This window comes from Nocardioides humilatus, assembly GCF_008373755.1.
In the GTDB taxonomy this organism is placed as follows: domain Bacteria; phylum Actinomycetota; class Actinomycetes; order Propionibacteriales; family Nocardioidaceae; genus Nocardioides; species Nocardioides humilatus.
Genome location: NZ_VUJV01000003.1, coordinates 1,198,080 through 1,253,253, shown reverse-complemented (window position 1 = coordinate 1,253,253; position 55,174 = coordinate 1,198,080). Strand labels below are relative to the sequence as shown.

Genomic DNA, 55,174 nt, shown 5'->3' with positions numbered 1-55,174 from the left:
AGCGGATCGAGCAGCGCAACTTCGCGGCCTGGGAGCGGCTCGGCACCACTGCTGGCGAGGAGAGCCCGGCGGCGCTCTACTCCCGCGTGCGGCAGGAGATGATCGACGCCGAGCGGGGCCGGGTCCTGGAGATCCGGTCGACCGGCGCCGTGGCGTCGGAGGTCGTGAGCGACGTGCTCGCGATGCTCGACATCGAGGAGTCGATGCTGGATGCAGCCGAGGAAGAACGTGCGGACGTGGAGGCGGTGCGGGTGAGTCGACCCAGCGGAGCGGCGTGCGACCACCTGCTCAGCGCCCCGCTCTTCGAGCCCGAGGCGCTCAACGGATGCCCGGAGTGCATCAAGATCGGCAGTCGCTGGGTGTCGCTCCGCATGTGCCTGACCTGCGGCACCGTCGGGTGCTGCGACTCCTCACCCCACCGCCACGCCACCGCTCACTTCCACGAGACCGCGCACCCGGTGATGCGGTCGGTGGAGCCCGGCGAGGACTGGCGCTGGTGCTACGTGCACCACCTCACCGCCTGACGACCGCAGCTAACGTGAGCGGCATGCGTCTGACGAAGCTCGGTCACTCCTGCATCCGCATCGAGCACGACGGCGCCGTGATCGTGCTCGACCCCGGTGTCTTCACCGCGCCGGGCGCGACCGACGGTGCCGATGCGGTGCTCATCACCCACGAGCACCCCGACCACTACGACGCCGCCCACCTGCGCGCGACGGACGCGCCGATCTTCACGATCGCCGCGGTGGCCGCCCAGATCCGCGAGGGCGCCCCCGACCTCGCCGAGCGGGTGACGATCGTCGGACCGGGGGAGGCCTTCGCGCCCGCCGGCATCCCCGTGACGGCGGTCGGTGAGCTGCACGCGGTGATCCACCCGGAGATGCAGCGCTTCGACAACAGCGGCTACCTGCTCACCCTCGGCGACACCACCGTCTTCCACCCGGGCGATGCGCTGACGGGGCCCGACCGGCCGGTCGACGTGCTCCTGGCGCCGGTGTGTGCCCCGTGGATGAAGGTCGCCGAGGGCATCGACTTCGCCCGCTCGGTCGGTGCTCCGCGCAACGTCGCGATCCACGACCGGGTCTACTCCGACGCCGGGCTCGCGATCGCCGACAACCACTTCGGCCGGTTCCTCGGTGCGGCCGGTCTCGACTACCGACGGTTGGCCGACGGCGCGGAGCTCTGAGACGTCCGTCCCCTGACCCGGGCGCGGCCGTTCTCGGCGCGAGCGGCATGATTGCCGAATGCCTTTGCGTTCCACGCTCGCCGGTGCCGCCACCGGAGTCATGCTGCTCGGTGGAGTCTTCGGATTCGCCGTCGGACTCCCCGAGTGGACCGGTGACGAGGCCGAGGCGCCCCAGGACGCGAAGCCTCAGCTCGGGTCGCCGGCGGACCTGCTGCCCGACACGCTCCTCAACGGCGGGCTCGTCCCGATCGCCTCGATCGACCCGCAGTACCAGGAGCTCGCCGACCAGGTGGAGGCCTACGGCGGCGAGACCCTCGCTGAAGCGTTCGGCACCGACGTGGCTGTCGGCATCTACTCCACGCCCGACCTGACGGCCCAGGTCGCGGTCACGATCTACAACGGTGAGTCCGGGTTGTTCCTCCAGGACGGACCGCCGGTCCCGCCGCAGATGTCGGCCAACTCCCAGTCGACCACCGACGTCGTGAAGCAGGGCGACTCGGTGTGCATCGGCAAGTGGCAGACCGAGGCCAAGGCGCAGAACCAGCCGCCCTTCCAGGTCCAGTGCCAGCGGGTCATCGACGGCCGGACGATCAACGCCTACGCCGCGCCCGGCATCAGCGTCGAGCAGGCCGCCGACATCGTCGACGACGTCATCCGCCAGGCCGGTCTGGGCTGACCGCTCAGCGCTGCAGGGCGGTCTCCTCGTCGAGCCGCTGCAGCTTCTGCGGGTTGCGCATCGCGTAGATCCGCGAGATCCGGCCGTCCTCGACCACGAAGCTGAGGGCGGTGGTCGAGCCGTCGAACGGGATGTCGAGCCGCGCGCCCGGCCGGCCGTTGATCGAGATCGGCAGTCCGGTGAACTCGATGTTGAGGCGTGCCGCGGTGCCCAGGAAGAGGGCGACCTTCTCCGCGCCGTTGATCGGCTTGCGCGCGGCGTTGGCGATGCCGCCGCCGTCGGCGACCATGACGACGTCGGGCGCGAGTACCTCGAGCAGCGCCTGCATGTCGCCACCCTGGACCGCCGCGAGGAACCGCTCCACGGCGGCCTCCTGCTCGGCGCGTTCGACCTGCATCCGCGGTCGGCGGGCGGCGACGTGCTCCTTGGCCCGGTGCGCGATCTGGCGTACGGCGGCCGCTGACTTCCCGACCGCCTCCGCGATCTCGTCGTAGGGAGTGTCGAAGACCTCGCGCAGCACGAAGACCGCCCGCTCGGCCGGCCCGAGGGTCTCGAGCACGGTGAGCATCGCGATGGAGACGCTGTCGGCGAGCTCGACGTCATCGGCCACGTCGGGGGAGGTCAGGAGCGGCTCGGGGAGCCACTCGCCGACGTACTCCTCCCTGCGGCGCGACAGCGACCGCAGCCGGTTGAGCGACTGCCGCGTCACCACACGGACCAGGTAGGCGCGCGGATCACGCACCTCGGAGTGGTCGACGGCCGACCACCGCAGCCAGCTCTCCTGCACCACGTCCTCGGCGTCGGCGGCCGAGCCGAGCATCTCGTAGGCGACGGTGAAGAGCAGGCTGCGGTGCTCGACGAACGGGTCCGCCGTACCGGGTGATCGGGGGGTCACGATCACGACCGTACGGCCCCGGCGGTGAGGGGTTCAGCCAGCGGCTTGAGCCCGCAGGCGGCGGCGAAGCCGTCCGACTCGATCGCGAGCGCCACGTTGGGCCGCGTGGTGAAGTTGGCGAACGCGATGACCGCGGTCAGCTCGACCATCGCCGCGTTGCCCAGCTGCACGCGCAGGCTCTCGACCATCTCGTCGGTGACGGTGACCGGGGTGTCGCTCATCGCCTCGGCGTAGGCGAGGACCTCGCGCTCGAGCGGGGTGAAGACGTCCGACTCACGCCACCGCGGGACCTCGCGGGCCTTGTCGAGATCCAGGTTCTTGTTGTGTGCCTCGAAGTAGTTGTAGTCGAGGCACCAGGTGCAGCCGATGAACGACGCGACCGCCATGTGCGCGAAGGTCTTGAGGCCCTCGTCGCAGGCGTTCCACTTCTTCAGCTTGCCGCCCAGGCCGCCCATCGCCATCAGCACCTTCTGGTTGTGCCAGTAGACGCCGAGCGACGTGGGCACCTGGCCGAGCGTCTTCTTGATCATGCGGGTGAACAGCGCGCCCTTGAAGCCGGTGATCTCGGCGGCGGGGATGCGGGTGGTGCTCATGATTTCCTCCTCGGTCGGGGTGTCGGCATGAAGACACCGCGACCGAGGAGGTTGTGACAGCGGGTGCGCGTTTTCCCCGCGCAACAAGGGAATTGGTTGGGTTTCTGGGCGAAACCCAACCAATTCGCTGGTGACGCGCGGGGCCCGGTGAGCCCTAGCTCCAGTAGACGACGACCGTGTCGCCGACCTGCACCTGGCTGAAGAGCCACGCGATGCCGTCGTAGTCGCGGATGTTGACGCACCCGTGCGAGGCACCGGCGTAGCCGACCGCGGCGAAGTCGGAGGAGTAGTGCACGGCCTGGCCGCCCGAGAAGAACATCGCGTAGGGCATCGAGGAGCCGTAGAGGGTCGAGATGTGGTCGGCGTCCTTGGAGTTGACGTGGAAGACGCCCTCCCGGGTCGGGGTGTTGTTGATCGTCGACCCGAACCGTGCGTCCAGCGTCTTCTGGACCTCGCCGTCGATCACCCAGCGCAGCGTGCTGCTCGTCTTGTCGATGCAGAGGACGCGGCCCTCGAGGCAGCGCGGGTCGAGCGCGCCGGGGGTGTTGGTGACGGTGTTGGTGAGCTCGGCCTCGGTCGGCTCCGTGGTCATCGCGTGGAGCCGGTCGAGGGTGCGCCGGTCGACCTCGCCGGTCACCGGGATCTCGCGCTTCTCCTGGAAGCCGCGCACGGCCTCCTCGGTGACGTCGCCGTAGAAGCCGGTCACGTCGGCGTTGAACCAGTCGATCTGCGCGAGTCGCGCCTGCAGGTCGCGGACGTCGTCGCCCTCGTCGCCGGGGGAGAGGATCGCGGGGCCGGGCTGGAGCTCGGGCTCCGTCGGCTCGTCGGTCGGCTCCTGGTTGGGCTCGTCGGTGGGCTCGTCAGACGGCTCGTTGGTCGGCTCGATGGTGGGGCCCTCGCCGGGGTCGATGGCCGGTCGGTCGTCCGGCTGGACGACCGGAGCGTCGGGAGCGGGGCGTGCTGAGGTGCGCCACGGCAGGTCGCCGCCCTGGGCCGCGTAGCCCACTCCATAGGCGAGGCCGCACAGGAGCGCCGCGATGGTGGCGACGAAGGTGATACGACGGGCGACGGACATGGTGTGTGTTCCTCTGGTTCTGGTGGTGCGTGGTTGGTCTGACAGGAGGAGGACGCATCAGCAGCCCGTTTGGTTGCGAACTCGAAGGCGCGACTTTCAACCTGAAGGGCGATGCGCGCGTCGGGCTGCAGTGGCAGCATCGAGTGATGGACCGGGCGGTGCGTACGGCGCTCTGCATCCTCATGGCGGCCGCGACATGGACGGTCGGGGTCGCGCCTGCCCGTGCGACCGTGTATCAAGTCGCGTTCAACGCGCAGGTCGGGTTCGACGACCTCACCCTCACCAATCGGATGGTCAACGGCACCAGCGACATCGTGGTTCTCGTGTCCGGGCCTCGGGCGGTCTCCTTCCTCAGCCTGGGTGGGGCGGACCTCATCAACGCGGGTCACTACTGCACGGAGGTCGGATCGATCTTCAGTGGTGGCGGGTCCAACGAGGTGCGTTGCGAATGGCCCGAGTCCGTCGCCGTGACCTCGCTCGACTACGTCTCTAGTCCGACCTACACGGGTGGACGCTCCCTCTACGTCGCCCCGCTGCACGGACTCGGGATCACCTCGGTCAGCATCGAGGCCGGATTCACCGAGGTGCGGATCGACGGCGCCGAGGCCGAGCTGAACGTCGTTGCGGACCGGTTCATCTACAACACAGATGAAGATCTGACGATCTCCCTCGATGGGGAGAACGACGACGGTCCCATCGCCGACGCGCACAGCAACATCAACGCCCTCGAGGTGTGGACGGGGTCGGGTGACGACGTGTTGTCGGCTTACGGCCGGACGGGTGCCCGTCTTCATGGCGGCGAGGGCGACGACACCCTCTCCGGATGGACAGGAGCGAACGTCCTCGACGGCGGCGACGGTGTCGACACGGTGACCTATGCCGACAGCGCCGGTGCCGTGACCGTCGACCTCGACGGCGTGGCCGATGACGGCGAGGCGGGCGAGGGTGACGCCGTCGTGGACGTGGAGAACATCGTCGGGGGACCAGGCGATGACGTGCTGTCGGGCGACTCGTCCGCCAACACCCTGCTTGGCGGTTCTGGCGACGACTTCTTGATCGGTGGCGACGGCGACGACGTGCTCGACGGAGAGGCGGGTGCCAATCGCCTGGACGGTGGTCCGGGCCTCGACACGTGCCGGCACGCCACCGTCGCAAAGGCCGGCTGCGAGCTGCCGATGGTGCCGACCCCGCCGGTCGACGTCGATGCGTCCGCCACCTCGACGTCAGCGAGCGTTTCCTTCTCACCTGGTGACGACGGCGGTGATCCCGTCGTCCGCTTCCAGGCGTCGTGCACGTCCAGCGACGGCGGCACCACGCGGAGCGCCGTTGGTGCGACGTCGCCGATCCGGGTCGGCAACCTGGACCGTGGCCGCACCTACGGCTGTCGGGCACGGGCCCAGAACGGCGTCGGCTGGTCGGTCTGGTCGAGCCCGTCGACCCCGTTCGTCGTGCCCGCTGTGCCGCCGCGGCCCCCGACAGAGGTGACCTCGACCCCGGCAGGGGCGCTGAACGTCGGCGCGTCGGCGGAGGTCGGGTTCGCGGCGTCGTACGACGGAGGCAGTGCGGTGACCACGTACCAAGCGCAGTGCGGACCGACGGGCGACGGCGTGACGCGATACGTGAGCGGCGCCGCGGCGCCGTTGACGATCGATCGCCTGGATGCGGGCCGCGAGCACACCTGTCGAGTCCGGGCGAGGAACGCGGTCGGTTGGTCGGGGTGGTCGGCTGCGTCGTCGGCGTTCTTCACTGGCGTCGGTCCACCGAAGGCGCCGAGCGTGGAGGGGGTCTCGCCGGTGGGTACGACCGTGGTCGTCTCGATCCTCGCGAGCCACGACGGGGGCAGCCCGATCACCGGCTACCAGGTGACGTGCTCGTCCACCGACGGCGGCACCTCCCGCAGCGCAGCCGGGGCGTCCTCGCCACTCACCGTCACGCGACTTTCGGTCGGCAGCACCTATCGCTGCCGGGCCCGGGTCCAGAACGCCCTCGGCTGGTCGCTGTGGTCGCCCTTCTCCGCCCTCTTCCTCGGCGAGTAGTCCCCTTGGTCGGCGCACGGCCGGGACCGCTCCTCGGCGCCGTGGCTCGGCCCCCTAGAGTTCTGGGGTGGCCCGTGCAGCACTCGACAAGCAACCCGCCGACGTCCGTCGCATGTTCGACGCCGTTGCGAAGCGCTACGACATCACCAACGACGTCCTCTCCTTCGGGCAGGACCGCCGCTGGCGACGCGAGGTGCTCGAGGCCGTCAACCCGTCGTACGGCGACAAGGTGCTCGACCTCGCCGCCGGCACCGGCACCTCGAGCCAGCCCTTCGCCGACGCCGGTGCGAGCGTGGTGCCGTGCGACTTCTCGATCGGCATGCTCCAGGTCGGCAAGCAGCAGTTCCCGCACCTGCCCTTCACTGCCGGTGACGGCACGAAGCTGCCGTTCCGGGGCGACACGTTCGACGCGGTGACGATCTCCTTCGGCCTGCGCAACATTGTCGACCCGGTGAAGGGTCTGGCCGAGATGCGCCGCGTCACCCGCCCCGGCGGGCGGCTCGTGGTGTGCGAGTTCAGCCACCCCACCTGGAGCCCGTGGCGCACGGTCTACCTCGAGTACCTCATGAAGACGCTCCCCGCCGTCGCCAAGGCGGTCTCGTCCTCACCCGACGCCTACGTCTACCTCGCGGAGTCGATCCGCGCGTGGCCCGACCAGGCCGGCCTCGCCGACATGATCAAGGAAGCGGGCTGGACCAAGCCCGAGTGGCGCAACCTCTCCGGCGGCATCGTCGCCCTGCACCGCGCCACCGCCTGACGAAGTCGCACTCCTGGTGGTACGAAGTCGCACTCTTGGCGGCTCGAAGTGTCGCTCTTGCGCGCTCGAAGTGTCGATGTTGGTGGGTCGAAGTGTCGACGTACGGAATCTCGACGCGCCAACCCTGCGACTTCGTGCCACCAACCTTGCGACTTCGTGGGCGCAACCCTGACACCTCGGCAGTGCAACCCCGACACTTCGGGGGCTGATTTAGCGAAGCCTGGTGTGAGGTAAATGCGCAGGTCAGGGGGCGGTTGCGGCCGTCCCGGTGACCCCGGCCACCCCCTTGTGCGACCTGTGTCACCTGGTGGCAAGATGTGTCTCGCGCCACTCGTGATTCTGTTCACAATCTCACGAATCGAGTGGTGAAAGAGCAGGGAAGGGGAGGGCAGTTGGAGCTCTACACGCCGGTACTGGTCCTCGCGGCGCTGGCCGCGGTCTTCGCAGTCGGTTCGGTCGCGATGTCCGCGTTCACCGGCCCGAAGCGCTACAACCGCGCCAAGCTCGACTCCTACGAGTGCGGCATCGAGCCGACACCGCAGGCGATCGGCGGCCGCTTCCCGGTGAAGTACTACATCACCGCGATGCTCTTCATCGTCTTCGACATCGAGATCATCTTCCTCTACCCCTGGGCCGTCTACTTCGACCAGATGTCGTGGTTCGGGTTGGTCGAGATGGTCGTCTTCATCGCCACTGTCTTCGTCGCATACGCCTATGTCTGGCGCCGCGGCGGCCTGGACTGGGACTGAGAGGTAGCAACCTGTGGGACTTGAAGAGAAGCTCCCGAGCGGCGTCCTGCTGACCACGGTCGAGGGCGTCGCTGGCTACTTCCGCAAGGCCAGCTTCTGGCCCGCGACGTTCGGCCTCGCCTGCTGCGCCATCGAGATGATGACGAGCGGTGGCCCGAAGTACGACCTCGCCCGCTTCGGGATGGAGGTCTTCCGCGCCAGCCCGCGGCAGGCCGACCTGATGATCGTGGCCGGCCGCGTGAGCCAGAAGATGGCCCCCGTCCTGCGCCAGATCTACGACCAGATGGCGGAGCCCAAGTGGGTGCTGGCCATGGGCGTGTGCGCGAGCTCGGGCGGCATGTTCAACAACTACGCGGTCGTCCAGGGCGTCGACCACGTCGTCCCCGTCGACATGTATCTCCCCGGCTGCCCGCCGCGCCCGGAGATGCTGATCGACGCGATCCTCAAGCTCCACGACAAGGTGCAGCAGACCCCGCTGGGCGCGAACCGCCTCGCGCAGATCCGCGAGCTCGAGGCCGAGGGCCTCGTCGCGCTGCCCACCGGTGACATGAAGGGCCTCATGCGGTGACCGACGACAACCCGGAGATCACCGCCGTACCGGCTGAGACCGGTGAGGTGCGCGCCGTCGGCGAGCGCCAGGGCATGTTCGGCGTCAAGGGCAGCGGCGACACCAGTGGGTACGGCGGTCTGGTCGCTCCGGTCGTCTACCCGGCCCAGGCGCAGCGCCCCTATGGCGGCTGGTTCGACGCCGTCGCCGACGGGCTCGACCCGCTCATCGACGCGGTCGTCATCCACCGTGGCGAGATCACCTTCCACATCAGCGCGGCCAACCTGGTCGCAGCGGCCAAGCTGCTGCGCGACGACCCGAAGCTGCGCTTCGAGCTCTGCGCCGGCGTCAGCGGGGTGCACTACCCGGCCGACACCGGCCGCGAGCTGCACGCGGTCTACAGCTTCTTGTCGATGACCTTCAACCGGCGCATCCGGGTCGAGGTCAGCGTGCCGGACGCCGACCCGCACCTGCCGTCGCTGTGCGGTGTCTACCCCGCGGTCGACTGGCACGAGCGCGAGGCGTTCGACATGTACGGCCTGATCTTCGACGGCCACCCGGCGCTCACCCGGATCCTCATGCCTGATGACTGGCCGGGTCACCCGCAGCGCAAGGACTACCCCCTCGGCGGCATCGCGGTCGAGTACAAGGGCGGGAGCATCCCGCCGCCGGACCAGCGGAGGAGCTACTCATGAGCACCACCGAGGACTTCTACGCCGGCTCGTCGGAGACCACCGACGGGAAGGTGTTCACCGTCTCGGGCCAGGACTGGGACGAGATCGCGGCCGGCCTCGGCGAGGACGGTGGCGACGCCCAGGAGCGCGTCGTCGTCAACATGGGCCCGCAGCACCCGTCGACCCACGGCGTGCTCCGGCTCATCCTCGAGCTCGAGGGCGAGACGGTGACCGAGGCCCGCTGCGGCATCGGCTACCTCCACACCGGCATCGAGAAGAACATGGAGTACCGCTCCTGGGTGCAGGGCACGACCTTCTGCACCCGGATGGACTACCTGAGCCCGTTCTTCAACGAGATGACCTACGTGCTCGGTGTGGAGCGGCTGCTCGACATCGAGGACGACATCCCGGAGAAGGCCCAGGTCATGCGGGTCCTCCTCATGGAGCTCAACCGGATCTCCTCCCACCTGGTCTGCATCGCGACCGGTGGTATGGAGATCGGCGCGCTGACCGTGATGACGATCGGCTTCCGCGAGCGCGAGCTGGTGCTCGACCTCTTCGAGCTGATCACCGGCCTGCGCATGAACCACGCCTTCATCCGCCCCGGCGGTGTCGCGCAGGACCTGCCCCCGGGCGCGCTCGACGAGATCCGCGGCTTCGTCGCGCTGATGAAGAAGCGGCTGCCGGAGTACGCCGCTCTCTGCAACGCCAACCCGATCTTCAAGGCGCGGCTCGACGGCGTCGGCCACCTCGACCTCGAGGGCTGCCTCGCGCTGGGCCTCACCGGTCCGGTGCTGCGGAGCACGGGCTACCCGTGGGACCTGCGGAAGACGTCGCCGTACTCCGGCTACGAGACCTACGACTTCGACGTGCAGACCTGGGACACCAGCGACTCCTACGGCCGCTTCCGGGTGCGCCTCAACGAGATGCACGAGTCGCTCAAGATCATCGAGCAGGCGGCTGACCGCCTCGCGAAGATGGAGGGCGAGCCGGTCATGGTCGCCGACAAGAAGATCGCCTGGCCCAGCCAGCTCGCGATCGGCAGCGACGGCATGGGCAACAGCCTCGACCACATCCGGCACATCATGGGTGAGTCGATGGAGGCCCTGATCCACCACTTCAAGCTGGTGACCGAGGGCTTCCGGGTCCCGGCCGGCCAGGCCTACGTGCCGATCGAGTCGCCGCGCGGTGAGCTCGGCGCCCACGTCGTCTCCGACGGCGGCACCCGCCCGTTCCGGGCGCACTTCCGCGACCCGTCGTTCAACAACCTGCAGGCCATGGGTGTGATGAGCGAGGGCAGCATGATCGCCGACGTCATCGTCGCGATCGCCAGCATCGACCCCGTGATGGGAGGCGTCGACCGGTAATGGCACTGGACGACAAGACGATGGGCGAGCTCCGCGAGATCGCGGGCCGCTACCCCGAGAAGCGTTCGGGCCTGCTCCCGATGCTGCACCTCGTGCAGTCGGTCGAGGGCAAGGTGACGCCCGACGCGATCGAGGCCTGCGCGCAGATCCTCGAGATCTCGGCGGCCGAGGTCAGCGGCGTCGCGACCTTCTACACGATGTACAAGCGCCACGCGGTCGGCGACTTCCACGTGGGCGTCTGCACCAACACGCTCTGCGCGGTGATGGGTGGCGACCAGATCTTCGAGCGGCTCAAGGACCACCTCGACGTGGGCAACGACGAGCTCGCCGAGAAGCGCCAGGGCGACCAATACTCCGTCAGCCTCGAGCACGTCGAGTGCAACGCGGCCTGCGACTTCGCGCCCGTGGTGATGGTCAACTGGGAGTTCATGGACAACCAGACCCCCGAGGGTGCGGTCCAGATGGTCGAGGCGCTGCGCGCCGGCCACGACGTGAAGTCCACCCGTGGCCCCAAGCTCTGCACGTGGCGCGAGGCCGAGCGGGTGCTCGCGGGCTTCCCCGACGGCCGCGTCGACGAGGGACCCTCGGCCGGCCCCGCCAGCCTCGCGGGTCTCGAGATCGCGCGCGAGCGGGGCTGGAAAGCGCCCGACGCCGCCGCGGTGCCTGTGATCGAGAAGGGGCAGGCCGATGACTGACATGTTGACCCCGGTCCTTACGGACATGTGGGACGTCGAACGGTCCTGGACGCTGGCGGCCTACACGGCCAAGGGCGGCTACCAGGGGCTCGACAAGGCCTTCGGCATGAGCCAGGACGCCGTCATCGAGGCGGTGAAGGACTCCGGTCTCCGCGGTCGTGGTGGCGCGGGCTTCCCGACCGGCATGAAGTGGTCGTTCATCCCGCAGGACAACCCGAAGCCCAAGTACCTCGTCGTCAACGCCGACGAGTCGGAGCCGGGCACCTGCAAGGACATCCCGCTGATGATGGGCAACCCCCACGTCCTCGTCGAGGGCGTGATCATCAGCTCCTACGCCATCCGTGCCAACAAGGCGTTCATCTACATCCGCGGTGAGGTCCTCCACGTGATCCGCCGCGTGCAGGCCGCTGTTGAGGAGGCCTACGCCGCAGGCCACCTCGGCAAGGACATCCACGGCTCGGGCTACGACCTCGACATCGTCGTCCACGCGGGTGCCGGCGCCTACATCTGTGGTGAGGAGACCGCGCTCCTCGAGGGTCTCGAGGGTCGTCGCGGTCAACCGCGCCTGCGCCCGCCGTTCCCTGCCGTCGCCGGCCTCTACGCCAGCCCCACGGTCATCAACAACGTCGAGTCGATCGCCTCCGTGCCGAGCATCATCGCCAACGGCGCGGCCTGGTTCGCCTCGATGGGCACCGAGAAGTCCAAGGGCTACGGCATCTTCTCGCTGTCGGGCCACGTCAAGAAGCCGGGCCAATATGAAGCGCCGCTCGGCATCACTCTGCGCGAGCTGCTCGACCTGGCCGGCGGCATCCGCGAGGGCCACGACCTGAAGTTCTGGACGCCTGGTGGGTCCAGCACCCCGCTGCTGACCGCCGAGCACCTCGACATCCCGCTCGACTTTGAGGGCGTCGGTGCCGCGGGCTCGATGCTCGGCACCCGCGCGCTGCAGATCTTCGACGAGACGGTGTGCGTCGTCCGTGCCGTGCTGCGGTGGACCGAGTTCTACAAGCACGAGTCGTGCGGCAAGTGCACCCCGTGCCGCGAGGGCACCTGGTGGCTCGTCCAGACGCTGGCGCGGCTCGAGAAGGGCGAGGGCAGCGAAGCCGACCTCGACCTGCTGCTCGACCAGTGCGACAACATCCTGGGCCGCTCGTTCTGCGCGCTCGGCGACGGTGCGACCAGCCCGATCTCCAGCTCGATCAAGTACTTCCGCGACGAGTACCTCGCCCACCTGACGCATGGCGGTTGCCCGTTCGACCACGCGCGATCGACCGCGTGGGCCGGACAGGAGGTGACGGCATGACCACGACCCCTGAAAAGGCCACCGAGCTCGTCAACGTGACGATCGACGGCATCCAGGTCGCCGTACCCAAGGACACGCTGGTGATCCGCGCCGCCGAGCAGGTCGGCGTCCAGGTCCCGCGGTTCTGCGACCACCCGCTGCTTGCACCGGTCGGCGCGTGCCGCCAGTGCCTGGTCGACGTGCCCGACGCCGGCAACGGCCGTGGCTTCCCGAAGCCGCAGGCCTCCTGCACGCTCCCCGTCGCCGAGGGCATGGTCGTCAACACCCAAGCCACCAGCCCCGTGGCCGACAAGGCGCAGCAGGGCGTGATGGAGTTCCTGCTCGTCAACCACCCGCTCGACTGCCCCGTCTGCGACAAGGGCGGCGAGTGCCCCCTGCAGAACCAGGCGATGTCCAACGGCCGGGGCGAGTCCCGCTTCTCCGGCGGGGCCAATGAAGGCACCAAGCGGACCTTCCCGAAGCCGATCAACCTGTCGCCCAACGTGCTGCTCGACCGTGAGCGGTGCATCGTGTGCCAGCGCTGCACCCGCTTCGCCGAGGAGATCGCAGGCGACCCGTTCATCGCGCTCGTCGAGCGTGGCGCGCAGCAGCAGATCGGCATCGCCGAGGACGCTCCCTTCCTCTCCTACTTCTCCGGCAACGTCATCCAGATCTGCCCCGTGGGCGCGCTGACGTCGGAGGCCTACCGCTTCCGGTCCCGCCCGTTCGACCTCGTGTCGAGCCCCGGCGTGGCCGAGCACGACGCGTGCGGCTCCGCGATCCGCGTCGACCACCGGCGCGGCAAGGTCATGCGCCGGATGGCCGGCGACGACCCCGAGGTCAACGAGGAATGGCTGACCGACAAGGACCGGTTCGCCTTCACCTACGCCCAGGGCGACGACCGGATCACCTACCCCCAGGTCCGCGGTGACGACGGCGCGCTGCGCCCTGCCTCGTGGCCGGAGGCCTTCGCGGTCGCCGCACGCGGCCTCGCGGCGGCCAAGGCCGCCGGTGGCGTCGCCACGCTGACCGGTGGACGTCTGACCGCCGAGGACGCCTACGCCTACAGCAAGTTCGCCCGGGTGGCGCTCGGCAGCAACGACATCGACTTCCGGTCGCGTCCGCTGTCCGCCGAGGAGACCGCCTTCCTGGCGGCCCACGTGGTGCTGACTGCGCCCAGCAACGGCGGTGTCACGTACGCCGACCTCGAGTCGGCCTCCAAGGTCGTCCTGGTGGGCCTCGAGCCCGAGGACGAGGCCGGGGCGATCTGGCTCCGTCTGCGGAAGAGCACCTTGGCCGGGCGCACCGAGGTCATCGCGATCGCGCCGTTCTCCACGCGTGGTCTCACCAAGCTCAACGGCCGCCTGGTCCCGACCGTCCCCGGGGACGAGCCGGCCGCGCTGGCTTCCCTCGCGGGGGAGCTCGACGGCACCGCCGTCGTCCTGGTCGGCGAGCGACTCGCGACCGTGCCCGGTGGCCTCCTGGCTGCCGCCGACCTCGCTGCCACGTCCGGCGCCCGGCTCGCCTGGGTCCCGCGCCGTGCGGGCGACCGTGGTGCGGTCGAGGCTGGCTGCCTGCCGAACCTGCTGCCCGGTGGCCGCCCGGTCGCCGACGCCGCGGCTCGGGTCGACGTCGCGACCGCATGGGGTGTCGACGCGCTGCCGGAGGCTGAAGGCCGCGATGCCGACGCCATCTGGTGGGCGCTTCACCACGGCGAGCTCAGCGGGCTGGTGATCGCGGGCGTGGACCCCGCCGACACCAGCAACCCGGTCGGCGCGAAGGCCGCCATCGAAGCCGCCTCGTTCGTGGTCGCGCTCGACGTGCGCGAGACCGACGTGACCCGTGCGGCCGATGTCGTGCTGCCGGTCGCTCCGGTCAGCGACAAGGCCGGGTCGTTCGTGAACTGGGAAGGCCGGGTCCGCCCCTTCGAGGCTGCGCTCGCCAACCCGTCCTCGCTCACGGAGCTGCGGATCCTCTCCGGGATCGCCGCCGAGCTCGGCACGCCGCTCGGCTTCCGGACCGTGGCCGAGGCGCGGGCGGAGATGGAGCAGCTCGGCGCCTGGGACGGAGAGCGGACGGTCGCTGGGGTCACCGGTGGCGACGAGAACCTGGGCGAAGGCCTGGTGCTCGCGACCTGGAAGCAGTCGATCGACAACGGGTCGATGCAGGACGGCGACAAGTACCTCAAGGCCACCGCGCGCACCCCGGTCGCGCTGGTGGGCAAGGACGTCTACGACGCCTGCGGGCCGACCGTGACGCTCACCGGTGACCGCGGCTCGGTCACCCTCCCGGCCGAGGTCGGCGACGACCTGGTCGCTGGTGTGGTGTGGGTGCCGGCCAACTCGTTCGGTGCCGGAGTGCTGAGCGACCTGGCCTCTCCGGGCAGTCGTGTGCGAGTCGAGGGAGGACAGGCGTGATCGCGAATCTGGTGACCCTCGCGGCGGACACCGCTGACAAGGGCGAGCTGCCGGCGTTCGGCAACGACGTCTGGTGGATCGTCGTCGTCAAGACGCTGCTCATCTTCTTGGTGCTCGTCCTCCTGACGCTCTTCAACATCTGGTGGGAGCGCCGGGTGGTGGCTCGCATGCAGCATCGGATCGGCCCCAACGTGCACGGCCCCTTCGGCCTGTTGCAGTCGTTGGCCGACGGCGTGAAGCTCGCGTTGAAGGAAGACCTCACGCCCAAGAACGCCGACAAGCTGGTCTTCATCATCGCGCCGGTGATCGCGGTCGTCCCTGCTTTCGTGACGTTCAGCGTGATCCCGTTCGGCCCGGTCGTGAACCTCTTCGGCGAGCAGACGCCGCTCCAGCTCACCGACATGCCGGTCGCCGTGCTGTTCGTGATGGCGATCGCCTCGATCGGCATCTACGGCATCGTGCTCGGCGGCTGGTCGAGCGGGTCGACGTACTCCCTGCTCGGTGGTCTGCGCTCGAGCGCCCAGATGATCTCCTACGAGGTCGCGATGGGCCTCGCGCTCGTGTCGGTGTTCATGTATGCCGGCTCGATGTCGACCAGCGAGATCGTCGCCGCTCAGGACGACTACTGGTTCGGCCTGATCCTGCTGCCGTCGTTCCTCATCTACACGATCGCCATGGTCGGCGAGACCAACCGCGCACCGTTCGACCTCCCTGAGGCCGAGGGCGAGCTGGTGGGCGGCTTCCACACGGAATACTCCTCGCTCAAGTTCGCGCTCTTCTTCCTCGCCGAATACATCAACATGGCGACGGTCTCCGCGCTGGCGACGACGCTGTTCCTCGGCGGCTGGCACGCGCCGTTCTGGATCGACGAGTTCTGGGCGGGCGCCAACGAGGGCTACTGGCCGGTGCTGTGGTTCTTCGGCAAGGTCCTCTTCTTCATCTTCATCTTCATCTGGCTGCGCGGTTCGCTGCCGCGGCTCCGTTACGACCAGTTCATGGCGTTCGGCTGGAAGCGGCTCATCCCGATCTCGCTGGTCTGGATCCTCGCGGTCGCCACGATGCGCGTGGCCCGCGACGACCTGCAGTTCGATCGCCAGACGGCGATGATCGCGGCCGGTGTGCTGCTCGGCGTCTTCCTGCTGCTCTTCCTCATCCCGGAGAGCAAGAAGGACGACGCGACCACCACCGTGACGGCGCCACGCAAGGGCGGCTTCCCCGTCCCGCCGATGCCGACCGGTGGCGCGGTGCGGGGTGCGGCCCAGCCGCTGGTCTTCGCGTCCAACGACCCCATCAAGTCGCAGAGCAAGACGGAGGCCAACGATGGCTGACAAGTCCACCGGCACCCCGTCGCTCAAGGAGCAGTTCTGGGACCCGGTCGCCGGCTTCGGCGTCACCTTCCGGACGATGTTCCGCAAGGTCGTCACCGAGCAGTACCCCAAGGAGAAGTTCCCGACCGCTCCGCGCTTCCACGGCCGGCACCAGCTCAACCGCTGGCCCGACGGTCTGGAGAAGTGCATCGGTTGCGAGCTGTGCGCCTGGGCCTGCCCGGCCGACGCGATCTACGTCGAGGGCGCGTCCAACTCCGACGAGCCTGATGCCGACGGCAGCAGCCAGCGCTTCTCCCCGGGTGAGCGCTACGGCCGCGTCTACCAGATCAACTACCTGCGCTGCATCCTGTGTGGTCTCTGCATCGAGGCGTGCCCGACCCGCGCGCTGACGATGACCAACGAGTACGAGCTCGCCGACGACAGCCGCTCGAGCCTGATCTACGAGAAGTCCGACCTGCTCGCTCCGCTGCTGCCGGGCATGCAGGAGCCGCCCCACGCGATGCAGCTGGGCGACGACGAGAAGGACTACTACCGCGGTGAGTTCAAGCAGGGGGGTGACAACGCATGACCGCCTTCTGGGTGCTCGCACCGATCATGGTGCTGGCCGCGCTGGGGATCCTCTTCGTCCGCAAGGCCGTCCATGCAGCGCTGCTGCTGGCGGTGGTGATGATCAGCCTGGCCGTGCTCTACGCCGTCCTCGAAGCGCCGTTCCTCTTCTCGGTGCAGATCATCGTCTACACCGGCGCGATCCTGATGCTCTTCCTCTTCGTGCTGATGCTGGTCGGCGTCGACGCCTCCGACTCGGTCGTCGAGACGATCAAGGGTCAGCGGGTGATGGCCTGGGTGACCGGCCTGGCCTTCGCGGTCGTGATGATCGTCGGTCTGACCCAGATCAGCTTCGGTCCCGACGCCGGGCTCGAGGAGGCCAACGACGGCGGCAACGTCCCGGCGCTGGCCAACCTGCTCTTCTCCCGCTACGTCTTCGCGTTCGAGGTCACCAGCGCCCTGCTGATCACTGCGGCCGTCGGCGCGATGGTGCTCGCGCACCGCGAGCGGATCACCCCGAAGCTGACGCAGGCCGACCTCGCCGCGCAGCGGGTGCGCGACTTCACCGAGAAGGGGGTCCACCTCGGACCGCTGCCGCCACCGGGCGTCTACGCCCGCCACAACGCGGTCGACACCCCGGCGCTGCTGCCCGACGGCAGCCCGGCGCCGGCGTCGGTCTCCCGGGTGCTCGCCGCCCGCGGCTCGGTGCGGGTCGCCGCCGACCTCGCTGACGACATCGGCGAGATCGAGGCCCAGATCGAGGAGGACAAGGCATGAGCGAGTACGTCGTCCTCTCGGCGATCCTCTTCACGATCGGCTCGATCGGGGTGCTCACCCGCCGCAACGCGATCGTGGTGTTCATGTGCGTCGAGCTGATGCTCAACGCCAGCAACCTGGCCTTCGTCGCCTTCGCCCGCCAGCACGGCAACCTCGACGGCCAGGTCGCCGCCTTCTTCGTGATGGTGGTGGCCGCAGCCGAGGTCGTGGTCGGGCTCGCGATCATCATGACCATCTTCCGGACCCGTCGCTCGGCCTCGGTCGACGACGCCAGCCTGCTGAAGTTCTGAGGGCCCGATGTCTGCACTTTCGATCCCCGTGGTCGCGCCCACCGAGGCCGACGGCGTCTTCTCGCTGCTGTGGCTGATCATCGCGCTGCCGCTCGCCGGCGCCGCGATCCTGCTGCTCGGCGGCAAGTACACCGACAAGTGGGGCCACTACCTCGGCACGCTCATGCCGGTCGGCTCCTTCGTCATCAGCCTCACGTGCTTCTTCACTGCCCTCGGCCGTGACGAGGGCGACCGTCAGGTCGCCCAGCACCTCTACGACTGGATCGACGTGGGCGGCCTCCACGTCGGCATGGACCTGCTCTACGACCCGCTGTCGGCGCTGTTCCTGCTGCTGATCACGGGCGTCGGATCGCTGATCCACATCTACTCGATCGGCTACATGGCGCACGACGCCCGTCGCCGCCGGTTCTTCGGCTACCTCAACCTCTTCGTCGCGGCGATGCTCATGCTCGTCCTCGCGGAGAACTACGTCGGCCTCTTCCTGGGCTGGGAGGGCGTCGGTCTGGCGTCCTACCTGCTCATCGGCTTCTGGCAGCACAAGCACTCGGCCGCCGCCGCCGCGAAGAAGGCCTTCGTGATCAACCGGGTCGGCGACATGGGCATGAGCCTCGCGATCTTCCTGATGTTCGTCACGTTCGGCACCACGTCCTTCAGTGGCATCAGCTTCGGCGTCGCGGCCGGTGACCAGGTCGGTGCGCTCGACGCGTCGACGATGAACTGGATCGGCGTGCTGCTGCTCATCGGCGCGTGCGGCAAGTCCGCCCAGGTGCCGCTGCAGGCCTGGCTCCTCGACGCCATGGAGGGCCCGACCCCGGTCTCCGCGCTCATCCACGCGGCCACCATGGTGACGGCCGGCGTCTACCTCGTGACGCGCTCCAACTTCATCTTCGAGAACGCGCCGCACGCCCAGACCGCGGTCATCGTCGTCGCGACCGTCACGCTCATGTGGGGTGCGATCCTCGGTTGCGCCAAGGACGACATCAAGAAGGCGCTCGCCGGTTCCACGATGAGCCAGATCGGCTACATGATGCTCGGCGCCGGCCTCGGCGTCGCCGGCTACGCCTTCGCGATCTTCCACCTGCTGACGCACGGCTTCTTCAAGGCCAACATGTTCCTCGGCGCCGGCTCGGTGATGCACGCGATGGACGACGACGTCGACATGCGCCACTACGGCGGCCTGCAGAAGCTGGTGCCGGTCACCTTCCTGACCTTCGCGATGGGCTATCTCGCGATCATCGGCTTCCCGGGCTTCTCCGGCTTCTTCTCCAAGGACAAGATCATCGAGGTCGCGCTGACCGAGAACATCTGGGTCGGCCTCTGCGCGATGCTCGGCGCCGGCATCACCGGCTTCTACATGACCCGGCTGATGCTGCTCACGTTCTTCACCCAGCCGCGTTGGTCTTCCAAGGGAGAGGGGGCCGTCCACCCGCACGAGTCGCCCTGGGTGATGACCGGCCCGCTCGTCGTACTGGCAGCGCTGTCGGTCCTCGGCGGCGTCATGCTCGCGGGCGACTGGATCGTCGACTTCCTGGCCCCGGTGGTCGGCCACGCCGAGCACGAGGAGCCGCCGCTGCCGGCGCTCGTCATCAGCCTGCTGGTCGTGGTCGTCGTGGGCATCGGCGTCGCGCTCGCCTTGTTCTTCGTGCAGAAGCGCGACGTCCCACGCGTTGCCCCGACCGACGTCTCGTTCGTGACGAAGGCGGCGCGTGCCGACCTCTACGGCGACGCGATCAACGACGCCCTCGTCGTACGCCCCGGAAGTCAGCTGGTGACCGGGCTGGTCGCGACCGACCGCGGTGTCGTGGACGGTGCGTTCAGCGGAGGCGGTCTCGTCCTCCGCGGCGCGGGCCAGGCCCTGCGCCGACTGCAGTCCGGCTACGTGCGCACCTACGCACTGTCCGTCCTCGGGGGCGCCCTGGTCCTCGTCCTGACCCTGGTGGCGGTGAACCTCTGATGTTGTCCACGCTCATCTGGCTGCCTCTCGCGGGCGCGATCGCGGTGGCGGTCGCCCCGAAGACGCTGAGTCGGATCCTCGGCCTCGGCATCGCGGCTGCGACGCTGGTCGTCGGCGTCGTCGCTGCCTTCCGCTACGACGTCGACAAGGGCATGCAGCTCACCGAGACCCACACCTGGATCGAGGCGTTCGGCGTCCACTACGCGCTCGGCCTCGACGGGCTCGGGCTGCTCATGGTGCTGCTCACCGTGGCGCTCGTCCCGCTGGTACTGGTCGCCGAGTGGCACAGCGCCGACGACGCCGACGGCGGCGGTGCCCGGGCCTACGTCGCCTGGGTGCTCGCCCTCGAGGCGCTCTCGCTCGCTGTGTTCTGCGCGACCGACGTGTTCCTCTTCTACGTCGTCTTCGAGGCCACGCTGATCCCGGCCTACTTCCTCGTCGGCGGCTTCGGCCGGGGCGGGCGCAGCGACGCCGCGCTCAAGTTCCTCATGTTCCAGCTCGCGGGCGGCCTGATCCTGCTGGCCTCGGTCATCGGGCTCTACGTCGTGTCCGCGGAGCAGGGGACGCCGTCCTACCTGCTGTCGGACCTCGCCCAGCTCGACATCAACACCGACGCCGGGCGCTGGCTGTTCCTCGGCTTCTTCATCGCCTTCGCGATCAAGGCGCCGCTCTTCCCGGTCCACACCTGGCTGGCCGACACGACCGAGAACGCGACCCCGGGCACCTCGGTGCTGCTGGTCTGCGTGCTCGACAAGATCGGCACCTTCGGCATGCTGCGGTTCTGCCTCGGGATCTTCCCGGAGGCCTCGCAGTGGGCCACGCCGGTCGTCGTCACGCTCGCGCTGATCTCGATCGTCTACGGCGCGCTCATCGCGATCGGCCAGGACGACGTGCTGCGCCTGATCGGTCTGACCTCGCTGAGCCACTTCGGGTTCATCACCCTCGGCATCTTCGCGATGAGCAGCCAGGGCAGCACCGGCGCGATCCTCTACATGGTCAACCACGGGGTCGGCACTGCCGCGCTGTTCCTCATCGCCGGCTACGTCTACCGCCGCCGCGGCACCACGCTCATCAGCGAGATGGGCGGCCTGGAGAAGGCCACGCCGGTCCTCGCCGGCCTGTTCCTCGTCGCGGGTCTCGCGACGCTGGGCCTGCCGGGCCTGAGCTCGTTCGTGTCGGAGTTCTTGGTGCTGGTGTCGGCCTTCGACTACGCCTGGTACGTCGGCGCGGTCGCCGTCACCGGCATCGTCTTGGCCGCGATCTACGTGCTGTGGATGTATCAGCGCGCGATGACTGGTCCGACGCCTCCCGAGGTCGAAGGCACCGAGGACCTCGACGCGCGCGAGCTCGGCGCGATCGCGCCGCTGATGGTCGCGCTGGTCCTCTTCGGGTTCTTCCCGGGCCCGCTCCTCGACGTGGCCAACCCGTTCACTGATGGCCTGCTGGCTCATGTCGGGGTCGTCGACAACGCCCCCGTGGTCCCGCTGGTCGATACCACCGTCGAGTCGGAGGGTGGCCACTGATGCCCGACTTCAGCAAGCCGTCGCTCGAGTATTTCGAGCTGCTCCCGCTGCTCATCGTCTTCGGTACCGCCTGCGTGGGCGTGCTCCTCGAGGCGTTTCTCCCGCGCCAGTCGCGCCGGGTGCCGCAGGTGCTGGTCTCCCTGGTCGGTCTCGCGGCCGCCCTGGGCGCCACGATCTGGGTCGCCAAGGAAGCCAAGGAGGTCGGCGGAGGTGCCGCGCGCGGCATCGTCGGCGCCGAGGGCAGCGTCATCATCGACGGCCCGACCCTCTACCTCTGGGGCCTGCTGCTGATCTTCGGGATCCTGGGCGTCGCGCTCTTCGCCGAGCGCCGGCTCGAGGGCGGCCTGTCCGCGTTCGCCGGCCAGGCGGCAGCCCTTCCCGGCACCGAGGCCGAGCGTCAGGCGGCCACCCAGGGTCTCGACCACACCGAGGTCTACCCGCTGCTGCTCTTCGCGATCGGCGGCATGCTGCTCTTCCCGGCGTCCGGCGACCTGCTCACCATGTTCGTCGCGCTCGAGGTCTTGTCGCTGCCCCTCTACCTGCTCTGCGGGTTGGCGCGCCGTCGCCGGCTGCTGAGCCAGGAGGCCGCGCTCAAGTACTTCCTGCTCGGTGCCTTCTCCTCCGGCTTCTTCCTGTACGGCGCCGCGCTCATCTACGGCTACGCCGGCTCGATGTCCTTCGCAGGCATCGACCAGGCCGTCCGCAACAACACCTCCGAGCACTGGCTGCTGCTCACCGGCATCGCCCTGCTGTCCGTCGGCCTGCTCTTCAAGGTCGGCGCCGCGCCGTTCCAGGCGTGGACCCCCGACGTCTACCAGGGCGCCCCGACCGCGGTCACCGCGTTCATGTCGGCCGGCACCAAGGCCGCGGCCTTCGGTGCGCTGGCGCGCCTCTTCTACGTCGCCTTCGACGGCGAGCGGTGGAGCTGGCAGCCGATGCTGTCGGTCGTCGCGATCGCCACGATGCTGCTCGGCGCGGTGCTCGCGATCGTCCAGACCGACGTCAAGCGGATGCTCGCCTACTCGGCGGTCGCCCACACGGGCTTCCTGCTGACCGGCGTCATCGGCGCGCAGGGTGCGGGCCAGCTCGCCAAGGGCCAGTACTCCTCGCTCGAGGGCGTCCTCTTCTACCTCACCACCTACGGTTTCGCCTCGGTCGGCGCCTTCGCGCTCGTGACCATCGTCCGCGACGCGGGCGGTGAGGCGACCAGCACGGCTGCCTGGGCCGGCCTCGGCAAGCGCTCGCCGCTCGTCGCGGGTTCCTTCGCGTTCTTCCTGCTCTCGATGGCCGGGATCCCGCTGACGGCAGGCTTCGTGGGCAAGTGGGCGGTCTTCACCTCGGCCATGTCGGCCGGCTTCTGGTGGGTGGTGCTGGTCGCGATCGTGTCCAGCGTCATCGCGATCTTCTTCTACGTGCGGCACATCAAGCTGATGTTCTTCACCGACCCCGAGCCGGGCGAGACCGCCGCGGTCAGCGACGCCTCGCTGCTGACCGTCGGCACCATCGCGATCTGCCTCGCGGCGACCGTGGTCCTGGGCGTTGTGCCGGGCCCCGTGCTCGAACTGGTCACCGGTGCGGGAGACTTCATCAGGTGAGCCCTGCTGAGCTGGCCCTGCCGATCACCGACGAAGCCCTCGCCACGCGCCTGCGCGACCGGATGACTGCGGTCGAGGCAGCGCTCTTCGAGCACGCGAGCAGCCGGGCTCCCTACGTCACGGAGGCGGCCCGCCACCTGCTCGCCGCTGGCGGCAAGCGCTTCCGGCCGCTGCTGGTGCTTCTGGCAGCCGAGGCGGGCGACCGGCCCGACGCCGAGGAGGTCCGGACGGCCGCGTGCGTCGTGGAGATCACCCACGTCGGCTCGCTCTACCACGACGACGTCATGGACGAGGCCGCCCTGCGCCGCGGTGCCGACTCGGCCAACTCGCGCTACGACAACCTGGTCGCGATCCTGACCGGCGACTGGCTCTTCGCCAAGTCGTCCGAGCTGACCTCGCAGCTGGGCCCTGAAGCGGTCCGCATCCAGGCCGAGACGTTCACCCGCCTGGTCGAGGGCCAGATCCTCGAGACCGTCGAACCGGCCGAGGGCGAGGACGCGCTCGCGCACTACCTCGAGGTCGTCGCCGGCAAGACGGGCTCGCTGATCGCCACGTCGGCTCGCTACGGCGCGCTGTTCGGCGGCGCGTCGCCCGAGGTCGTCACGGCCCTCACCGAGTACGGCGAGCTCGTCGGCACCGCGTTCCAGCTCTCTGACGACATCCTCGACATCGCCTCGGAGACCGAGGAGTCGGGCAAGACGCCCGGCACCGACCTCCGAGAGGGCGTGCCGACGCTCCCCGTACTGATGGCGAAGGCGTCGACCGACCCGGCCGACGCCCGGCTTCTCGAGCTGCTCGCCGCCGACCTCACGGCCGACGACCTGCACGCCGAGGCGCTCGACCTGCTCCGCAAGCACCCCGCGATGGACGAGGCCCGCGCCTACGTCGTGGCCCGCGCCCAGGAGGCCAAGCGCCTCCTCGCCGTCCTACCGGAGGGCTCGGTCCGCAGCGCGCTCGATGCCTTCGCCGACGTCGTCGCCACCCGCACCGCCTGAATCTGGGCGGGTTGCGGCCTGCGCTGGCGTCCGCCGGCTAAGTGGTGGTCAGGCCATCGCTGAGGGCTCGGACCAGCTCATAGCGACGCTCCGTCTGCGCCTCGTTGTTCGACGTCTTCAGGTTGTCCACCAGTAGGTTGATGTTGCCGGGCCAACGGGCGAGCAGTTCGGCGAGCCTGAGAGCCCCGATCATCTTGGCGATGTCTTGGCCTAGAAGGCGGGCAGCGGCGCGCGGGACGTCGGTGTCCTCCGCGATGAGGGCCGCGATACCGTCCTCGGACTCGTACAAGCGGTCTTGCACCGAGGGCGACTCGGCATACCAGTAAAGGGCCAGCGCGATATCTCGAGCGTCCTTGGTCTCGTGGAACTCGGATCTATCTAGCCATGCCCCGAGCTTGGCGGCTGCGTAACCGGGTATGTCAGGCATACGGATAGCGATCTCGTCGCTCAGTCGGAGTTGGTTCGCTGCCGCGTAAATCTCGTCGAACGCCCAAACGCTCATGGGGCTTCCGCGGTGAGGTGGCGTAACAGTGCCCACGGGATCCTCGATTGCGCCGAAGGCCAGCAGATCAACGGGACGGCCAGCTATGCGGTAGCAGATGCCGTTCGATCCAACCTTTGGAAACGAGTCTGCGATCTGTTGATAGGAACCCCAGTCGCGCAGGGCAATAGCTAGATCCAGGTCCCGAGTTGCCGGCGTGACGAATCGATGACCCAGTGCTGTGTGGATGATGTCGCGACAGTGTGCACCGACGATCATGAGGTCGTCGGGTTGCAGTCCCGCTGCGGTCGCCAACGCTTCGGCAACGACCGTTCGGAGTGGATCAAGGACGGCGGCCGCGTATTCAGGCATGTCCAGCAAGGCGCCGTCCCCATTCCTGAGCGACGGTGCGGATGCGGGGGTCGTCGCTACTCATGAGATCCGCGTAGACGAGCGGTCCAGGCGCGAGGTGGACGCCCGCGATCGGGCCATCGGAGCCGTCGGGCGCTTGCCAAAACTTGCGCCGGACAACGACGTTGTGCGCGCCATCCGCGCGCCAACGGTTGGCGATAGGTAGACCAGGATGCAGTTCATCGACGTACAGAATTAATCGGACTGTTCCCCGGAGCTCATCGGTGGCCGCTTCTCCACTTATGAACATCTCGTCGTCCGGGCGATATTTCCGTACCTCATCGATTCGTTCGGGATCACTTCGAAACGATCCGAGCAGCAGTCGGGGAGCGAGTCCAGTTGGGAACGATGCTGCCCAATGATCGAGCAGGGCCCGGCTTTCGTGTGGAGCGGTAGCGTCGCCGTAACCCGTCTGCCGGAGCAGGTCGAGGGTTCCATGCGCGAGTCCGACCGAAACTCCTGCCGCTTCTGCAAGTTCGCGAGTCGTTCCTCTTCGTAGTTGAGGCCATGCAAGGAGAGCGAATACGACCTGGGCCCGCCCTGCGCTGAACAGGTTGCCACTCGTGTGGCTGGGCCGTCGGGCCTCGTTGGTTGGGGTGCGCCCGCGCACGTCGATCAGTACGTCGTTAAAGGTCAGCCAGGCGTTGCCCACATTGTCGATGTACTGAATGTTTGCGCGCCGGAACCCGTCGGCGGTCTTGGGTCGAACGAATGGCGTCCAGACCATGACGGGACCAACGCTTCGTTCCATTGACCGCGCGACGTCGTTGAGGCGCACATCGGGACCATGGAGAACCGCATATGACTGCCGTGACGCGCCGCGATTCAGGCTCACCCGCAACTGACCCATCTCTGATTCGATGGTGGCGATGGCATCGATCTCCATGCGCACGCCGTAGTCGTCCAAGCGCGCCTTGATGGCGTCAAAGTCGTCCACGGTGCTCCCTTGTTCAATCAGCGTGGATGTTCAGCATAATTGAACGACATCGAAAAGTGAACAAGGTCGTGCTGGTCCCGTTCTTCAGGCTGGGGACGCCCGCGCGAAAGCGGCAATGTCGCCTGAGCCGATCTGGCGACGCCGCTCGGCGATCGCGTCCCAGGTGAAGACGGCCAGGGCGAGCCAGACCAGGCTGAAGCCGATCCATCGACCGGTGCCCATGTGCTCGTCGAGGATCGTGATCGCCAGCGCCAGCTGGAGGACGGGCGCGAGGTACTGCAGCAGGCCGAGGGTGACCATCGGGAGCCGCGTGGCTGCGCCGCCGAAGAGGAGCAGGGGGATCGCAGTCACGACGCCGCTCGTCATCAGCAGCACCACGTGGCCGACGCCCTCGGAGCCGAAGTGGGCGCCGCCTGAGGATCCGAGCCAGGCCAGGTAGCCGAGGGCGAACGGTGCGATGAGGGACGTCTCGAGAGCGAGGCTCTCGATCGCGCCGACCGAGGCCTGCTTCTTCGCCAGCCCGTAGGTGCCGAAGGAGCAGGCGAGGACCAGCGCCACCCACGGCGGTCGGCCGTAGTCCCACGTCAGCACGGCGACCGCGACGAAGCCGATGCCGAGCGCGGTCCACTGCACCGAGCGGAGGCGCTCGCCCAGGATCAGGACACCCATCAGCATCGTGACGAGCGGGTTGATGAAGTAGCCGAGCGAGGTCTCGACGACACGGGACGAGTTCACGGCGTAGATGTAGGTGCCCCAGTTGGCCGTGATGGTGGCGGCGGCCAGCATGAGGAGCAACGTCGTACGGCGGTCGCGCAGCAGCGCCGCGAGCGCAGCGCGTCGCCGGAGCGCGACCACCAGCAACGCCATGACAAGGGCCGACCAGACGATGCGGTTGGCGAGGATCTCGACCGGGCCGCTCGGCTCCAGGAGCGGGAAGTAGAGCGGAAAGACGCCCCACAGACCGTAGGCCGCGACGCCGAACAACAGTCCGCGCCGACTCTCCGTCATGTCATAAGCGTAGGGCCTCGACGGTCATGACACCAGGCGACGGCGTACGCCGGAAAACGACCGTGGGCCCCGCCGTTCGGCGGGGCCCACGCTGGGTCGGGATCGGATCAGCCGATGTTCCAGGTGTCGCCGGCGTTGAGCAACTTCGTGAGCCGGTCGGTGTCGGTGCCGTCGACGGACGCCTTGGCGTCGTTGACCTGTGCGCGGGCGAGGTCGTCGTAGGTCGGGCGCTCGACCTGGCGGAAGATGCCGATCGGCGAGCGGTTGAGGTAGTCCGCCGCGGTGAGTCGCGAGATCGCGAACGCCGTGGAGGGGTCGGGGTCGTGCGCGTCGTGGGCGAGGATCTGCTCCACGCGGGCCGACGCGGTGTCGATGACCTCGACGCCGCCGCCGGTGCGGACCAGGGCCTTGTCGCCCATCCCGGTGGTCGCGTCCTTCGCGCCGAAGGTGATCGGCTCGCCATGGACCAGCGGGATGATCGCGTGGTCCTTGGTCTCGTTGTCCTTGATCGCGTCGAACGCACCGTCGTTGAAGATCGGGCAGTTCTGGTAGATCTCGACGAACGAGGTGCCGCGGTGGGCGGCTGCGGCAGCGAGGACCCCCGTGAGGTGCTTGCGGTCGCTGTCGATGGTGCGGGCGACAAAGGTGGCCTCGGCGCCGAGCGCGAGGGAGACCGGGTTGAACGGGTGGTCCAGTGAGCCGAGGGGGCTGGTCTTGGTGACCTTGCCGACCTCGGAGGTGGGGGAGTACTGGCCCTTGGTGAGGCCGTAGATCCGGTTGTTGAACAGCAGGATCGTCATGTTGACGTTGCGGCGCAGCGCGTGGATCAGGTGGTTGCCACCGATCGAGAGCGCGTCGCCGTCGCCGGTGACGACCCACACGTTCAGGTCCTCGCGGGCGGTGGCGATGCCGGTCGCGATCGACGGCGCGCGGCCGTGGATCGAGTGCATGCCGTAGGTGTCGAGGTAGTAGGGGAACCGCGAGGAGCAGCCGATGCCGGAGACGAACACGATGTTCTCGCGACGCAGGCCGAGGTCGGGCAGGAAGGACTGGACCGCCTTGAGGACGGCGTAGTCACCGCAGCCGGGGCACCAGCGGACCTCCTGGTCGGAGGTGTACTCCTTGCCGGTCTGAGGGCCGTCGAAGGTCGGGACCAGCTCGGTGCCCGAGCGGAGGGACGGCGTACCGATGTCGATGCTCATGCGAGGGGTGCCTCTTCGTGGTCTGCAGGCGGGTTGAGTCCGTGTTCGCCGAGGTCGACGTCGATGCCCTCGGCCTGGCCGACGAGCTGCCCGATGGCCTCGGCGAGCTCGGCTGCCTTGAGCGGCAGGCCGTAGACGTGGTTGTAGCCGATCGCGTCGACGAGGTATTCGGCCCGGAGCAGCTTGGAGAGCTGGCCGAGGTTCATCTCGGGGACGAGGACCTTGTCGTAGCCCTTGAGGATGGCGCCGAGGTCCTGCGGGAACGGGTTGAGGTGGCGCAGGTGGGTCTGGGCGACGTGGTAGCCGGCGCGGCGCACGCGGCGGCAGGCGGCACCGATCGGGCCGTACGTCGATCCCCAGCCGATCACGAGGACCTTGGCCTCGCCGGACGGGTCGTCGACCTCGAGCGGCGGGAGGGACTTGGCGATCGCGTTGATCTTGGCCTGGCGGGTGCGGACCATCAGGTCGTGGTTGGCCGGGTCGTAGGAGATGTTGCCGTGGCCCTCGCCTTTCTCCAGGCCACCGATGCGGTGCTCGAGGCCCGCGGTGCCCGGGATCGCCCACGGGCGGGCCAGGGTCTCGGGGTCGCGCAGGTAGGGCCAGAACTCGTCCGGTTCGCCGTCAGCTGACTTGGCGGAGACGTGGTTGGGGCCCGTGGCGAAGTTGGGCTCGATGACCGGGAGGTCGTCGACAGACGGGATCATCCACGGCTCGGAGCCGTTGGCGAGGTAGCCGTCGGAGAGCAGCAGGACCGGGGTGCGGTAGGTGATGGCGATCCGGGCGGCCTCGACCGCGGCGGCGAAGCAGTCGCCGGGCGACTGCGGGGCGACGATCGGGACCGGTGCCTCGCCGTTGCGGCCGTACATGGCCTGCATCAGGTCGGCCTGCTCGGTCTTGGTCGGCAGGCCGGTGGAGGGGCCACCTCGCTGCACGTCGACGACGAGGAGCGGGAGCTCGGTCATCACCGCGAGGCCGATCGCCTCGGACTTCAGCGCGATACCGGGGCCCGAGGTGGTGGTGACGCCCAGGGAGCCCGCGAAGGAGGCACCGATCGCGGCACCGACGCCGGCGATCTCGTCCTCGGCCTGCAGCGTGGTCACGCCGAAGGACTTGTGCTTCGCGAGCTCGTGGAGGATGTCGGTGGCCGGGGTGATCGGGTAGGAGCCCAGGAAGACCGGCAGGCCGGAGCGCACGCCCGCGGCGATCAGGCCGTAGGAGAGCGCCAGGTTGCCGGTGATGTTGCGATAGGTGCCCGAGGGCAGGACCGCCGGCTTGATCTCGTAGCGGACCACGAAGGTCTCGGTCGTCTCGCCGAAGTTCCAGCCGGCCGTGAAGGCGGCCAGGTTGGCCCCCAGGATGTCGGGGCTCTTCTTGAACTTGCCCTCGAGGAACTTGGTGGTCGGCTCGGTGGGGCGGCCGTACATCCAGGAGAGGAGGCCCAGGGCGAACATGTTCTTCGCGCGCGCGGCGTCCTTGCGGGACAGGCCGAACTCCTTGACCGCCTCGACCGTCATGCCGGTCAGGTCGACCGCGTGGACCTGGAACTCGCCCAGCGGGTCGTTGGCGTCACCGAGGAAGTCGAGCGGGTTGGTCGCGTAACCGGCCTTGTCGAGGTTGCGCTTGGTGAAGTCGTGGGTGTCCACGATGATCGCGGCGCCCTTGGGCAGGTCGCCGACGTTGGCCTTCAGGGCGGCCGGGTTCATCGCCACGAGGACGTCAGGCCGGTCGCCGGCGGTCAGGATGTCGTGGTCGGCGAAGTGCACCTGGAAGGACGAGACACCCGGGAGCGTCCCCTGAGGGGCGCGGATCTCGGCAGGGAAGTTAGGCAGGGTCACCAGGTCGTTGCCGAAGACGGCCGACTCCTGGGTGAACCGGTCACCGGTCAGCTGCATGCCGTCGCCGGAGTCACCGGCGAACCGGATGATCACCCGGTCGAGCTGCTTGACCTGCTTGGTCTGACTCACTTGCGGATCACTTTCACTACAGCCCGATTCCGGGGCAACGTGCGCTGAGGTCCATCATTCTAGAACCTGTTCCAGTTTTTGGGTGGACACGTGTCCAACGTCTCTTCCGGACGGTCGCGACACGCTGCCCCACGATAGTCCGCCTGATCGGCCCGACCGATTCTTTGCTAGCCCCTGGGCGGCCCTGGCGGGTGACCTCGCTCACAACCTGAGCGGCTCCTGAGCGTGCGTCGTCGTGTCCGACACGCGGGAGTTGGACATTGACTTACTAAAGTCTAGTAATCTACCCGTCATTCACATCAAGGCCGCGCCTCCAGGGGCATCGGCAGGGACACGAAGTCAGGAAGTGACGCCATGAAGAAGACGATCAAGGCAACGGTCGTGGGTTTGACCGGGGTGCTGGCCTTGACCGCCTGCACCAGCAACGACATCGGCGGCGGTGGGTCGAAGGACACGCTGTCGCTGGTCGGGTTCTCCGTCCTCGAGACGGCCAACGACGCCGAGTTCAAGGCGTTCGAGGACACCGACGCGGGCAAGGACATCGACTTCGCCCCGTCCTACGGTGCGTCGGGTGACCAGAGCCGCGCCGTCGAGGCGGGCGCTGAAGCTGACATCGTCCACTTCTCGCTCGAGACCGACATGAAGCGCGTCGTCGACGCCGGTCTCGTCGCCGAGGACTGGAAGGACAACGCCACCAACGGCATCGCAACCAGCTCGGTCGTCGTCTTCGTGGTCCGCAAGGGCAACCCCGAGGGCATCGCCGGCTGGGACGACCTCGTCAAGGACGGCACGTCGATCGTCGCCGCCAACCCGGGTTCGTCGGGCGCCGCACGCTGGTCCATGCTCGCCGCCTGGCAGCACGTCATCGGCAACGGTGGCACCGAGGACGAGGCCAAGGAGTACATCTCCCAGCTCCTCGCGAACACGCCGGTCCTCCCGGCCAGCGCGCGTGACGCGACGTCGGCGTTCCTCGAGGGTGACCAGGACGTCCTCATCACCTACGAGAACGAGGCGATCCTCGCCAAGCAGAACGGGACCGACATCGACTACGTCATCCCGGAGGACACCCTGCTGATCGAGAACCCGGCCGCGGTCACGGTCGACGCCAAGGACGGTGCGCAGGACTTCCTCGACTTCCTCGAGAGCGCTGAGGGCCAGGAGATCTACGCGGGCTACGGCTTCCGCCCGACCGCTGGTGTCGAGGGCGTCGAGGTTCCCGAGGTCGAGGGTGCCAACGACCCGGCCAACCCGTTCCCGACCCCGGCTCAGCTCTTCACCATCGACGGCGACTTCGGTGGCTGGAGCGAGGCGGCCGAGAAGTTCTTCGCGGACGGCGAGGACGGTGAGCCTCTGGGCATCGTCATCGACCTGATCGAGAAGTCCGGCTCAGACGCGCAGGAAGACTGACGGTCAAGGGATGACTGCAGCATCTCTTGATGCACCGACGACCCGCCCGACGCCCCGGCGTCGGGCGGGTCGCCGCGTGACTCTGACCCCAGGTTCGTCACTCGCCCTGGGGATTTCGCTCATATGGTTCAGCCTTCTGGTGCTGATCCCCCTGACCGCCGTCGTCGTGTCTGCCAGCGATCGCGGCTGGTCGGGCTACATCGACACGATCACCAACCCGCAGACCATGGCGGCCGTCCGACTCACCGTCGGCCAGTCCGCACTCGTCACCCTCGTCAACATCGTGATGGGCACGGTCATCGCCTGGGTGCTCGTGCGTGACCGGTTCTTCGGCAAGCGGATCCTCGACGTCATCATCGACATCCCGTTCGCGCTGCCGACCATCGTGGCCGGCCTCGTGCTCCTTGGTCTCTACGGGCCCAACAGCCCGCTCGACCTGCACTGGGCCTACACGCGCAACGCCGTGACGCTCGCGCTGGCTTTCGTCACGCTTCCGTTCATCGTGCGCACGGTGCAGCCGGTGCTCGAGGAGCTCGACCACGACGTGGAGGAGGCGGCCGCATCGCTCGGTGCGACCCGGCTGACCATCTTCCGTCGGGTGATCCTGCCGAGCCTGGTGCCGGCGATCACCGCGGGTGCGGCGTTGTCGTTCGCGCGGGCGATCGCGGAGTACGGCTCGTTGGTGCTGCTCAGCGGCAACAAGCCGTTCAGCACCGAGGTCGTCTCGGTCCGCGTGCTCACGCACATCGAGAACGGCAGCCAGGCCTCGGCCGCTGCCGTCGCGAGCCTGATGCTTGCTGTCGCGCTCTTCGTGATCGTGCTGCTCGACATCATCCAGAGGCGGGTGAGCGCACGTGCTTGAGGTATCCACGCCCGTCAAGTGGCTGCTGCGCCTGCTCGCTGTCGGCTACGTCTTCTTCCTGGTGGCCTGGCCGGTGACGACGATCGTGCGCACCGCCTTCGCCGACGGCGTCGGCTCGATGCTCGAGGTCTTCACCGATCCCGCCACCGTCCACGCGCTGTCGCTGACGCTGCAGATCGCGATCCAGGCCGTGGTGATCAACCTGGTCTTCGGCGTCACGATCTCGCTGCTGCTGGTGCGCTACGAGTTCCCCGGCAAGCGGGTCCTGTCGGCGCTCATCGACCTCCCGATGGCGGTCTCCCCGGTCGTCGTCGGCCTCGCGCTGCTGCTCGTCTACAAGCCGAACGGCGGCTGGTTCGGTGAGACGCTCGCGGAGAACGGCATCCAGATCATCTTCAGCGGCACCGGCATGATCATGGCGACCTGCTTCGTCGCGCTGCCGCTGATCGTGCGTGAGGTCGTGCCCGTCCTCCATGAGATCGGTGACGACCAGGAGCAGGCGGCGCGCAGCCTCGGGGCCAACTTCCGCCAGACGTTCTGGCGGATCACGCTCCCGTCCATCAAGTGGGCTGTCGTCTACGGCGTGGTGCTGAGCCTCGCCCGCAGCCTCGGCGAGTTCGGCGCGGTGAAGGTCGTGTCCGGCAACGTCATCAACCAGACCCAGACCGCGACGCTGCTGGTCGAGTCGAAGTACGAGAGCTTCGACCAGCCCGGCGCCTACTCCGTCGCCTTCGTGCTCGCCTTCCTGAGCGTGATCTGCATCGTGGTCGTCTCTCTGCTCCGCCCGAAGGAGATCCACAAGTGAGCATCGAAGTAAGCAACCTGACCAAGAAGTACGGCGACTTCTACGCCCTCGACGACGTGAACGTGTCGCTCCCGACCGGTCAGCTCACCGCGCTGCTCGGCCCGTCGGGTGGTGGCAAGTCGACCCTCCTGCGGATCATCGCCGGTCTCGACACCGCCGACCACGGCAACGTTTCGATCGAGGGTGTCGACGCCACCAAGCTGCCGCCGCAGAAGCGCAACGTCGGCTTCGTCTTCCAGCACTACGCGGTCTTCAAGCACATGACCGTCGCGAAGAACGTGGCGTTCGGCCTGGAGATCCGCAAGACGCCGAAGGCGGAGGTGAAGAGGCGGGTGGGCGAGCTCCTGGAGCTGGTGCACCTCTCGCAGTTCGCCGACCGGATGCCGTCGCAGCTCTCGGGCGGTCAGCGTCAGCGCATGGCGCTGGCGCGTGCGCTCGCGGTGGAGCCGACCGTGCTCCTCCTCGACGAGCCGTTCGGCGCCCTCGACGCCAAGGTCCGCAAGGAGCTGCGTGACTGGCTGCGGCGCCTGCACGACGAGGTCCACGTGACGACGGTGTTCGTCACGCACGACCAGGAGGAGGCCATGGAGGTCGCCGACGAGATCGTCGTCATCAACCAGGGTCGCGTCGAGCAGGTCGGCAGCCCCGACCAGCTCTACGACGAGCCGGCCAACGACTTCGTCATGGGCTTCCTCGGCGAGGTCACCCGTCTCGGACCGGTCCGGCTGCGCCCGCACGATGTCGAGGTCGCGGTGACGCCGGGCCACGCGGGAGCCTTCCCCGGCACGGTCACGCGGGCACTCCGCGTCGGCTTCGAGGTGCGGCTGCAGGTCGAGCTCGACCCGGAGTTCGGCAGCTCCGACCCGGTCTCGGTGGTCCTGTCGCGCAGCCACGCGCGGTCGCTGGACATCGAGCTCGGCTCGAAGGTGTGGCTCACGGCCGCGATCGGTGCCGTGACGGTGCCGGCGATGGTCGCCGTCTGACCTGTTGATCCCGGCCTGCTGAACACCGGCGCTCAGGCGCCGAGCGACTCCGCTCGGCGCTTGAGCGCTTCGGCATGCCGCCGGAACCCGTCGGCCACGCGCCCGGGGCCGGCGAGCCGTACGGCGGGTCCGCTGAACTCCTCGACGGTGTCGTAGGTCGTCGGACCGCCCGGACGCTGGGTCAGCCGTTGGTGGCGGGTGCCCTGGATCAGGCCGATCTTCGAGGGGAAGCCGACGTATTTGTAGGAGAGCCGTGCCGTCGTGACGCCGTCGGCGTCGGTCGTGGGCGGTTCGATGACCGTGATCACCTCCGGGGACCGGGTCGTCTTGCCGTTGGGCCAGCGGACGTGGAGCACGATCGGGTTGCCGACCGTGGCCGGTTGCGGGGTCTCGATCCCGTAGAGGAAGGGGTTCCAGTCGCCGTACGCCTCGGTGTCGAGCATGACGCCCCACACCGTGTCGAGCGGAGCGTCGATGTCGGCGATGGCCCGCGGGTCAGCAGGCATCGATCTGGCTCGCTAGGGTGCGCGCTGCGTCCACCCGTCCCTCGCTCTCGCCCCCGAGCAGGACGATGATCCCGGTGGCCTCGGCCTTCTGGATGCAGGACTGCTTGTCGGCGTCGTCGCGGGCGCGCTCATCGGCGCGCCAGACGAGGAATCCGTTGACCGCGACGAGCGCGATCAGCACGGAGAGCAGGATCGTGGTCACCCGGTTCATGCCTCGCACCCTAGACGTTGGCATCCCCCAGATTTAGCCCGTCCGGCCGTTTACGCGGCGCGCGTCGAGGTCTAGCGTCCGAAGAGCCGGCCCCCCGGGGCCTGGGTGGGCCGACAGATCGCGCTACACCCAACCCCGAGGACGGTCAGACCTATGAAGCTACCTCAGCCCACGTTCGGCAAGATCCTTGCCGGCACTGTGGTCGTACTCCTGGCAACCAGTGGTACGGCGTACGCGGCCAACACCGTCGGCAGCGGCGACATCATCAACAACAGCGTCCAGAGCATCGATATCAAGGACGGCACGATCGCCAGCATCGACATCCTGGACGGCACCATCAAGGGCGGCGACATCGCGGACGCCTCGATCACGACGGCCGACGTCCTCAACGAGACGCTCAAGTCCGTCGACATCCTCAACGGGACGATCCTCGGCGTCGACCTCGCCACCAACTCGGTCGGCACCGGCAAGGTCGTCAACGAGTCGCTGAGCTCGGTCGACATCCTCAACGGTTCCCTCACCTCCGACGACATCGCTGACGAATCGCTCACCAGCGCCGACGTCCTCGACGCCACGCTCACGGCGGCCGACCTCGGTGACGGCTCGGTCGGGTTCAACGAGATCCAGACCGACGCCGTGCAGGCGACCGAGATCCAGGACAACTCGATCGATTCCGGTGAGATCGTCGACAACTCACTGTTCGCGACCGACCTCGGTGCGAACTCGGTGGGCTCCAGCGAGCTGGGCACGATCACCGATCGCACGGCCGTGAGTGCGTCCATCGCTGCGGGCAGTACGGGCAACGTGTCCGTGAGCTGTCTGGCGGGCGAGGACGTCATCTCCGGCGGCAACGACATGTCGTCGGCCTCGACCATGTATGTCGTCGCCTCCCGCAGGAACGGCAACGGCTGGATCGTGTTCGCGAAGAACGACGGCGCTGCCAGCCAGACCGTGACTGTCCACGCCTACTGTCTCGCGCCGTAGGGGACGGGAACGGTCTGATGAGAATCCCGATGAAGGTGCGAAGCGCCCGATCCGCGGTCCTGGGGATCGCGGTCGTCGTGGCGCTCGCCACGGGGGGCATGGCCTACGGGTCGTCCGCCGCGGATGAGCGCTCGCGCGATGACCAATCCACGGCGACGGCGAAGGTGTGGAAGGCGGCACCTCCCGGCACCGAGCGACTGACGGGGACGGCGACGATGGTCGGCAAGCAAGGGGTCCGACCGTCGCGGACGATCTCGAAGGGGTCGACGGCTGAGAAGCGGCCACCGGTCACTCGAGGCCCGGCCCACACGGCGAAAGCCAGGGACGTCGACAAGTCCGACCGGGGCAAGAAGAACGCGCCGGTCACCAAGGACGGGGGCAAGAAGCACCCGCGCGTCCAGCCCGGCTGATCGAACACCGGTCGTCACCCGATCCTTCGGGGTCGGGTGACGGTCGCGCGCCCACCGCATTAGTTCTTTTGGCCGATTACAGAAGGTCCGTGCGCGGTTAGCGTCGCGAGGGCGCCCGGCCCCCGGGCTCATCTCGGGCAACCCCACGGCAACTCTCGAGGACGGCAAACGCATGAGGCTCCCCCAACCCACGTTCGGCAAGATCCTGGCAGGTACGGCGGTCGTGCTCGTCGCGACGACCGGCACGGCGTACGCGGCCAACACCGTCGGTAGCGCCGACATCATCAACAACAGCGTCGCGAGCGTCGACATCAAGGACGGAACGATCGCGAGCATCGACATCCTCGACGGCACGATCAAGAGTGGCGACATCGCCGACGCGTCGGTCACGACGGCCGACATCCTCAACGAGTCGCTCAAGTCCGTCGACGTCCTCAACGAGTCGCTGTTGGGCACCGACATCAAGAACGGCACCGTCGGCACCGCTGACATCACCAATGAGTCGCTGACCTCGGTGGACATCCTCAACGGGACGCTGACCGGCGCCGACGTGTCCGACGGATCCCTCACGGGCGCTGACGTCACGGACGGCTCCTTGGCCCAGGCGGACATCGGAAACGACTCGATCGGCACCCCGCAGATCCAGACCGACGGCGTCCAGGCGAGCGAGATCGCCGACGGCTCCATCGACGCTGGTGAGATCGTCGACTTCGGTCTGAGCAACGAGGACATCGGCGTGCTGACCGCCCAGATCAACGCCGACGGCACGGTCTTCAGCAGCAGCGGCGGCGTCACGTCATCGTCGGTCGGCACCGGCACCTACGTGGTGGACTTCGGCCGCAACATCTCGTTCTGCGCGTTCTTCTCGACCCAGGGCGAGGGTGGCATCGGCGGCGCCGGCGGAGCGATCACTGGTGTGACGGACCGCTCCGGCAACGACAACGCCATCTTCGCGACGACCCGGGATGCCGCGGGCGGTCTGGTCAACACGGCCTTCCAGATCATGGTCGTGTGCTGATGCAGGTCACCCTCAAGCACAGCATCGCCGCCGGGGCGACGGTGCTGGCCGTGTTGATCGCGGCACCGGCGATCGGAGCCGCGTCCGGCTCCGACCCGTCGGGACAGCCGCCCCCGGGCACCAAGGGCACGGTGGCGACCAGCCACTTCGCTCCCACGCCGAAGCAGCCGCCGGCGGGCATCAAGGGTCACGTCGCGAAGGGTCACTTCGCGCCGACGCCCAAGCAGCCCGTCAACAAGCACCCGCAGAAGTCCACGGGTATCAAGCTCGGCAAGCAGCTGCGTCACAGCAAGCACGACAAGGGCGTGAAGGGTCTGCGCCCGACCAAGGATCACGGCAAGAAGAACCTGCCCATCCAGAAGGGCTGATTCGAAAACGACGGTGGCCCGGCTCCCTGGGGGAGTCGGGCCACCGTCATGTCACTCGGCCCGTGAGAGACGGGCCTAGCCATTTCGGGCGGTTCCGCAGGACCGCCGACAGGTCTAGCGTCGGGCGGGTGAAGCGCTCCTCGATCACCCTCGCCCTGGCCGCCGCTGCGGCTGCACTCGCACTCGCCGCATCGGGAGGAGCAGCCCCGACAGTCTCCGCCGGCGGTGGCAGTCTCGTCCTGCCCGGGCCCGTCGTCTTCAAGTAGACACGCTCTCGCCATGAGGACCCCGCGGCCCAGCGTCGGCACGATCGTGGCTGGCACGGCCGTCGTACTCCTGGCAACGACGGGGACCGCTTATGCAGCGGCGACCATCGGCAGCGCCGAGATCATCGACGACAGCGTGCGGAGCGTCGACATCAAGAACGAGTCGATCGCGAGCATCGACATCCTCAACAACTCGGTGACGACGGCAGACCTCCGCAACAACAGCGTGCAGTCGATGGACGTCCTCGACGGCACCCTCACCGGTGACGACGTGACGGACTACGGGCTCACGAACCAGGACATCGGAGTGCTTGCGGCCAGCATCAACGCCGACGGCTCCATCGACCACCAGAGCGGGGGCATCGTCTCGTCCAAGCCCAACACGGGGCAGTACCTCGTGTCGTTCGCCGTCGACGTCGACCTGTGCACCTACTCCGCGACGGTCGGACCGGTGACGAGCACGGGCATGTACACGCCCGGCTGGGCGAACGTCTATCCGGGCCCCGCCGTCCTCGACCACCACGACTGGCTGCTGGTGGACACCTACAACGCGAGCGGGGTGGCGACCGACCAGCCGTTCCACCTCATCGTGGTGTGCTGAGGTCGGCGGGTCAGCGGTAGTTGGTGAACTGCACCGCGAACTCGTAGTCCTGGCCCTTGACCAGGGCGATGACGGCCTGGAGGTCGTCACGCTTCTTCGACGACACCCGGAGCTCGTCGCCCTGGATCTGCGCCTTCACGCCCTTGGGGCCCTCGTCGCGGATCAGCTTGCTGATCTTCTTGGCGTCCTCCGACGTGATCCCCTCCTTGAGGGTGATCGCGATCTTGGACTGCTGGCCCGAGGCACGCGGCTCGGAGGCGTCGAGGATCTTGAGCGACTGGTCGCGCTTGATCAGCTTGTCCTGGAAGACGCTGAGGACGGCGGAGGCGCGGTCGTCGGCGGACGCGGTGATCTCGATCGCGTGCTCGCCCTTCCACTCGATCGTGGCTCCGGTGCCCTTGAAGTCGAAGCGGGTGGCGATCTCGCGGGCCGCCTGGCCGAGCGCGTTGTCGACCTCCTGGCGGTCGATCTTGCTGACGATGTCGAAGGAAGAGTCGGCCATGAGTAGTTCAGTCCCCTGGTTTTCTTGGACAGGCACGTGCTGCGCTATTGTTTCGCGTCGTTGTCGACCAGCCAACCTGGGGCCTCCGAGCCGCAGGAAATCGGGTCTCAACACACCCCCGGCAGGTTGCCCGAGCGGCCAAAGGGAGCTGACTGTAAATCAGCCGGCATTGCCTACAGTGGTTCGAATCCACTACCTGCCACGGGAGAAGCCCGGACCTCACAGAGGCCCGGGCTTCACTGTTTTTCGCCTTAGGTCGCGCTGAAGGCGACGACGTCGCCAACGACGCCGACGCGCACCCGGTCACCTGGAGCGGGCACGGAGGTCGCGGGCGTGCGGGCGGCGAGCTCCTCGCCCGAGTCGAGCCGCACCCGGACGGTCGCGTCGTGGCCGTAGAAGCTGATGTCGACCACCTCGGCGGGCGCCCCGTCGGCGTCGGAAGCGCTGTCGGGGCGGATCTGGATCTGCTCCGCGCGCACGGCGAGCCGGACCGCTCCGGGCTCGCGCGCGGCGCGCAGCGGCAGGAGCCCGAGCGCGCAACGCGCCTCGGTGTGGTTGATGACCTCGCCGTCGACGAGCGAGGCGTGGCCGAGGAAGGAGGCGACCCGCGGGTCGGCGGGCGTGAGGTAGATGTCGGTGGGGGAGGCGACCTGGAGGAACGAGCCGGCCATCATCACCGCGACCTGGTCGGCCAGCGAGAGCGCCTCGCCCTGGTCGTGGGTGACCAGGAGGGCTGCGGCGCCCGCCGCGTTGAGCGCTCGTACGACGGCGCGGCCGGTGTCCTCGCGCAGCGACGCGTCGAGCGAGGAGAAGGGCTCGTCGAGGAGCACGACCTTCGGGCGGGGCGCCAGAGCGCGCGCCAGCGCGACGCGCTGCTGCTGACCGCCGGACAGCTCGTGCGGGTAGCGACCGGCCATCTCGGCCGGCAGCTCGACGAGCTCGAGCATCTCGGCGACCCGGGCGCCGCTGTCACTGCGCTCGCCGCGCGGAAGGCCGAACGCGATGTTGCGCGCGACGTCGAGGTGGGGGAAAAGAGCGCCGTCCTGCGGGACGTAGCCGAGGCCGCGGAGCCGGGCCGGCATCGAGCGGCGCCCGGTGACCACCTCGGTGCCCGCGACCGTGACGGTGCCGGCCGTCGGGGACACGAAACCGGCGACCGAGCGCAGCAAGGTGGTCTTGCCGCAGCCCGACGGCCCGAGGATGGCCGTGACGCCCTCGGTGACGACCAGGTCGAGGCCGCGCAGCACGGAGGTACGGCCGTAGCCGGCCTCCAGGCCACGGATCTCGAGTGCCGCGGTCATTTGCTGTTCCTCACGCTCAGGCTCCCCAGGATCCACGTCGAGGGGATCGAGAGCAGGATCAGCGCCAGAGCATAGGGGGCGGCGGCGCCGTACTCGATCGCGGAGGCGTCGGACCAGAACTGGGTGGCGAGGGTGTCGGTGCCGAGCGGCGCGAGCAGCAGGGTCGCGGTCAGCTCCGTCGCGACCGCGAGGGAGACCAGTGCGGTGGCCGCCGCCAGGCCGGGGAGCACGAGCGGCAGCGTGACCCGCCGGGCGACCCCGAGACCGCCGCACCCCAGGTTGCGGGCGACCTCCTCGAGGCCTGGTGGCACGAGCTCGAACGTCGACCGCACGCTGACGACCGCGCGCGGCAGGAAGAGGATCGTGTAGCCCACGAGCAGCACCACGACGGTCTGGTAGAGGCTCGGGAAGGTGCGGATGCTGACGGTCACCAGGGCCAGGGCGATCACGATGCCCGGCATCGCGCTCGCGGTGTAGACGCTGCGCTCGATGGCCGTGGTCAGCAGGCCGCGGTGGCGCACCGCCAACCACACGACCGGTACGGCGACCACGGTCGCCGTGAGCCCACCGAGCAGCGCGAGGAGCAGTGTGGTGCCCGCGGCGTCGAAGAGCTCGGCCAGGTCGACGTGCGTCGACGTGCCGCGGATGAGCCAGCGCAGCAGCGCGCCGATCGGGACGACGAGGGCCCAGCACGCGACGGCGGTGAGGGCGGCGAGCACGGGGAGCTGGTAGCGGCCGAGCCGGATCCGCACCGGCTGCCCGCCTGCGCCGGAGCCGACCCGAGCGCGGCGGCGGTGGCCGCGCAGCAGCGCCTCGATGCCCAGCAGGAGCAGGCAGAAGGTGACGAGCACGAGCGCCAGGAGGGTGGCCTCAGGGCCGTTGAAGACCGTGGCGTACTGCTGGAGGATCGCCGTCGTCAGGGTCGGGTAGTTGAGGAGCTGCAGGGCGCCGTACTCGGCCAGGAGGTGCAGGCCGACCAGGAGCGCGCCGCCCAGGACCGCGGGACTCACGGCCGGGAGCGTGACCCGGGTGAAGACGCTCCACCCGCTGCGGCCCAGCGACGTCGCGACCTCCTCGACCGCCGGGTCGAGGCGCCGCAGCGCAGCGACGGTCGGCAGGTAGACGAGCGGGTAGTAGGACAGCGTGACGACCATGACCGCGCCGGGGAAGGACTGCACGGCGTGGGTGGTCGAGATCCAGCCGTAGCCGTTGACGAACGCCGGCACCGCGAGCGGCGCGCACAGCACGCCGTGCCACCAGCCGCGGCCCGGGACGTCGGTGCGCTCCACCACCCAGGCGCCAGCCACGCCGAGGACCGTGCTGGCCGCTACCCCCGCGATCAGCAGGCGCACGGTGTTCCAGAGCAGCTCGCCGATGCGCGGCCGCCAGAGGAAGTCGACCGCCTCCTGGCGGCCGAGGTCGGCGGTCGTCGCGATGACGTAGCCGAGCGGCACCAGCGTCAGCGTCGCGACCGCGAGGCCGACGACGAGAAGCACGGGCGAGGCGCCCCCGGCCAGGGGCCTGGGACGCCTCGTCGTGCGTTGCTCTGGTGCCGTCAGGGTGCTCAGAGGAAGCCGACCTCGGTCATCAGGTCGACGACGGCCTGGGAGTCGAGGTCGCTCACGTTGACCTGCGGCGGCTGGAGCTCGTCGAACGGCTTGACGCCGTCGTCGTCGAGCGAGACCGCCGGGTTGAGCGGGTATTCGAGCGCGTAGCTGTCAGCGATGATCTGCTGACCCTTCTCGCTGACCAGGAAGTCGACGAACTCCTCCGCCTCCTTCTTCATGTCGCTGGAGGCGAGCACGCCGGCACCCGAGACGCTGAGGAAGGCACCCGGGTCCTGGTTGCCGAAGTAGTACTGCGCGCTGTGGTCGCTGACGTCGCCGCTCTCGGCGCGGTCGCGCGCCCAGTAGTAGTGGTAGACGATGCCGACCTCGCAGTTGCCGGAGTTGACCGACTCGAGGACGACGTTGTTGCCGTCGTAGGTCGTGCCGTTGGCCTTGATGCCCTCGAGCCAGTCCAGGGTCGCGTCCTCGCCCTCGAGCTCGAGGATCCCGGCCACGATGGCCTGGAAGTCAGCGCCGGTGGGGGAGAAGCAGATCCGCCCGTCCCACGCGGAGTCGGCCAGGTCCAGGATCGACGCAGGGAGCTCGGACTCCTCGACGTCGTCGGTGTTGTAGACGAGCACGGTCGAGCGGGCGACGAAGCCGGTCCACAGCCCGCTGGTGGGGCGGTAATTGGCCGGGATCTGGTCGAGCACGTCGCTCGGCAGCTCGTCGAAGAGACCCGCGGCCTCGACCTGCGACATCGCCGGGGAGTTCTCGGTGAGGAAGACGTCGGCCTTCGACGCGTCGCCCTCCTGCACGAGCTGGTTGGACAGCTCGAGGTCGCTGCCGTTGCGCAGCTCGACCTTGATGCCGGTCTCCTTCTCGAAGGCCGGCGCCAGCTCGTCGAGGAGCTGCTCGTGCTGGGCGTTGTAGATCACCAGCGTGGGCTCGTCGTCGCCACAGGCGGCGAGCGCCGGGACGAGGAGGGACAGCGCAGTCAGTCCGACGGCGGTGCGCAGGGTCTTCATCTGGGTTCCTTGATCGTGTCGTCGTTCGGAGAGTACTGAGCGCTCGGGCGGCGGGGTCGGCGGTGCCCCAGCCCCGAGACGAGGTCGACCAGTCGCCAGGCGGCGATGCCGATCACGAGTGAGGCGAGGAGCCCGCCGAGCGGCCAGCGGTCCTCGAGGTGCGGATAGACCTGCCAGTGGGTCAGGTAGACGTAGAGCGACGCGCTGGCGATCGTGCTGACCAGCCCGATCGTCACCCGCGGCAGGGGCACGCTCCGCACCAACACCAGGGCCAGCAGGCCGATCACGATGGTCGTCTCCCGCATCGGGTCGTCGAACAGGCCGTGCACCCCGACCACCAGGAGTGCCGAGAGCAGCAGCCGGTGGCCGACGTGCTGCGCTCGGGTGGCGGCCCAGCCCGCGGCGAAGAACCAGGCGACGTAGGTCGAGGAGTGGAAGACGTCGCCGTCGTAGCCCGTCGCGGTCGCCCAGAACCGCGGGACCAGCGTCGCGAAGACGAGCCCGATCGCGAACCAGTACGGCGTCCGCCGCTCCCACGCCGCGACGAGCGGGATCGACGTGAGGGCGCCCGCCGCGACCATTAGGTAGACGAGGACCTCGATGAACCAGAAGTGCCACTGGGGCTCCTGCCACCGGTGGCTGCCGAGCGCGTCGTTGAGCAGGAGCACGTTGCGCCAGCCGTACTGGCCGCTGACCACGCAGACGGCGGCCACCCACAACGAGGTGGGGACGGCGATTCGGGCGATCGAGCGCGCGAGGTTGCGGGCCCGCTCTGCGCTGTCGGGCGATGCGAGGTGGAAGCGGGCGAAATTTGCACCCGCCACGCCGAGCAGCACGTGGGCGCCGCCGAGCAGGACGAACAGGTTGGTGTGGCTGCCGACGATCATCACGATCGCCACGGCGCGCAGCACGATGCTGGTGTCGACGCGTGCCCACCAGGAGCGGCGGGCGCCGGTGGCGAGCCTCGAAAGCGCCGCGAGCTCGGCAATCGGCCGGTCCGGCCAGTCGGCGGGCAGGCGGCCGAGCCGGCTCTCCAGGCGCATCGCGAGCTCGACGTAGGACAGCGAGTCGCCGCCGAGCGCCGCGAACGTGTCATCGGGGGACACGTGCCGGCGCCGCAGCACCGCGCCGTAGAGGGCGGTCAGCGAGTCGGTGGCCGAGAGGGTCGGCGTGGCGGCCGGGCGGCTCTCGAGCCGCGCCACCGAGCGCTGGTCGACCTTGCCGTTGGCCAACCGAGGCAGCTCGGTGACCGGGCAGACGGTGATGGCGTGGGGCGGCAGGCCGGTGGCCGCGGCGGCGGTCGTCTCGACCTCCTCGACCGCGATCGGGTCGACGGGGCCGGCGAGCGCGACGACGAGGCGGGTCGCGTCGACCGACTCGGCGCAGGCGACCTGGTGGTCGCCCAGGGTCAGCAGCGTCTCGAGGCGGTCGAGGTCGATGCGCTGCCCGAAGAGCTTGGCGAAGCGAGAGGTGCGGCCGACGATCTCGAAGAGCCCGGCGTCGGTGATCCGCGCGAGGTCGCCGGTGCGGAGCTCGTCGAGCTCGGCTCCCCGCGCCAGGTCGGCGACGCCGTGGGCGTAGCCCATCATCACGTTGGGGCCTGTGTAGACGAGCTCGCCGACCCCGACCGGGTGTCCGTCGACCGGCGCGAGGCGGAGGTCGCCACCCGGGATCGCGACCCCGATGGAGGCCGGCGCCGTGGTCGCCAGCGCGGGTGGGAGGTAGGCCATCCGCGCGGTGGCCTCGGTCTGGCCGTACATCACGACGAGGTCCCAGCCCTCGCGCGCGCCGCGCTCGGCAGCGGCGCGCACCCGCTCGGGCGCGAGCCGGCCGCCCGCCTGGGTCACCTGACGCAGCGTCGGCACCTGGGGCCAGCCCGCCGCGTCGAGCAGCTCGAACGTGAACGGCACGCCGGCGTACGACGTCACGCCGGTCGTGCGGGCCAGGTCCCACAGCGCGGGGTCGGTCACCGAGGCGTCGGTGAGGACGACCGAGGCGCCGACGCTCAGGTGGCTGTGGAGCACGGAGAGGCCGTAGCAGTAGTCGAGCGGCAGCGTCATCAGCGCGCGGTCGTCGGGCGTCAGGCCGAGATAGTCGGCGATGGCGGCGGCGTTGCTCTCGAGGTTGGCCTGCGAGAGGCGCACCAGCTTGGGCGAGCCCGTCGAGCCCGAGGTGCTGAGGAGCAGGCGCAGGTCGGGGTGCAGCTCGGGCGCCGGCCGACGGGTCGGCGCGTAGCCCCCGTCGGACCAGGTGCGGCTCGCCCCGTAAGCCCGGGGGAGCACCTCGTCGCGGGCGAGCAGCACGCTGTGGCCGTCGGCGAGGGCGGCGAGGTAGGCGACGACGAACTCGAGCGTCGGGGCCGGGGTGAGGCCGACGAGCTGCTGCTCGGTGCCGAGCCGGGTCCGGGCGTCGGCGACGAGACCGGCCAGGTCGCCGTAGGAGACGGTGGTCGCGCCGCAGACCAGTGCAGGTCGGTCACCGTGGTCGGCGAGAGCCGTCGCGAACCCGACCCCGGAGCGGGGAGCGGTGGCGCGCTCGGGCGCGCGCGTCGAGAGCGGCCTCACTCCCTCAATATAAGGGTAGCCATACCAATGTTAGGTATCGCTCACCTGACGGGACTCTCCCTCAGGACAGCTCGCGCATCGCGAAGCCGATCCGCGCCTCGCGCTGACCGCCGTCGCAGGACCTGCTGGCCGATACGTAGTGGCTGCGCTTGGCAACGCACCGGTAGAGAGCCACGTTCGCCAGCTTCGTCTTCGTCGGGCGGACGAATCCGATGCGTCGGTAGGGCTTCCAGCCACTCTTGCACTTGCCGGCGAAGAGGGCGTGGTCCGCCTTCCGGGTGCAGTCCATGACCTGCTTCCAGCCGGTCACGCCCGCGTGGGACAGCAGGTAGCCGGCCGCACCGACCGCCTTGAAAGTCCTCGGCTTGGGTGCCTCCGTCGACGAGCGGCGCTGGCCCTTGCCGTTCTTGTAGGTCGTCAGCTCGACGCGGTTGAGCGCGCGGTCGGTCCGCGTCACGGTCACTTTCCGGCGGAAGAGGTAGCGGTCGGTGAACTTGTCGCCCGGGAAGAGCTTCACGTAGTAGACGTAGAAGGTGCCGCCGGTGCAGCAGCTCTGGCCCTCGGCCCCACTGATGGACGGATAGGCGTAGAGCTGCTTGGACTTGGCGTCGCGGAGGTGGCCGCCCCACTGGTCGACGTAGGGGTCGGCGTCGGTTGAGACCAACGGATAGACGTCCTCGGAACCGACCCACCGCTTGGGAAGCCCCGCCTCGTCGAAGAGCGCGCTCTGCTGCCGCTCCAGCGCGGTGTCGCCGGTGCCGACCTCGGAGGCGAACATCTGGAACCCGCGCCGACCGGAGGCATCGAAACCGAGCCAGCGGCTGAGCCTGGAGTTCCAGGCGATGTAACGCCCCTTCTCACTGAGCCCGCCGATCGGCGTCGACTTGCCTCCGATGCCGGGCTGGCTCCACGCGCAGACCGGATCTCCCGAGGCCGGGGTCGTGCAGTAGTACTTCTTCCACGTGCCGCGCGCACCGCCGTCGCTCACCTTCGAGCGGGCGATGTGGATGCCGGGCAGACCGGGCCGCGTGCCGTGGTTGGTCTCGAAGAACATGTAGTAGTAGTCGCCGACCCGGACCGTGCGTCCGTTGCCGGCGTTGGTGATGCCGCCGGTCATCGATGCGCCCGTCCCGGTCACCACGACGTTGTTGGGATAGCTGGGGCGCTGCCAGGTCAGGCCGCCGTTGGTGGTCTCCGCCATCGCCATGCGCCACACGGTCGTGTTGGCGTAGTGGTCGCACGTGTCATCGCCCGGGCCCTGTCCCTCGGCGTGGTAGAACGCGATCCAGTGCTGGCGCGTGAGCCTCTGGAAGGAACCCTGCAGCCATGCGCCGCACTCGTCGAACTCCCCCGGGAGGCCGCGGTCGAGGATGATCCGCGAGTTCGTCAACCGGGTGTTGTTGTGAGACCGCCACTCGAGGGTGCGGCTGGTCCCGAAGTAGCCGTAGAGCTTGCCCTCGCGCTTCTCGGAGAAGTAGGGGTTGTCGCCCTGGTCCGTGGGGCCGGCGACGCGCTGCTCGGGGCCCAGCTGTACGACGAAGCCGAGCGCGCTCTCGTCGGGGGCCGCTCTTTCGGGGACACGCCCAGCTGCGGGCGCAAGCGCCGTCGACGATGGCGAGACACCGGCAACAACGACAACCGCGACGAGACATCCGAGGAGCCGGATCCTCAATCCGCCGGCCCTCCTGGTGACATGCGACTTCATCGGCCCTCCCAAGCCCTCTGCGAAGAGAGCGGCCCTCCCGAGGCCCCTCTACGAAGAGACTAGGCGCTTCGCCTGAGTCCAGCGTCACATCGGCATATCCGGTGGTGACCTGCGCCGTTGTGCCCCACCAACGCGAGCGGCTCAGGGTTGCGTGCCGGCTCCCGTGGTCAGACCCGGGTGAGGCGGAAGACCGGGATGACCCGGTCGATGCGCTCGGCGTACTTGTCGAAATTGGGCCAGGTCTTGTTCATGTGGCGCCAGGCCTGCTCGCGGTCCTCGCCCTCGAGCTCGCGCCAGGTGACGGTGTAGTCCTGGTGCCGGTAGCGGATCTCAGCCGTGCTCGTGGCGCGCAGGTTGGCCGCCCATGCCGGAGGCTTCGGGTCGCCGAAGAAGGAGCCGGCGATCAGCCACTCGTCACCGTCGGGCACCGTCAACAGGCTGGTCGACCGAGCGATCCCGCTCTTGCGACCCACGACCGTCAGCTTGATGCTCGGAAGTCCGGCGATGTCGACGAAGCAGTAGCGCTCGCGGGTCACCTTCTGCAGCCGCTTGTCGAACCACACGATCTGCGGCAGGTAGTTGGGCGCCCATGCGTACGAGCCGAACTTGATGGCGATCGGAGTGAGGAGACCCATGGCCGAAAGGTAGACGAAAGTGCGGCCACCGGGTGTTCGCCCGCCTCACATGAGGAGCACATGAGAGCCTCATCGACCTCTCATCCAGGGTTCCTACCGTCACTCCTCGTGACGACTCGCCGCGACCACCTGCACCTCGCCCTGCTCTGCTTCGGGCTTCTCGGAGCGCTCGGCCTGGCCATCGAGCTGGGCCTGTTGAGCACCGCCGATGCCCAGGTCAGCTCCGACGCCCGGTCCTGGGCGATCGAGCGGCCGTGGCTGGAGGGGCCGCTGCTGGCCGTCGAGTGGGTGTTCGAGGCCCGCACAGTGATGTGGATGGGCGTCGTCCTCGCGGGCGTCCTGCTGGTCCGTCGGCACGCGCGCGCAGCGGTGCTGGTCGCCGCGGTGTCGGTGGCGACGCGCGAGCTCACCCAGCACGCGAAGGCGCTGTTCGGCCGCGACCGGCCCCTGTGGCAGGACACCGACCACCTGCTGGGCTCCGGCTCCTACCCGTCCGGCCACGCCGCGGGCATCGTCGCTCTCGCGGGGCTGCTGGTGGTGCTGACGTTCGCCCACACCCGACGCACCGAGACACGGCGGCTCGTCAGCGTCGCGGCCGGCGCCGTCGTACTCCTCGTCTTCGCCGACCGCCTGATGCTCGGCCGCCACTACGTGACCGACCTCCTCGGCGGCGCGCTGCTGAGCACCGGGCTGATCCTGGTCGGGCTGGCGATCGTCGGACCGCTGCGTCCGGTCGAAATGCAGCAGAGGCGCCGCCCGGTGTCGAGTGGCGCCCCTGTGGCGGTCGGTGTCCTGGTCAGCCGATCTGCTTGACCTGGGTCCCGCCGGCGAACTTGTCGTGCCAACCCTGGTGGTTGGGTGCATCGCCGTTCAGCGTGACGGCGATGTAGACAACGGCAGCGACCTCAGCGAGGCCAGCGAGGATCGGGCCGAGGATCGGCACCACGCTGATGATGTTGATCGCGACGTAGGCGTTGCGCTTGAGCGCCTGCTCCATGGTCGGGTTGGAAACACCGTCGGGCCCGTAGGTGCGGAGCTTCAGGACCATCTTCCCGACCGTCTGCCCGCGGTTGGACTCGAGGAACGCGAAGTAGGCGACGTTGATCGCGGTCGAGATCGCGCTCAGGAACAGGTAGAAGAGGAACCACTCGCCGACGGAGTGGCTGTAGCCCGTCAGGAAGATCGCGCTGAGGATCCCCCAGAAGATGCCGTAGACGACGCCGAGAAGGACGTGGTCGATCAAGCGGGCCAGCGCCCGGTTCAGCAGCTCGGCCGGACGGGGGACACCCGCCGGCTGGGCACCCGGGTAACCGCCACCCATCGGCGGCGGCGTGGGTCCGCCCGGCGGGGGCGGCGGGGGCTGTGGTGGCATCGACATGCTGTGTTGCTCCTCAATCAAGGCGGGGGACGTACGGCGTACCGGGGCACGCCGTGCGACTGCGGACCCACCTTAGGGCGGCGGGCGGCAGTGCGTATCGGAGTTGACCCGCAGAAATAACTGCGTCGGCAGGCTTTGTCCCCCGTTGCGGGGCACTTCAATCCTCTGCAGTCTCGCTAGCCTCGGAGGCGATGACACCTCGCCCTGCCCTTGCCGCCTGCGCCACGACCCTGCTCCTACTCGCCGGGTGCTCCACGGCCGACGACGAGCCGCGCGACCCCGACTCGTCGGACCCGACCTCAGCGGCCCCCGACGTCGACTACCCCGACGACGGCCTCGATCTCGTGGACTCGCCGCAGCTGAAGGGCGTCTACCAGGACGCAATCCAGACCTACATCGACTTCGAGCGCGGCCGTCGGCTCACCGCTCGGGAGGGCAGGGTCACCCGGCTGCTGGCCTTCAGCGCGCTCGCCGACGTGGTTGCGCCCTACCGTGCGGCCCTCAAGGCCTACGGCGACCGCGGCACCTACAGCGGTGACGTCACGGTCGAGTTCATCAGTGCGCAGCCGCACGGCGACCGGCTGCTGCTCGACGTGTGCGTCGACGCGCGGATGCTCGTGGTACCTGACGGTGCGCCGACCCAGCTCGGGGAGGGGACGCGCGCTCCGCAGCACATCGAGGTGAGCAACATCGTCGGTCCGTGGCGGGTCACGAAGGCCGTGCCGATCGACGGATCCTGCTGACAAGATGGCGCCGTGAGCAACGAGGAGGAACGCCCCGGGGAACTGGTCTGCACGGGCGCCGAGGCCACCTGTGTCGAGATCATGACGCCGCGCGAGGTGCCGTTGGGTGGCCTCCGTGCCCTGCCCGTACGACGCACGCTGCCCCAACGGCATCGCAGCCTCATCGGCGCGTGGTGCTTCCTCGACCACTACGGGCCCGATCCGGTCGCGGAGACCGGCGGGATGTGGGTGGCTCCTCACCCGCACACCGGCCTGCAGACCGTGAGCTGGTTGTTCGCGGGCGAGATCGAGCACCGCGACAGCGCCGGCCACCATGCGATGGTGCGACCGGGCGAGGTCAACCTGATGACCGCCGGCCGCGGCATCAGCCACTCCGAGGTGTCGACGGCCGTCACGACGACCCTCCACGGCGCCCAGCTGTGGGTGGCTCTTCCAGACGCGAGTCGCGACACCGACCCGGGCTTCGAGCACTACGCACCCGACGCGGTCGTCGGCGACGGCTGGCGCGGCCGGGTCTTCCTCGGGACCTTGCTCGGGGATACGTCGCCCGTCGTCACCCACACCCCTCTGCTGGGAGCCGAGCTGGTCCTCGAGCCCGGCGTGATCCTCCCGCTGGAGGTCGACCCTTCTTTCGAGCACGGTGTGCTCGTCGACCTCGGGTCGGTGACTGTCGACGGGGTGACCGCTGCGTCGGCCGACCTCGCCTACGTGCCGCCCGGCGACGGCACCCTCGCGCTCGTGGCGGGCGAGGAAGGGGCGCGGGTGCTGGTCCTCGGCGGTCCGCCCTTCGGTGAGTCCATCGTGATGTGGTGGAACTTCGTGGGCCGCAGCCACGACGAGATCGTGGCGTTCCGTCAGGCGTGGCAGGCGCAGATCACCCGCGACGGTGCTGTCGTGCCCGACTCCTCCGACGTCGCCGATGGTCGCTTCGGCATCGTCGCCGGTGACCACCTGCGGCCGATCCCGGCGCCGGAGCTCCCCAACGCCCGCCTCAAGGAGCGTCGATGAGCGTCGAGCTCAACCACACGATCGTCCACGCGTCCGACCGGGATGCGACGGCCGACTTCCTGACCGACGTACTCGGGCTGCCCAGCGCCGAGACCTACGGCCCGTTCCGCGAGGTGCGCATGGCCAACGGCGTCAGCCTCGACGTGCTCCACCACCCGGGGCCGTTCCAGCCGCAGCACTACGCGTTCTTGGTGGACGACGACGACTTCGACGCGATCTTCGCGAGGATCCAGGAGCGCGGCCTGACCTACTGGGCCGACCCCTTCGAGCGCGAGCCCGGCCGGATCAACCACAACGACGGCGGCCGCGGCGTCTACTGGGACGCCCCCGACGGCCACAAGCTGGAGATCATCACCGTCCCGTACGGCGGCTGACCGCCGCCCGCGAAGTCGCACTCTTGGTTGCACGAAGTCGCAGGGTTGGTGGGCCGAAGTCGCAGGGTTGGCGGTGCGAGGTGTGACACCTCGACTGCGCAACATCGACACTTCGTGCGCTCAACCCCGACACTTCGTGCAACCAGGAGTGCGACTTCGTGCAACCAAGAGTGCGACTTCGCGGGATGTCCGGGCGGGGCGGCATGATGAGCGCCCATGGGACCGGTCATCGGGGAGGACGGCGTCGGCCGCTGCGCGTGGGCGGGCGGTCCGGGGGCGATGCGCGACTACCACGATGAGGAGTGGGGTCGGCCGGTCACGGGTGAGTCGGCGTACTTCGAACGGATGACGCTCGAGGCGTTCCAGTCGGGACTCTCGTGGGCCACGATCCTCGCGAAGCGTCCGGCCTTCCGCGAGGTGTTCGCCGGGTTCGACGCGGACGTCGTGGCGGGCTACGACGACGCTGACGTCGCGCGGCTGATGGACGACGCTCGCATCGTCCGCAACCGCGCCAAGATCCTCGCCACCCTCCAGAACGCCCGCGCGACGGTCGACCTGCGCGACGCCGAGGGACTGGAGCAGCTGCTCCTCGGCTTCGCCCTGGCCGCGACGCCCTCGGCCGACGCGACCACCTCGCCCGAGTCGGTCGCGATGGCCAAGGAGCTCAAGCGCCGCGGCTTCGCCTTCGTGGGACCCACCACCGCCTACGCCCTGATGCAGGCGCTCGGTCTGTTCGACCCGCACGTCCCGGGCTGCCACCGACAGGGCCGCCCGTGATCAAGGGACTGACCTGGCTGATCGGCTTCCAGCTCCTCGGCGAGGTCGTCGTCCGCCTGCTCGACCTGACCGTCCCGGGTCCGGTCGCCGGGATGCTCTTCCTCTTCGTCTTCCTCCGGCTGCGCAAGCCGGCCGCCGACGCACCCGTGCTCCGGGCCGGGTCGGGCCTGCTGCGCCACCTCCAGCTCTTCTTCATCCCGGCCGGCGTCGGCGTGGTCGCCTACCTCGGCGTGCTCGGCGACGACTGGCTGCCGATCGTGGTCGCGATGGTCGGTTCCTGGTTGGTCGGCCTCGCGGTGGTCGGCTGGACCGCGGTCGGGCTCGAGCGGCTGCTCGGCGAGCCGCGCGACGACCAGCCGGTGGGGGCACGATGACCAGCGCCGTTGACTCCCTCCTCGAGGTCGCCCGTTCACCGCTCGGGCTGCTCGGCATCACGCTGGGCGGCTACCAGGCGGGGCGCTGGCTCCAGCGCCGTACGGGCGAGCACGCGCTCGCGCAGCCGGTGCTCGTCGCGATCGCGATCGCCGGCGTCGCGATCGAGCTGCTCGACGTCGACTACCTCGACTACCGCTCCGCGACCGAGATGATCGCCTTCTGGCTCGGGCCCGCCACCGTGGCGCTGGCGATCCCCCTGCACAAGCAGTACGACCGCCTCAAGGGCTTCGTCGTGCCGCTCGTCGTCGCGGTCCTGCTCGGCGCCGTCGCCTCGATCACGAGCGCGGTCTTCCTCGCGCGCTGGCTCGGCGCCGACCGAGCCCTCCAGGAGACGCTCTCGGCCAAGGCCGCCACGACCCCGGTCGCGATCGGGCTCACCCAGTCGCTCGGCGGCATCCCGCCGCTCGCCGCGGTCTTCGCGATCACGATCGGCATCTTCGGCGCGATCGCAGGGCCGACCACCCTGCATCTGCTGCGGATCCGCGACCGCCGGGCGCGAGGTCTCGCCCTGGGCGCCGTCTCGCACGGCGTCGGTGCCTCGCGGATGCTGCGCGAGCACGAGACCGAGGGCGCCTTCGCCGGGCTCTCGATGGGCCTGTCCGCGCTGGCGATCAGCCTGCTCCTGCCGCTGCTCGCCCTCTGGCTCTGGTGACGCTCGCCCCTTACGGTGCCCTCATGAGTCGTGTGCACGCCTTCTCTGACGACGCTCTCGGCGACCTCGACGCGGTGGGCGTCGTCGACCGGCTGCAGGCGGGGGAGGTGTCGATCCGTGAGGTCGTCGACGCCGCGATCGCTCGGACCGAACAGGTCGGCGAGACCCTGGGCGCCGTCGCCTACAGCGACTTCAACCGGGCCCGCCGCGAGGCGAGCAGCCCGCGGGGCGGCTACTTCGCCGGCGTACCGACCTTCGCGAAGGACAACGTCGAGGTCGCCGGCATGCCGACGATGCAGGGCACCGACGCCTGGGCTCCGCGCGCGGCGAAGAAAGACGGCGACTTCGCGCGAATGTTCCTCGCGACCGGCCTCATCCCGCTCGGCAAGACCCGGCTGTCCGAGTACGGCTTCAGCCCCAGCTGCGAGCACCCGCGGCTCGGGCCGGTGCGGTGCCCGTGGGACACCGAGCACACCGCCGGCGCGTCCAGCGCGGGGTCGGCAGCGCTCGTCGCCGCCGGGGCCGTGCCGATCGCGCACGCCAACGACGGTGGCGGATCGATCCGGATCCCCGCGTCGATCAACGGGCTCGTCGGCCTCAAGCCGACCCGCGGCCGGCTGGCCCAGGACGCCCAGATGCGCCAGCAGCCGATCCCGATCGTCGCCGACGGCGTCGTGACCCGCAGCGTGCGCGACACGGCGGCCTTCTACCGGGAGGCCGAGCTGGTCTTCCGGTCGCTCGAGATGCCGCCGATCGGCGACCTCACCCGGCCCGGCCGCAAGCGGCTACGGGTCGCGCTCAACACCGCCGGCGTCGAGCACGGCGCCGACGCGGAGGTCACGGCGCTGACCGAGCAGACGGCCCGGCTGCTCGAGGACCTCGGTCACACGGTCATCGAGGCCGAGGCGCCGGTGCCGGCCACCTTCCGGGAGGACTTCCTCCTCTACTGGGCGACCCTGGCGCTCGCGCTGCTCACCGGCGGCCGCAGCCAGCACGGCCGCAGCTGGGTCCGGGCCAACCACGACAACCTCACCTTGGGCCTGGCCCGCCACGCGCGCCGCAACGTCCACCGGCTGCCCGGAGCGATCATCCGGCTCCGCCGCAGCACCAAGGAAGCGGCCCTCTTCTTCGAGAAGTACGACGTCACGCTGACCCCGACGCTCGCGACCCCCACGCCCAAGATCGGCCACCTCGACCCCACGCAGGACTACGACACCCTGGTCGAGAAGCTCTACGAGTGGGTCGCCTTCACGCCCCTCCAGAACGTCACCGGGACCCCGGCGATCTCCCTGCCCCTCGCGACGGCCTCGACGGGCCTCCCGCAGGGCATGATGTTCGGCGCCGGCTGGGGTCGTGAGGCGGTCTTGCTGGAGCTCGCCTACGAGGTCGAACAGGCGCGTCCCTGGGCCCGGATCCACGCCTGAATCCCGGGGGACCGCACCAATTTCGTCGATACGACCAGGGGCCTGTATCGTTCTGCGGCGTTGCCCCTTTAGCTCAGTCGGCAGAGCGTCTCCATGGTAAGGAGAAGGTCTACGGTTCGATTCCGTAAAGGGGCTCTGGGATTGAAACCCTAGGCGGGGTAGCTCAGGTGGTTAGAGCACACGACTCATAATCGTGGTGTCGCGGGTTCGAGTCCCGCCCTCGCTACGCCAAAGACATCAGCAGCACCAACGCAGACAACAGCAGCAAGGACTTCCCGTGGCCAGCAAGAGCAGCGACGTTCGCCCCAAGATCACTCTCGCGTGCGTGGAGTGCAAGGAGCGCAACTACATCACGAAGAAGAACCGGCGCAACGACCCCGACCGCCTCGAGCTGTCGAAGTTCTGCCCGCGTTGCCGCAAGCACACCGAGCACAAGGAAACCCGCTGACCGCTCGGTCGCACAGCTGACCGACCCGGCTCCCGTGAGGGAGTCCGGGTCGTTGTCGTTTTTCGGGCCTCAGGCCCCGCAGTCGGAGCGCTCCCAGCGCCCGAACCGGCTGACGTCGTACTGCGCCACGGTCGGCACGACGGGCCGCCCGCCATCGAGGAAGTACGGCGCCGCCGTCGTCTCGCTCACCACCCAGACCTTGTCGCGCGCGTAGGAGACGCCCTCCGAGCCCGGGTGGAAGGCGAAACGGAGCCGCGGACCCGCCCAGAGCT

General features: G+C 69.0%; 58 protein-coding genes and 3 tRNA genes (2 of these 61 only partly in view). 42 read left to right on the top strand and 19 right to left on the bottom strand.

Features of this window, described 5'->3' with window-relative positions; translation table 11 throughout:
• The 3 genes in view from F0U44_RS13830 to F0U44_RS13820 are tightly spaced (at most 58 nt apart) and all read left to right on the top strand, a layout consistent with a single transcriptional unit that may run on beyond the window.
• Positions 1-524 carry the 3' portion of a cation:proton antiporter domain-containing protein gene (locus F0U44_RS13830; RefSeq protein ID WP_149728837.1) on the top strand. Its footprint begins 1,348 nt before the window's first position, so the window shows 524 of its 1,872 coding nt (coding positions 1,349-1,872); its start codon lies beyond the left edge, outside the window; the stop codon is at positions 522-524.
• A 23-nt stretch (positions 525-547) separates the two neighbouring features.
• The gene (locus F0U44_RS13825; protein ID WP_149728836.1) at positions 548-1,186 is read left to right on the top strand and encodes an MBL fold metallo-hydrolase; all 639 of its coding nucleotides are present in this window, start codon (positions 548-550) and stop codon (positions 1,184-1,186) included.
• Positions 1,187-1,244: 58 nt separating this feature from the next.
• Positions 1,245-1,862: a hypothetical protein gene (locus F0U44_RS13820; protein ID WP_149728835.1), complete on the top strand. Its 618-nt coding sequence runs from the start codon at positions 1,245-1,247 to the stop codon at positions 1,860-1,862.
• A 4-nt stretch (positions 1,863-1,866) separates the two neighbouring features.
• Here F0U44_RS13820 and F0U44_RS13815 read toward each other — a convergent pair whose 3' ends face one another.
• The 3 genes from F0U44_RS13815 to F0U44_RS13805 form a co-directional block, all read right to left on the bottom strand.
• Positions 1,867-2,682 carry an RNA polymerase sigma-70 factor gene (locus F0U44_RS13815; protein ID WP_246160490.1) on the bottom strand — a complete coding sequence of 272 codons (816 nt, stop codon included), beginning with the start codon at positions 2,680-2,682 and terminating at the stop codon, positions 1,867-1,869.
• Positions 2,683-2,759: 77 nt separating this feature from the next.
• The gene (locus F0U44_RS13810) at positions 2,760-3,350 is read right to left on the bottom strand and encodes a carboxymuconolactone decarboxylase family protein (protein WP_223163677.1); all 591 of its coding nucleotides are present in this window, start codon (positions 3,348-3,350) and stop codon (positions 2,760-2,762) included.
• Positions 3,351-3,504: 154 nt separating this feature from the next.
• Entirely contained in the window at positions 3,505-4,425 is a 921-nt protein-coding gene (locus tag F0U44_RS13805) for a peptidoglycan-binding protein (protein WP_149728833.1), read from the bottom strand.
• Positions 4,426-4,571: 146 nt separating this feature from the next.
• Here F0U44_RS13805 and F0U44_RS13800 point away from each other — a divergent pair, with 146 nt between their 5' ends.
• The 17 genes from F0U44_RS13800 (at position 4,572) to F0U44_RS13720 (ending at position 23,957) form a co-directional block, all read left to right on the top strand.
• Positions 4,572-6,461, top strand: coding sequence for a fibronectin type III domain-containing protein (locus tag F0U44_RS13800; protein WP_149728832.1), 1,890 nt, complete (start codon positions 4,572-4,574; stop codon positions 6,459-6,461).
• A 67-nt stretch (positions 6,462-6,528) separates the two neighbouring features.
• Positions 6,529-7,218 (top strand): demethylmenaquinone methyltransferase, encoded by a 690-nt coding sequence (locus F0U44_RS13795; RefSeq protein ID WP_149728831.1) that lies wholly within the window; start codon positions 6,529-6,531, stop codon positions 7,216-7,218.
• 392 nt (positions 7,219-7,610) lie between these two features.
• Positions 7,611-7,967, top strand: coding sequence for an NADH-quinone oxidoreductase subunit A (locus F0U44_RS13790; protein WP_149728830.1), 357 nt, complete (start codon positions 7,611-7,613; stop codon positions 7,965-7,967).
• 13 nt (positions 7,968-7,980) lie between these two features.
• Complete coding sequence (locus F0U44_RS13785; RefSeq protein WP_149728829.1) at positions 7,981-8,535, top strand: NuoB/complex I 20 kDa subunit family protein; 555 nt, start codon at positions 7,981-7,983, stop codon at positions 8,533-8,535.
• Positions 8,532-9,209, top strand: a complete 678-nt coding sequence (locus F0U44_RS13780; RefSeq protein WP_149728828.1) for an NADH-quinone oxidoreductase subunit C — start codon at positions 8,532-8,534, stop codon at positions 9,207-9,209. Before F0U44_RS13785 ends, F0U44_RS13780 begins: the two co-directional genes overlap by 4 nt.
• Positions 9,206-10,555: an NADH-quinone oxidoreductase subunit D gene (locus F0U44_RS13775; protein ID WP_149728827.1), complete on the top strand. Its 1,350-nt coding sequence runs from the start codon at positions 9,206-9,208 to the stop codon at positions 10,553-10,555. The genes F0U44_RS13780 and F0U44_RS13775 overlap by 4 nt, the downstream gene beginning before the upstream one ends.
• Positions 10,555-11,250 (top strand): NADH-quinone oxidoreductase subunit NuoE, encoded by a 696-nt coding sequence (gene nuoE / locus F0U44_RS13770; protein ID WP_149728826.1) that lies wholly within the window; start codon positions 10,555-10,557, stop codon positions 11,248-11,250. The genes F0U44_RS13775 and nuoE overlap by 1 nt, the downstream gene beginning before the upstream one ends.
• Positions 11,243-12,553, top strand: a complete 1,311-nt coding sequence (gene nuoF, locus F0U44_RS13765) for an NADH-quinone oxidoreductase subunit NuoF (RefSeq protein WP_149728825.1) — start codon at positions 11,243-11,245, stop codon at positions 12,551-12,553. Before nuoE ends, nuoF begins: the two co-directional genes overlap by 8 nt.
• Positions 12,550-14,949 carry an NADH-quinone oxidoreductase subunit G gene (locus F0U44_RS13760; protein ID WP_149728824.1) on the top strand — a complete coding sequence of 800 codons (2,400 nt, stop codon included), beginning with the start codon at positions 12,550-12,552 and terminating at the stop codon, positions 14,947-14,949. The genes nuoF and F0U44_RS13760 overlap by 4 nt, the downstream gene beginning before the upstream one ends.
• Positions 14,950-14,996: 47 nt before the next feature.
• A complete protein-coding gene (nuoH, locus tag F0U44_RS13755; protein WP_438616491.1) occupies positions 14,997-16,277 on the top strand; it encodes an NADH-quinone oxidoreductase subunit NuoH in 1,281 nt (426 codons plus the stop codon).
• Entirely contained in the window at positions 16,270-16,845 is a 576-nt protein-coding gene (nuoI, locus tag F0U44_RS13750) for an NADH-quinone oxidoreductase subunit NuoI (protein ID WP_149728822.1), read from the top strand. Before nuoH ends, nuoI begins: the two co-directional genes overlap by 8 nt.
• Positions 16,842-17,600: an NADH-quinone oxidoreductase subunit J gene (locus F0U44_RS13745; RefSeq protein WP_149728821.1), complete on the top strand. Its 759-nt coding sequence runs from the start codon at positions 16,842-16,844 to the stop codon at positions 17,598-17,600. Before nuoI ends, F0U44_RS13745 begins: the two co-directional genes overlap by 4 nt.
• Positions 17,597-17,890 (top strand): NADH-quinone oxidoreductase subunit NuoK, encoded by a 294-nt coding sequence (gene nuoK, locus F0U44_RS13740; protein WP_149728820.1) that lies wholly within the window; start codon positions 17,597-17,599, stop codon positions 17,888-17,890. The genes F0U44_RS13745 and nuoK overlap by 4 nt, the downstream gene beginning before the upstream one ends.
• Positions 17,891-17,897: 7 nt before the next feature.
• Positions 17,898-19,844 (top strand): NADH-quinone oxidoreductase subunit L, encoded by a 1,947-nt coding sequence (nuoL, locus tag F0U44_RS13735; RefSeq protein WP_149728819.1) that lies wholly within the window; start codon positions 17,898-17,900, stop codon positions 19,842-19,844.
• A complete protein-coding gene (locus tag F0U44_RS13730) occupies positions 19,844-21,367 on the top strand; it encodes an NADH-quinone oxidoreductase subunit M (RefSeq protein ID WP_149728818.1) in 1,524 nt (507 codons plus the stop codon). The genes nuoL and F0U44_RS13730 overlap by 1 nt, the downstream gene beginning before the upstream one ends.
• Positions 21,367-22,962, top strand: a complete 1,596-nt coding sequence (gene nuoN / locus F0U44_RS13725) for an NADH-quinone oxidoreductase subunit NuoN (RefSeq protein ID WP_149728817.1) — start codon at positions 21,367-21,369, stop codon at positions 22,960-22,962. Before F0U44_RS13730 ends, nuoN begins: the two co-directional genes overlap by 1 nt.
• Positions 22,959-23,957, top strand: coding sequence for a polyprenyl synthetase family protein (locus F0U44_RS13720; protein WP_246160455.1), 999 nt, complete (start codon positions 22,959-22,961; stop codon positions 23,955-23,957). The genes nuoN and F0U44_RS13720 overlap by 4 nt, the downstream gene beginning before the upstream one ends.
• Positions 23,958-23,994: 37 nt before the next feature.
• On the opposite strand, the gene F0U44_RS13715 is transcribed toward F0U44_RS13720, so the two are convergent.
• The 5 genes from F0U44_RS13715 to F0U44_RS13695 all read right to left on the bottom strand — a co-directional run bounded on the left by F0U44_RS13715 (position 23,995) and on the right by F0U44_RS13695 (position 29,960).
• Complete coding sequence (locus F0U44_RS13715; RefSeq protein WP_149728816.1) at positions 23,995-24,810, bottom strand: hypothetical protein; 816 nt, start codon at positions 24,808-24,810, stop codon at positions 23,995-23,997.
• Positions 24,803-25,786 (bottom strand): type IV toxin-antitoxin system AbiEi family antitoxin, encoded by a 984-nt coding sequence (locus F0U44_RS13710; protein ID WP_149728815.1) that lies wholly within the window; start codon positions 25,784-25,786, stop codon positions 24,803-24,805. The genes F0U44_RS13715 and F0U44_RS13710 overlap by 8 nt, the downstream gene beginning before the upstream one ends.
• 84 nt (positions 25,787-25,870) lie before the next feature.
• On the bottom strand, positions 25,871-26,794 hold the full coding sequence (gene rarD, locus F0U44_RS13705; protein WP_149728814.1) for an EamA family transporter RarD: 924 nt from the start codon (positions 26,792-26,794) through the stop codon (positions 25,871-25,873).
• 107 nt (positions 26,795-26,901) lie between these two features.
• Positions 26,902-27,996, bottom strand: a complete 1,095-nt coding sequence (locus F0U44_RS13700) for a 2-oxoacid:ferredoxin oxidoreductase subunit beta (protein ID WP_149728813.1) — start codon at positions 27,994-27,996, stop codon at positions 26,902-26,904.
• Positions 27,993-29,960, bottom strand: a complete 1,968-nt coding sequence (locus tag F0U44_RS13695) for a 2-oxoacid:acceptor oxidoreductase subunit alpha (protein WP_149728812.1) — start codon at positions 29,958-29,960, stop codon at positions 27,993-27,995. The genes F0U44_RS13700 and F0U44_RS13695 overlap by 4 nt, the downstream gene beginning before the upstream one ends.
• A 354-nt stretch (positions 29,961-30,314) precedes the next feature.
• Here F0U44_RS13695 and F0U44_RS13690 point away from each other — a divergent pair, with 354 nt between their 5' ends.
• The 4 genes from F0U44_RS13690 to F0U44_RS13675 are packed head-to-tail and all read left to right on the top strand — an operon-like array spanning position 30,315 to position 34,017.
• Positions 30,315-31,367: a sulfate ABC transporter substrate-binding protein gene (locus F0U44_RS13690; protein WP_149728811.1), complete on the top strand. Its 1,053-nt coding sequence runs from the start codon at positions 30,315-30,317 to the stop codon at positions 31,365-31,367.
• A 10-nt stretch (positions 31,368-31,377) separates the two neighbouring features.
• The gene (gene cysT, locus F0U44_RS13685; RefSeq protein WP_149728810.1) at positions 31,378-32,229 is read left to right on the top strand and encodes a sulfate ABC transporter permease subunit CysT; all 852 of its coding nucleotides are present in this window, start codon (positions 31,378-31,380) and stop codon (positions 32,227-32,229) included.
• A complete protein-coding gene (locus tag F0U44_RS13680; RefSeq protein ID WP_149728809.1) occupies positions 32,222-33,034 on the top strand; it encodes a sulfate ABC transporter permease in 813 nt (270 codons plus the stop codon). Before cysT ends, F0U44_RS13680 begins: the two co-directional genes overlap by 8 nt.
• Positions 33,031-34,017 (top strand): sulfate/molybdate ABC transporter ATP-binding protein, encoded by a 987-nt coding sequence (locus F0U44_RS13675; RefSeq protein WP_149728808.1) that lies wholly within the window; start codon positions 33,031-33,033, stop codon positions 34,015-34,017. Before F0U44_RS13680 ends, F0U44_RS13675 begins: the two co-directional genes overlap by 4 nt.
• Before the next feature lie 32 nt (positions 34,018-34,049).
• On the opposite strand, the gene F0U44_RS13670 is transcribed toward F0U44_RS13675, so the two are convergent.
• Positions 34,050-34,523, bottom strand: coding sequence for an SRPBCC domain-containing protein (locus F0U44_RS13670; RefSeq protein ID WP_149728807.1), 474 nt, complete (start codon positions 34,521-34,523; stop codon positions 34,050-34,052).
• The gene (locus F0U44_RS13665) at positions 34,513-34,734 is read right to left on the bottom strand and encodes a hypothetical protein (RefSeq protein WP_149728806.1); all 222 of its coding nucleotides are present in this window, start codon (positions 34,732-34,734) and stop codon (positions 34,513-34,515) included. Before F0U44_RS13665 ends, F0U44_RS13670 begins: the two co-directional genes overlap by 11 nt.
• 153 nt (positions 34,735-34,887) lie before the next feature.
• Between F0U44_RS13665 and F0U44_RS13660 the strand changes: the two genes are divergently transcribed.
• From F0U44_RS13660 to F0U44_RS13640, 6 genes are all read left to right on the top strand, one after another.
• On the top strand, positions 34,888-35,718 hold the full coding sequence (locus F0U44_RS13660) for a hypothetical protein (protein ID WP_149728805.1): 831 nt from the start codon (positions 34,888-34,890) through the stop codon (positions 35,716-35,718).
• Positions 35,719-35,747: 29 nt separating this feature from the next.
• The gene (locus F0U44_RS13655) at positions 35,748-36,128 is read left to right on the top strand and encodes a hypothetical protein (protein ID WP_149728804.1); all 381 of its coding nucleotides are present in this window, start codon (positions 35,748-35,750) and stop codon (positions 36,126-36,128) included.
• A 172-nt stretch (positions 36,129-36,300) separates the two neighbouring features.
• A complete protein-coding gene (locus F0U44_RS13650) occupies positions 36,301-37,146 on the top strand; it encodes a hypothetical protein (protein ID WP_149728803.1) in 846 nt (281 codons plus the stop codon).
• On the top strand, positions 37,140-37,514 hold the full coding sequence (locus F0U44_RS13645; RefSeq protein WP_149728802.1) for a hypothetical protein: 375 nt from the start codon (positions 37,140-37,142) through the stop codon (positions 37,512-37,514). The genes F0U44_RS13650 and F0U44_RS13645 overlap by 7 nt, the downstream gene beginning before the upstream one ends.
• Before the next feature lie 128 nt (positions 37,515-37,642).
• A complete protein-coding gene (locus tag F0U44_RS23030; protein ID WP_188113474.1) occupies positions 37,643-37,780 on the top strand; it encodes a hypothetical protein in 138 nt (45 codons plus the stop codon).
• Between the two features lie 13 nt (positions 37,781-37,793).
• Positions 37,794-38,381: a hypothetical protein gene (locus F0U44_RS13640; RefSeq protein WP_149728801.1), complete on the top strand. Its 588-nt coding sequence runs from the start codon at positions 37,794-37,796 to the stop codon at positions 38,379-38,381.
• A gap of 10 nt (positions 38,382-38,391) precedes the next feature.
• Here F0U44_RS13640 and F0U44_RS13635 read toward each other — a convergent pair whose 3' ends face one another.
• Entirely contained in the window at positions 38,392-38,883 is a 492-nt protein-coding gene (locus F0U44_RS13635; protein WP_149728800.1) for a YajQ family cyclic di-GMP-binding protein, read from the bottom strand.
• 120 nt (positions 38,884-39,003) lie between these two features.
• Between F0U44_RS13635 and F0U44_RS13630 the strand changes: the two genes are divergently transcribed.
• Positions 39,004-39,085: transfer RNA gene (locus tag F0U44_RS13630), tRNA-Tyr, on the top strand.
• A 49-nt stretch (positions 39,086-39,134) separates the two neighbouring features.
• Here the strand turns inward: F0U44_RS13630 and F0U44_RS13625 are convergent.
• The 6 genes from F0U44_RS13625 to F0U44_RS13600 form a co-directional block, all read right to left on the bottom strand.
• Positions 39,135-40,184, bottom strand: coding sequence for an ABC transporter ATP-binding protein (locus F0U44_RS13625; protein ID WP_149728799.1), 1,050 nt, complete (start codon positions 40,182-40,184; stop codon positions 39,135-39,137).
• The gene (locus F0U44_RS13620; RefSeq protein ID WP_149728798.1) at positions 40,181-41,680 is read right to left on the bottom strand and encodes an ABC transporter permease; all 1,500 of its coding nucleotides are present in this window, start codon (positions 41,678-41,680) and stop codon (positions 40,181-40,183) included. Before F0U44_RS13620 ends, F0U44_RS13625 begins: the two co-directional genes overlap by 4 nt.
• Before the next feature lie 68 nt (positions 41,681-41,748).
• On the bottom strand, positions 41,749-42,759 hold the full coding sequence (locus F0U44_RS13615) for an iron ABC transporter substrate-binding protein (protein WP_149728797.1): 1,011 nt from the start codon (positions 42,757-42,759) through the stop codon (positions 41,749-41,751).
• The gene (locus F0U44_RS13610; protein WP_149728796.1) at positions 42,756-45,323 is read right to left on the bottom strand and encodes an AMP-binding protein; all 2,568 of its coding nucleotides are present in this window, start codon (positions 45,321-45,323) and stop codon (positions 42,756-42,758) included. The genes F0U44_RS13615 and F0U44_RS13610 overlap by 4 nt, the downstream gene beginning before the upstream one ends.
• Positions 45,324-45,384: 61 nt before the next feature.
• A complete protein-coding gene (locus F0U44_RS13605) occupies positions 45,385-47,028 on the bottom strand; it encodes a hypothetical protein (RefSeq protein ID WP_149728795.1) in 1,644 nt (547 codons plus the stop codon).
• Between the two features lie 167 nt (positions 47,029-47,195).
• The gene (locus F0U44_RS13600) at positions 47,196-47,663 is read right to left on the bottom strand and encodes a nitroreductase family deazaflavin-dependent oxidoreductase (protein ID WP_149728794.1); all 468 of its coding nucleotides are present in this window, start codon (positions 47,661-47,663) and stop codon (positions 47,196-47,198) included.
• 108 nt (positions 47,664-47,771) lie between these two features.
• Between F0U44_RS13600 and F0U44_RS13595 the strand changes: the two genes are divergently transcribed.
• A complete protein-coding gene (locus tag F0U44_RS13595) occupies positions 47,772-48,476 on the top strand; it encodes a phosphatase PAP2 family protein (RefSeq protein ID WP_188113473.1) in 705 nt (234 codons plus the stop codon).
• On the opposite strand, the gene F0U44_RS13590 is transcribed toward F0U44_RS13595, so the two are convergent.
• The gene (locus F0U44_RS13590) at positions 48,460-49,041 is read right to left on the bottom strand and encodes an RDD family protein (RefSeq protein WP_223163676.1); all 582 of its coding nucleotides are present in this window, start codon (positions 49,039-49,041) and stop codon (positions 48,460-48,462) included. The genes F0U44_RS13595 and F0U44_RS13590 overlap by 17 nt on opposite strands.
• 191 nt (positions 49,042-49,232) lie before the next feature.
• On the opposite strand from F0U44_RS13590, the gene F0U44_RS13585 reads away from it, so the two are divergent.
• From F0U44_RS13585 to rpmG, 10 genes are all read left to right on the top strand, one after another.
• Positions 49,233-49,784 (top strand): outer membrane protein assembly factor BamD, encoded by a 552-nt coding sequence (locus F0U44_RS13585; protein WP_149728792.1) that lies wholly within the window; start codon positions 49,233-49,235, stop codon positions 49,782-49,784.
• A 12-nt stretch (positions 49,785-49,796) separates the two neighbouring features.
• Entirely contained in the window at positions 49,797-50,792 is a 996-nt protein-coding gene (locus F0U44_RS13580) for a pirin family protein (protein WP_223163675.1), read from the top strand.
• Positions 50,789-51,166: a VOC family protein gene (locus tag F0U44_RS13575; protein WP_149728791.1), complete on the top strand. Its 378-nt coding sequence runs from the start codon at positions 50,789-50,791 to the stop codon at positions 51,164-51,166. Before F0U44_RS13580 ends, F0U44_RS13575 begins: the two co-directional genes overlap by 4 nt.
• 216 nt (positions 51,167-51,382) lie before the next feature.
• On the top strand, positions 51,383-51,943 hold the full coding sequence (locus F0U44_RS13570; RefSeq protein ID WP_149728790.1) for a DNA-3-methyladenine glycosylase I: 561 nt from the start codon (positions 51,383-51,385) through the stop codon (positions 51,941-51,943).
• On the top strand, positions 51,940-52,317 hold the full coding sequence (locus tag F0U44_RS13565) for a CidA/LrgA family protein (protein WP_149728789.1): 378 nt from the start codon (positions 51,940-51,942) through the stop codon (positions 52,315-52,317). Before F0U44_RS13570 ends, F0U44_RS13565 begins: the two co-directional genes overlap by 4 nt.
• On the top strand, positions 52,314-53,030 hold the full coding sequence (locus tag F0U44_RS13560) for an LrgB family protein (RefSeq protein ID WP_149728788.1): 717 nt from the start codon (positions 52,314-52,316) through the stop codon (positions 53,028-53,030). Before F0U44_RS13565 ends, F0U44_RS13560 begins: the two co-directional genes overlap by 4 nt.
• A gap of 23 nt (positions 53,031-53,053) precedes the next feature.
• The gene (locus tag F0U44_RS13555) at positions 53,054-54,454 is read left to right on the top strand and encodes an amidase (RefSeq protein WP_149728787.1); all 1,401 of its coding nucleotides are present in this window, start codon (positions 53,054-53,056) and stop codon (positions 54,452-54,454) included.
• Between the two features lie 62 nt (positions 54,455-54,516).
• Positions 54,517-54,589, top strand: a tRNA-Thr gene (locus F0U44_RS13550).
• A gap of 17 nt (positions 54,590-54,606) precedes the next feature.
• Positions 54,607-54,680 (top strand) — tRNA-Met (locus F0U44_RS13545).
• Between the two features lie 51 nt (positions 54,681-54,731).
• A complete protein-coding gene (gene rpmG / locus F0U44_RS13540) occupies positions 54,732-54,902 on the top strand; it encodes a 50S ribosomal protein L33 (RefSeq protein ID WP_149728786.1) in 171 nt (56 codons plus the stop codon).
• 69 nt (positions 54,903-54,971) lie between these two features.
• Here rpmG and F0U44_RS13535 read toward each other — a convergent pair whose 3' ends face one another.
• Positions 54,972-55,174 carry the end of a hypothetical protein gene (locus F0U44_RS13535; protein WP_149728785.1) on the bottom strand. 796 nt of this gene lie beyond the right edge of the window, so 203 of the gene's 999 nt are visible here — the last part of the coding sequence; its start codon lies off the right edge, out of view; the stop codon is at positions 54,972-54,974.

Excerpts from the sequence above, each read along its gene's own strand:
- nuoL (WP_149728819.1), top strand. The coding sequence starts at position 17,898 with ATGTCTGCACTTTCGATCCCCGTGGTCGCGCCCACCGAGGCCGACGGC.
- F0U44_RS13820 (WP_149728835.1), top strand. The coding sequence starts at position 1,245 with ATGCCTTTGCGTTCCACGCTCGCCGGTGCCGCCACCGGAGTCATGCTG.
- F0U44_RS13690 (WP_149728811.1), top strand. The coding sequence starts at position 30,315 with ATGAAGAAGACGATCAAGGCAACGGTCGTGGGTTTGACCGGGGTGCTG.
- rarD (WP_149728814.1), bottom strand. The coding sequence starts at position 26,794 with ATGACGGAGAGTCGGCGCGGACTGTTGTTCGGCGTCGCGGCCTACGGT.
- nuoE (WP_149728826.1), top strand. The coding sequence starts at position 10,555 with ATGGCACTGGACGACAAGACGATGGGCGAGCTCCGCGAGATCGCGGGC.
- F0U44_RS13655 (WP_149728804.1), top strand. The coding sequence starts at position 35,748 with ATGAAGGTGCGAAGCGCCCGATCCGCGGTCCTGGGGATCGCGGTCGTC.
- F0U44_RS13760 (WP_149728824.1), top strand. The coding sequence starts at position 12,550 with ATGACCACGACCCCTGAAAAGGCCACCGAGCTCGTCAACGTGACGATC.
- F0U44_RS13650 (WP_149728803.1), top strand. The coding sequence starts at position 36,301 with ATGAGGCTCCCCCAACCCACGTTCGGCAAGATCCTGGCAGGTACGGCG.
- F0U44_RS13555 (WP_149728787.1), top strand. The coding sequence starts at position 53,054 with ATGAGTCGTGTGCACGCCTTCTCTGACGACGCTCTCGGCGACCTCGAC.
- F0U44_RS13730 (WP_149728818.1), top strand. The coding sequence starts at position 19,844 with ATGTTGTCCACGCTCATCTGGCTGCCTCTCGCGGGCGCGATCGCGGTG.
- F0U44_RS13810 (WP_223163677.1), bottom strand. The coding sequence starts at position 3,350 with ATGAGCACCACCCGCATCCCCGCCGCCGAGATCACCGGCTTCAAGGGC.
- F0U44_RS13640 (WP_149728801.1), top strand. The coding sequence starts at position 37,794 with ATGAGGACCCCGCGGCCCAGCGTCGGCACGATCGTGGCTGGCACGGCC.
- F0U44_RS13575 (WP_149728791.1), top strand. The coding sequence starts at position 50,789 with ATGAGCGTCGAGCTCAACCACACGATCGTCCACGCGTCCGACCGGGAT.
- F0U44_RS13745 (WP_149728821.1), top strand. The coding sequence starts at position 16,842 with ATGACCGCCTTCTGGGTGCTCGCACCGATCATGGTGCTGGCCGCGCTG.
- F0U44_RS13670 (WP_149728807.1), bottom strand. The coding sequence starts at position 34,523 with ATGCCTGCTGACCCGCGGGCCATCGCCGACATCGACGCTCCGCTCGAC.
- F0U44_RS13700 (WP_149728813.1), bottom strand. The coding sequence starts at position 27,996 with ATGAGCATCGACATCGGTACGCCGTCCCTCCGCTCGGGCACCGAGCTG.
- F0U44_RS13660 (WP_149728805.1), top strand. The coding sequence starts at position 34,888 with ATGAAGCTACCTCAGCCCACGTTCGGCAAGATCCTTGCCGGCACTGTG.
- nuoF (WP_149728825.1), top strand. The coding sequence starts at position 11,243 with ATGACTGACATGTTGACCCCGGTCCTTACGGACATGTGGGACGTCGAA.
- F0U44_RS13815 (WP_246160490.1), bottom strand. The coding sequence starts at position 2,682 with ATGCTCGGCTCGGCCGCCGACGCCGAGGACGTGGTGCAGGAGAGCTGG.
- F0U44_RS13805 (WP_149728833.1), bottom strand. The coding sequence starts at position 4,425 with ATGTCCGTCGCCCGTCGTATCACCTTCGTCGCCACCATCGCGGCGCTC.
- F0U44_RS13625 (WP_149728799.1), bottom strand. The coding sequence starts at position 40,184 with ATGACCGCGGCACTCGAGATCCGTGGCCTGGAGGCCGGCTACGGCCGT.
- F0U44_RS13715 (WP_149728816.1), bottom strand. The coding sequence starts at position 24,810 with ATGCCTGAATACGCGGCCGCCGTCCTTGATCCACTCCGAACGGTCGTT.
- F0U44_RS13775 (WP_149728827.1), top strand. The coding sequence starts at position 9,206 with ATGAGCACCACCGAGGACTTCTACGCCGGCTCGTCGGAGACCACCGAC.
- nuoN (WP_149728817.1), top strand. The coding sequence starts at position 21,367 with ATGCCCGACTTCAGCAAGCCGTCGCTCGAGTATTTCGAGCTGCTCCCG.
- F0U44_RS13605 (WP_149728795.1), bottom strand. The coding sequence starts at position 47,028 with ATGAAGTCGCATGTCACCAGGAGGGCCGGCGGATTGAGGATCCGGCTC.
- F0U44_RS13825 (WP_149728836.1), top strand. The coding sequence starts at position 548 with ATGCGTCTGACGAAGCTCGGTCACTCCTGCATCCGCATCGAGCACGAC.
- F0U44_RS13585 (WP_149728792.1), top strand. The coding sequence starts at position 49,233 with ATGACACCTCGCCCTGCCCTTGCCGCCTGCGCCACGACCCTGCTCCTA.
- F0U44_RS13800 (WP_149728832.1), top strand. The coding sequence starts at position 4,572 with ATGGACCGGGCGGTGCGTACGGCGCTCTGCATCCTCATGGCGGCCGCG.
- F0U44_RS13590 (WP_223163676.1), bottom strand. The coding sequence starts at position 49,041 with ATGTCGATGCCACCACAGCCCCCGCCGCCCCCGCCGGGCGGACCCACG.
- nuoI (WP_149728822.1), top strand. The coding sequence starts at position 16,270 with ATGGCTGACAAGTCCACCGGCACCCCGTCGCTCAAGGAGCAGTTCTGG.
- F0U44_RS13560 (WP_149728788.1), top strand. The coding sequence starts at position 52,314 with ATGACCAGCGCCGTTGACTCCCTCCTCGAGGTCGCCCGTTCACCGCTC.
- F0U44_RS13570 (WP_149728790.1), top strand. The coding sequence starts at position 51,383 with ATGGGACCGGTCATCGGGGAGGACGGCGTCGGCCGCTGCGCGTGGGCG.
- cysT (WP_149728810.1), top strand. The coding sequence starts at position 31,378 with ATGACTGCAGCATCTCTTGATGCACCGACGACCCGCCCGACGCCCCGG.
- F0U44_RS13615 (WP_149728797.1), bottom strand. The coding sequence starts at position 42,759 with ATGAAGACCCTGCGCACCGCCGTCGGACTGACTGCGCTGTCCCTCCTC.
- nuoK (WP_149728820.1), top strand. The coding sequence starts at position 17,597 with ATGAGCGAGTACGTCGTCCTCTCGGCGATCCTCTTCACGATCGGCTCG.
- F0U44_RS13665 (WP_149728806.1), bottom strand. The coding sequence starts at position 34,734 with ATGAACCGGGTGACCACGATCCTGCTCTCCGTGCTGATCGCGCTCGTC.
- F0U44_RS13600 (WP_149728794.1), bottom strand. The coding sequence starts at position 47,663 with ATGGGTCTCCTCACTCCGATCGCCATCAAGTTCGGCTCGTACGCATGG.
- F0U44_RS13635 (WP_149728800.1), bottom strand. The coding sequence starts at position 38,883 with ATGGCCGACTCTTCCTTCGACATCGTCAGCAAGATCGACCGCCAGGAG.